The following is a 54,702-nucleotide window of genomic DNA, read 5'->3' on the forward strand; positions in this document are numbered from 1 at the left end:
CCAGCACCAGCCCGACCAGGTCGGGTCGCAGGATCGGGCCGCCCGCCGACAGCGCATAGGCGGTCGAGCCGGTCGGCGTGGACACGATCAGGCCGTCGGAGCGCTGGTTGTACATGAAGTGGCCGTCCACCGAGACCGCCAGCTCGACCATGCCGGAAATGCCGGAACGGTTGACCACGACGTCGTTGAAGGCCAGCGCGGAGAAGATCACGCCATCGTCGCGCACGACCTGGGACTCCAGCAGCATGCGGGTCTCCGACTCGTAGCGGCCCGCCAACATGTCGGGCAGCACCGATTGCACGTCCTGCAACGGGATGTCGGTCATGAAGCCGAGGCGCCCGTGGTTCACGCCGATCAGCGGCACCGGGTAGCCGGCCAGCTGGCGCGCCAGGCCGAGCAGGGTGCCGTCGCCGCCAAGCACCACCGCCACATCGGCGTGCTTGCCGATCTCATCGGGCGCCAGTGCCGGATAGTCGGTCAGCCCGGTGGCCAGCGCGGTGTCGCGCTCGAACACCACATCCTGGCCGTTCCTGAGGATACAGGCTGCCAGCTCTTCCAGCGGGCCCTCGATGCCGGCGGTGGCGTACCTGCCGATCAGGGCGACGGTGCGAAATGGGGCGCGCGCGGCGCCGGGCTTGGGGAGCGAAGACATGCCGGGATTAGACCATACCGCCGTGACCATTGTCAGCAGGAGGGCGCTCCCCGCCGGGCCGGATCGCCGATGAGCCGCCCGAATAGTGAAAACTTGCGTAAAATCAGGAACATCATGGACGAACGTGCGAAAACACTTCTCAAAACCCTCATCGAGCGCTACATCGCCGAAGGGCAGCCCGTGGGCTCGCGAACCTTGTCGAAGTACTCGGGACTCGACCTGTCTCCGGCCACCATCCGCAATGTGATGTCCGACCTGGAGGAAATGGGGTTCATCGCCAGCCCACATACCTCGGCCGGGCGCATCCCCACGCCGCGCGGCTACCGGCTGTTCGTCGACACCATGCTGACCGCCCAGCCGCTGGACGGCGCGATCAACCTGGCCGAGCTGACGGGCAAGATCCGGGGCCAGCTGCACGGCCAGCAGCTCGGGCCGCAGCGGATGATCACTTCGGCGGCACATACGTTGTCCAACCTGTCGCAATTTGCCGGCGTGGTGATGACGCCGCGGCGCGCCCAGGCGTTCCGCCAGGTCGAGTTCATGCGGCTGTCGGACAAGCGGATCCTGCTGATCATCGTCACCCCCGAGGGCGACGTGCAGAACCGCATCATCCAGACCGAGCTGCCGTACACCGCGTCCCAGCTGGTCGAAGCCGCCAATTTCATCAACTCGCACTTTGCCGGCATGAGTTTCGACAACGTGCGCGACCACCTGCGTGGCGAGCTGCAGGCGCTGCGCATGGATATGTCGCAGCTGATGCAGGCCGCGGTGGAAGCGGGCAGCAGCGCCATGGCCGAGGGGGAGGACGACCACGTCTTCATCTCGGGCGAGCGCAAGCTGCTGGAGGTGGAGGACCTATCCTCCAGCATGGAAAAGCTGCGCCGCCTGTTCGACGTGTTCGAGCACAAGACCGGCCTGCTCAAGCTGCTCGATGTCTCCAGCCACGCCCAGGGCGTGCAGATCTTCATCGGCGGCGAGAGCAAGCTGGTGCCGCTGGAGGACATGGCGGTCATTACCGCGCCTTATGAGGTCGACGGCCAGATCGTCGGCACGCTCGGGGTGATCGGGCCGACCCGCATGGCCTACGAACGGGTGATCCCGATCGTCGATATCACCGCGCGCCTGTTGTCCAGCGCGCTCAGCCAGAACTAGTGTTGGCCCGGGCCGGTCTCACCGACTGCCTGTTCCCCCCATCCTGTAAGCTCGGCGAGACCTGGCGGCCGCTTGCCCTGCGCTCGCGCCGCCCCGCCACACCGGAAACTACATGACGTTTACTCCCGAACCGGCCTACCAGCATGGCCAGGCGCCGCGCACGGCCATCCTGCTGATCAATCTCGGCACCCCGGATGCGCCAACGCCGAAGGCGGTCGGCAGCTACCTCAAGCAGTTCCTGTCCGATCCGCGTGTTGTGGAGATTCCGCGCGCCGCGTGGTTGCCGCTGTTGTACGGCATCATCGTGCCGCTGCGCTCGCGCGCCTCGGCGATGAAGTACGAGTCGATCTGGCTGCGCGCGGCCCATATGACAGGCTCCCCGCTGCTGGTGCACACCGAGCGCCAGGCTCACGCCTTGCAACTGCTGCTGAACCAGCAAGGCCATGAGGTGACCGTGGCGTGCGCGATGCGGTACGGCAATCCGTCGATCGAATCGGTGCTGGAAGCGCTGCGCCGCCAGGGGACCGAGCGCATCCTGCTGCTGCCGTTGTACCCGCAGTACTCCGGCACTACCACGGCGACGGGCTTTGACGAGGTGTTCCGAGTACTCAGGCAGTGGCGAAACCAGCCGGAGTTGCGACTGGTCAAGCATTTCCACGACCATCCGGCGTACATTGCGGCCTTGCATCAGCAGGTGGGGGCATACTGGGCGCAGCATGGCACGCCGGATTTCGCGCGGGGCGACAAGCTGATCCTGTCCTTTCACGGCGTGCCGCGCCGCACGCTGGAGCTCGGCGACCCCTATCATTGCGAGTGCCTCAAGACCGGGCGCCTGCTGGGCGAGGCGCTCGGCCTGCAGCCCGGGCAGTACCAGGTTACCTTTCAGTCGCGCTTCGGCAAGGCGGAGTGGCTGCAGCCCTATACCGCGCCGACCTTGCAGGAACTCGGCAAGGTCGGCACTGGACGAGTCGACGTGTTTTGCCCGGGCTTTCCGGCCGATTGCCTCGAGACACTGGAAGAAATCGCCATGGAAGGGCGCTCCGAGTTCCACGTGGCGGGCGGCAAGGTGTTCCACTACATTGCTTGCCTCAACGATGCGGAAAGCTGGATTGCCGGGCTCGCGGAGATCGGCTTGCAGCACTTGCAGGGCTGGCCGCTGCGGCCGCCGCATCCGCATGAGCTGGAGGCCCGCCGCGCGCAAGCGCAGGCACGCGGCGCCGCGGCTTGAATGTGGCGCTGTCCATGCCCAAGGTAAGGAGGTGACGACATGAGTGTATCTTTCGAGGCCGATGCCCGGCTGCGCATCGATAAATGGCTGTGGTGCGCGCGATTCTTCAAGACCCGCTCGCTGGCTGCCGAGGCGGTGGAGCGCGGCAAGGTGCAGGTCAACGGGCAGGCATGCAAGAACTCGCGCGAGGTGAAGCCGGGCGACACCGTCGTCCTTGAGGCGCACCAGCAGCGCTGGGAAGTGGTCGTGAAAGGCATTGCAGCGGTCCGCGGCCCGGCTACGGTAGCGCAGACGCTTTATGCGGAAACCGAGGCCAGCGAGACGCGCCGGCGGCAGGATGCCGAGAATCGGCGGCTTAACGTGGAGCCTGCATCGAAGCTGCAGGGGCGCCCGACCAAGCGTGATCGCCGCCAGATCGACGGCGTCAGGGGGTGAGGCGGACGGCGCGCAGGCCGTGTGGACTCACCCGGCTGGGTCAGCGGACGTAGGGAATGATGTAGTGTTTGAATACCGCCTTGCCACTGCCGTATTCGGTGTCTCGCGGCGTGAAGGCGCCGGAGAGGCAGATGAACACTGTCATCACCGATAATGCGGCGAGGAGGAAGACCGTCAGAACAGGCAGCTTATGCATGGCTAACCTTTCGAGAATGGGCCGACTTGAGTTGCATCCTTGCCCCCGTTATTTTTGTCATTTTTATACGGTTTCATCTTAGGGGGTGCGCTGCAGCAAAGCAATATGACCCCTATTTCCGTACACCACTCTTTGTAACCTTGTGTTTCAGTGCACTGTCGCGGTGCGCTCTTGAAAACTGGGGACCTGCCACCAACTGCAGGCTACATTTGCCGATTGACCACCCGGCGGCCTGCGCCAGGCAGGCCGCGTCTTTGTTTTATACGGATCGACATGGAAGAACAGAAGCAGACGCCATCCACCACGCCGCCGCTCACGCCAGCCAGCGAGGAGCTGAACACCGCCCCGGCCGGCCAGGCCGAGAGCGCCGCCGCTGCGGACGTGGCGGCCCAGTTGGCCGCGCTTGAGGCCAAGGCCAAGGAAAACTACGACATGTTCCTGCGGGCTACCGCGGAGGGGGAGAACATCCGCCGCCGTGCCCAGGAAGACGTCACCAAGGCCCATAAATTCGCCATCGAGAGCTTTGCCGACTACCTGCTGCCCGTCATGGACAGCCTGCAGGCAGCCCTGGCCGATGGCTCGGGCGATATCGCCAAGCTGCGCGAAGGCGTCGAACTGACCTCCCGCCAGCTGGTCAGCGCCTTCGAGAAGGGCAAGATCGTCGAGCTGAACCCGGTTGGCGAGAAATTCGACCCGCATCGCCACCAGGCGATTTCGATGGTGCCGGCGCCGCAGGAGCCAAATACCGTGGTCACGGTGCTGCAGCGCGGCTACATGATCGCGGATCGCGTGCTGCGCCCGGCGCTGGTCACGGTGTCCGCGCCCAAGTAAGCGTAAAGCCTTTGCGGTCCGCCCGGCGGGCCGGCACAAGCAACGCCCGGTGCCGCTGGCCCGGGCGTTTTTTATTGCTGGAGACGTTTATGTCCACAAAGCCAGGCAATGCCGCCACGCCTGATACTGGCGTCGACCCGGCGGCGCATCTTGATCATCGCGCGTTCGATGCCTTCGGCATGCGCGAGGTCGACGGCGCCGGCGTCGATGACGCCATCGCCGCTGCCGGCGACGCGCTGGTCTGTGTGTTTTTCTGGGGTGTGGACTGCTTCAACTGCGAGATGGCGAAAAAGGCCATGCTGGCCAATCCGGAGCCGGTGAGGGCATTGGAGTTGCACTGGTTGCACGCCAATGTCTACGTGCACCCTGAGTTGGGCAAGCGCTTTGGCCTGCACGGTATCCCGGTATTCATGTTCTTCCACAAGGGCAAGAAACTGGGCCGGGCTACCGGCTGGCATGGGCAGGGCCAATTTGCCGCGGCGGTGGCCAACGCGCGCTTGAAAGCTAGCGGCAAGCCGCTGGCCGGTTAGGCGGGTCAGCGCGACAGCGCGTATCCCAGCCGGAATTGCCAAGGCAGCTTGCGGTTGTAATCTAGCAAGCTCTCGCCATAGCCGACGAAATAGCCCGCCATCAGGTACCCCGCCGTGCCGGGGATGAGCCTGGCCAGCGGATACGTGACCGACGCATCGACGCTGCCGTAATACTTCTGCGTGCCCTTGCGCAGGGTGGTGGCGAACTCCCATGAATCCGGCTTGCCATAGGCCAGCTTGAGGTCCATATAGCCCCGGTAGCTGGCAATGTCGGCGTTGTCGTTCTTCTCGACGTAGTAATACAGCTTGGGCGAGATGCTCCAGTGCCAGTCGGTCATGTCCCCCAGGTAGAAGGTGGGTTTGACGAACACGGTATTGATGCTGCGCGACTGGTCGCCATCGCGGCCGTTCGACTCGTGTTCCAGGCCAGCGGCCAGCGAGAGCCGGCTGATCGCCCGGTTCTGCACACCGGTGTCCGACAGGTAATAGAACAGGCTCGGCCGGTAGTTGGTGTCGCGGAAGGGCCGTGAGTCGCTCGACAGATCCCATAGCGAAAACTGCGTATAGCCGAAGTACAGGTTTTCCAGCAAGCCGCGCGAAGCCGGGTTCTCGCCTTGGAAGATGCGGAACTTGAAGCTGAACTGGAATTTGGCGTTGGCCCCGTCATGCGCCCCGACCATGAAGTAGATCGGATCGTTGAAGGTCAGCCGCCCCTGGTCTAGCAGCTCTGGCAGGACGGGCGCCGGCTGGCTGGCCGCTGCGATTGGGATGGCGGGCACGACCGGAGTGCTTCCTTCGGCGCTTGTTGCCGGTGCCGGGGCGCCGCGACCAAGGCCGACGGCGGATCGTCGGCGCGCGGGGCGCGATTGAGTGTGACCAGCACGGGCGCGGCGTCGATGTCCACGGGATCCAGCCGCACCACGCCACGCAGGTTGGGCGGCAATGCCGCGCTGTACGCCACCGTGCGGTGCTCGCCCGCGCGCAACTTGATCGTGGAGGGGCCCGCGGTGACGCGCTGCATGCTGAGCCTGACAGGGGCCTGGAGTTCGGCCGAAGCTGTGACGTCGATGGTTCGGGGGACGAGGAAGCTGCGGTTCGCGCTGTCGGCGCTTAACAATAAGGTCAGGGTCAGGGGCTTGGTGCCATCGACCAGCTTTGGTGGCTGCAGCAGCGCCACGGCGGCGTGGCTCGACAGTGGCCAGGAGGCGACTAGGGCGAGCGCCATCAGCAGAGCGGGGGGCTTGGCCGCGGCGCGGCAAATCTCGGGCTTGAGCGTGCTGGGCAGCATGGGATTGGCGCAGCGCATCCCCCTGCTGAGGTGATGCGCACGTGGCACGATGTTGCGACGCGGTAGAGCCTATCACGTGCCTATCACGCCCTGCGCCAAAACTTTGTGATGATTTGTACTCAGCCCCGGCGCGCCCAGGGCATCACCTAGCGGGTGGCGCGGCGCTGTATCGCGGCGATGTATTGCTCGCCATCCGGGGGCATACCGGTGCGTTGTGCCTGCCAGAGCATTTCGCCAAGGCATTCCATGACCTGATGCTGCGCCTCGTGCGGCGAATCCAGGCGCTGCGCCAGGGACTCGTAGGCGCGGCGGATGCCGGGAGGCTGGTCGATGGAAACCTGCTCGGAAATCGACAAGTGCATGGCCAAGTGCAGGAAGGGATTGGTCTGGCCGCCTTCAGGCGTGTAGTCCTGGGCCAGCGCGCCTTCCGTGTCGGTGAGCAGGCTGTGATACTCGGGATGCTCGCCGATCCAGTCGACGGCAATGACTTCGAGGGGGGTGAGGACGCTGCCTGCGCCCTGCTTCTGCCAGGCTTCGCAGAAAAAACGGCGGACTTCTTCGCGGGAGGGATTGAACATGATGGCGTTATTGTAAACGAGCGCTTCCACTGTTGCAGCGCAGCGCAAGCCGGCCTCCCTCGAGCTGACCGAATCGGCCCGCCAGCCACTAGAATGCGGCGTTGCCCGGCGCCGCCGGGTCCGTCTCCTGCCGCGTGCCGCCATGTCCGCTTCCCGCTCCTCCGCCGCCAGTGTCCGGCCGTCCTTGCGCCATGCCCGCGAGCAGCTCGCGGGCGTGTTGCTGATCGCCCTGTCGGCTAGCGCCTTTGGCGCCATGGCGATCTTCGCGCGCTTTGCGTACGACGCGGGCACCGACGTCTACGGCCTGCTCGCGGTGCGTTTCGTGCTGGCCGCGGGCGCGCTGGCAATGGCTATGCGCGTGCGTGGCGTCAGGCTGCCGGGCTGGCGCAAGGTACTGGCACTGGCTGCCATGGGCGGCATCGGCTATGTCGGCCAGTCGTTCTGTTTTTTTACCGCGCTCAATCACGCCCAGGCCAGCCTGGTGGCCTTGCTGCTTTACCTGTATCCGCTCTTTGTCACCATTCTGGCCGCCGTTTTTCTCAAGGAACGGCTGGGCACGGCATCCGTGATCGCGCTCGTGCTGTGCTCGGTTGGGGCGGGGCTTACTGTGGGCGGTGGTCAGGGCTCCGCGCTGGGCATCGGGCTTGGCCTGGCCTCGGCCGCGATCTACTCGGTCTACATCATCGTGGGCGCGCGCGTGACGGCGGGCGTCAATCCGCTGGCCACGACCACGGTGGTGTGCAGTGCGGCGGCGGTGGTCTATGTCGTGGCGGGGGTGTTGCGCGCGGGCGCCGGCGTGCCGCCGCAGTTCCCGCAGAGCGCCGCGGGCTGGCTGGCGTTGCTGGCGATCGCGTTGCTATCCACGGTCCTGGCGATCCTGGCCTTCTTCGCCGGCTTGCAGCGGCTCGGCGCGGCGCGGGCTTCGATGTTGTCCACCCTGGAACCGGTAGTGACAGTGGTGTTGGCGGCACTTTTGCTTGGGGAGCACGTGGGGCTGACGCAAGCGCTGGGCGGTGGCTTGATCCTGGCCGGCGTGCTCTGGCTGACCCGCAAGGCTTCCGGCTCGCAGGATGTGCAACAGAATTGAATCCCTCGCTCAAATCGCTTGTCCGGCGGAGGCGGCGACTTAGATACAATCCGGCTCTCACTTCTTGTTCAGGAACCGACCGCATGAAACCGATCGACCAGGTTGCAATCGCCCAGCTGTTCACCGAAGCGCGTACCCACAACGTGTGGCAAGACCGCCAGGTGGGCGATGCCGTGCTGCACCAGATCTATGACGCGATGAAGTTTGGCCCGACGGCTGCCAACGGTTCGCCGGCCCGTATCGTCTTCGTCAAGAGCGCGGCGGAAAAGGCTCGCCTGGTCGAGTGCGTGTCGGCCGGCAATGTCGAAAAGACCCGCTCGGCACCGGTCACTGCCATCGTTGCATTCGACAATGCCTTCCACGACCAGTTGCCCAAGCTGTTCCCGCATGCCGACGCGCGTTCGTGGTACGCCGGCCAGCCGGAGAAGATCGCCCGCGATGCGCTGATGAACAGCTCGCTGCAAGGCGGTTATTTCATCCTGGCCGCGCGCGCCCTCGGCCTGGATTGCGGCCCGATGGCCGGCTTCGATGCCGCCAAGGTCAATGCCGCCTTCTTCGGCGACGGCAAGTGGTCGGTCAATTTCCTGGTGAACCTGGGCTATGGCGAGGCCGACAAGCTGTTCCCGCGCAGCCCGCGCCTGTCGTTCGACGAAGCCTGCCGCATCGTTTGAGCGCAAGCGCCGCCGGAATAAAAAAGACCCGCCTCGGCGGGTCTTTTTTTATCTGTCCGGTGCGCCCGCGCTCAGACGCGCGGCGCCTCGGTCTTCTCGCGGTATTCGCACAGCGGCTCGATCGCGCAGTGCCAGCACTCGGGCTTGCGTGCCTTGCAGACATAGCGCCCATGCAGGATCAGCCAGTGGTGCGCATCGTGCATGAACTCCGGCGGCACGGTCTTTAGCAGCTTCTGCTCGACGACTTGCACGTTCTTGCCGGGCGCCAGGCCGGTGCGGTTGGCCACGCGGAAAATATGCGTGTCGACGGCGATGGTAGCCTCGCCAAACGCGGTATTGAGCACTACATTGGCCGTTTTGCGACCCACACCCGGCAGTGCCTCCAGCGCGGCCCGGTCGCGCGGCACCTGGCCACCGTGCTGCTCGACCAGGATGCGGCAGGTCGCGATGACATGCTTGGCCTTGGTCTTGTACAGGCCGATGGTCTTGATGTACGCGATCAGCCCGTCTTCGCCCAGCGCCAACATCTGTTCAGGGCTGTGCGCCACGGGGTAGAGCTTGCGCGTGGCCTTGTTCACGCCGACGTCGGTGGCCTGCGCGGACAGCAGCACGGCAATCAGCAGCTCGAACGGCGAGCTGTATTCCAGCTCGGTGACAGGAGTCGGGTTGACGCTTGCAGCGCCTGCAGCTTGGCGGCCGCCTTGGCCGCCAGGCGCGCGTCGTTTTCCTCGCGCTCGCGCACCAGCCGCGAGCGGCGCGCGAGGTAGCGCGCGTGGGCTTCGTCCGCCTGCGGCTGCGACCAGGCGGCCCAGCCGGTGCGTCCGGTGGTGATGGGGACCATGGCGATGCAGTCGACGGGGCAGGGCGCGACACACAGGTCGCAGCCGGTGCACCAGTCCGCCAGCACGGTATGCATCTGCTTGGGCGCGCCGACAATGGCGTCGACCGGGCAAGCCTGGATGCACAGCGTGCAGCCGATGCACAGCGCTTCGTCGATCACCGCCACCGCGCGCGCCTGTTCCACGCCGCGCTCCGGGTCCAGCGGCCGTGGCGGCGTGCCGAGCAGCGCCGACAGGCGGCGGATGCCCTCGTCCCCGCCCGGCGGGCAGCGATTGCAGGCTGCTTCGCCCGTTGCCATGGCTTCGGCATAGGGACGGCAGCCGTCGAAGCCGCACTTGGTGCATTGGGTCTGCGGCAGCAGGGCTTCGAGGCGATCGGCGAGGGTCTGGGAAATAGCGGTCACGACAGCATTGGGGGTTTGCGGATACGGTGCGGATGCCGCTCTCTTCTTATTGGCTGGAACGGGCTCGCGGCAGGGATTATCCCCGATTTCGCCGCAGTGCAGAAACGCGCGATGATGCGCCCTTTGCCGGGGCCGCTGCGCGCAAGTTGCCCTGTGCCATAATCCGCGCAACGATTCACCAGCCGTCGCATGCGAAACGAAACCAAAACCAAGCGGGACCCCGAGGGAACACGCCGCCGCATCCTTGATGCGGCCACCGAAGAATTTGCCAAGGGTGGCCTGGCAGGAGCGCGCGTCGACCAGATAGCGCGCCGCGCCGAGACCAACGAACGCATGCTGTATTACTACTATGGCAGCAAGGAAGGCTTGTTCCTGGCTGTCCTTGAAAAGCAATATGCGGAGTTTCGCGCTGCAGAGGAGCAGTTGCATATCGTCGAGGAGGATCCCGTTGCGGCAGTCCGCACGCTGGCTCGCTTTGTCTGGGACTGGTACTACCGCAATCCCGAGTTCATCCGCCTGGTCAACAGCGAGAACCTGCACGAGGCGCGCCACCTGAAGAAGTCGACCCAGTTGCACCAGTTGATCAACCCGGTGGTCAACGTGCTCGCGGATATCGTCAAGCGGGGCCAGCGGCAGGGCGTGTTCCGCGACAACGTCGACGTCTCGCAGCTATACCTGACAATCTCCGCGCTCGGCTACTACGTGCTGTCCAACCGCTACACCATCAGCGCGGTGATCGGGCGCGATGTGGCGGCACAGGACGAGCATGAGCGCTTTGCCGAGCTGCACACCGATATGCTGCTGGCTTACCTGGAACGCCGCTGAGACAGCTTGCTGCCAATAAAAAAACGCCCGCGGCCAGCGGGCGTTTTTTTATTGGCGGGCAATGCAGCTCAACCGCCGTGGCTCAACGATGCTTGAGCACGAAATCGCGCAGCTCCGGATAAATCTCCTGACGCCAGCGGCGGCCGGAGAAGATCCCGTAGTGGCCGCACTTGGCTGCGGTGATGTGCTGCTTGCGCGCCTTGGGGATGCCCGCGCAGAGTTCGTGCGCGGCGGCGGTCTGGCCAGCGCCCGAGATGTCGTCGAGCTCGCCCTCGATCGTCAGCAGTGCGGTGCCCTTGATGTCCTGCGGTCGCACCGCCTGGCCATCGATCTCCCAGGTGCCGTTGGCAAGCCGGAATTCCTGGAACACTTCGCGGATGGTGTCGAGGTAGTACTCGGCGTCCATGTCGAGCACGGCGTTGTACTCGTCGTAGAAGCGCACATGGGCTTCCGCGTCGTCGGCATCGCCCTCGACCAGGTTCAGGTAATAGTCATAGTGCGAGGACAGGTGGCGGTCGGGGTTCATCGCCACGAAGCCGGCGTGCTGCAAGAAGCCCGGATACACCTTGCGGCCATGGCCAGGATAATTCGCCGGAACCGTATAGATCACATTGTTCTCGAACCACTCGAACGACTTGTTGGTCGCGAGCGAGTTCACGGCCGTCGGGCTGCGCCGCGCGTCGATCGGGCCGCCCATCATGGTCATGGTCTTGGGCGTCTTCTCGCCGGCGGACGCCAGCAGGGAGATGGCCGCGAGCACCGGGACCGTGGGCTGGCATACGGAGATCACATGCAGGTTTTCCGCGCCGATATGGCGGATGAAGTCCTGAATGTAGTGAATGTAGTCCGCCAGGCGGAAACGGCCGTCCTCGATCGGGACCATGCGGGCATCGATCCAGTCGGTCACATAGACCTTGTGGTCCTGCAGCAAGGTCTTCACGGTATCGCGCAGCAGCGTGGCATGGTGGCCCGACAGGGGGGCGCACACCAGCACCACCGGCTCATCCTTGAGCAGCTTGATGGTCTCCGGATCGTCCGCATAGCGCTTGAAACGCACCAGCTTGCAGAAGGGCTTTTCGATGATCGTCTGTTCCACGATCGGGATGTTCCGGCCGTTGGAGCGTACCGATTTGATATCGAATTCGGGCTTTTCGTATTCCTTGCCGAGTCTGTACAGCAACTCGTAGCCGGCAGCCAGCCGCGTGGCGCCGGGCACCAGGGACATCGGGCTCAGGGGATTGGTAAAGGTCTTGGCCGTAGCCTGCGCCCATGCGGTAAGCGGGTGCAGCATCGAGCGCTGGAATTCATGCAGCTGGTAAAGCATGACGGGTCCCTATCAGGCTGGGGGCGAAGCTGGAATTCAACGCCTGGACATTACAGATACAGCGAACACATTTCCTAATGTGTTACCGATTATGCTCGTTATCGAACGATCGTGCGATGCAGCATATACCCTAAGGTACGCTCGCATCGGAAAAAGACAATAGGACAAACGCCGTACTTCCCGATGACAAATGCAAAAGTACGTTAAAAATTGTCACGAGATACGAAAAAGGCGACCGAAGTCGCCTTTTTATGCACTTTTACCCGTTCAGCGTTACAGCACGGCGGCGATGGCGTTAACCACGGCGTCGATGTTGCGGCTGTTCAGCGCGGCCACGCAGATGCGGCCGGTGCCCACGGCGTAGATGCCGTGTTCGTTGCGCAGCACGTCCACTTGCGCCGAGTTCAGGCCCGAGTACGAGAACATGCCGCGCTGGGACTTGACGAAGGAGAAGTCGCCCGGCACACCCTTGGCGGCCAGCTTGTCCACCAGCGCATGGCGCATCAGCTTGATGCGGTCGCGCATCTCGCCCAGTTCCTGCTCCCACATGGCACGCAGCTCGGGGCTGTTCAGCACGGTGGCGACCACGGTGCCGCCATGGGTCGGCGGGTTGGAGTAGTTGGTGCGGATGACGCGCTTGACCTGCGACATGACGCGCTGGGCTTCTTCCTTGCCCGTGGTGACGATCGACAGCGCGCCCACGCGCTCACCGTACAGCGAGAAGCTCTTCGAGAACGAGCTCGACACGAAGAACGGCAGGCCGGATTCGGCGAACAGGCGCACTGCCGCGCCGTCCGGCTCGATGCCTTCGGCGAAGCCCTGGTAGGCCATGTCGAGGAACGGGATCAGGTTGCGTTCCTTGATCAGGCCAACCACTTGCTGCCATTGCTCGGCCGAGAGGTCGACGCCGGTCGGGTTGTGGCAGCAGGCGTGCAGCACCACGATGCTGCGCTTCGGGATCAGGCGCAGCGCGTCCAGCATGGCGTCGAACTTCAGGCCACCGGTGGCGTCGTCATAGTACGGATACGTGTTGACGGTAAAGCCCGTGCGCTCGAAGATCACGCGATGGTTTAGCATCGTAGTAGGCGTAGTTGATCACGGGGAAACCGGCAGCCTCGAACAGGGCGCGGTGGTTTTCCCAGCTCGGGTCGCTGATGGCGACCTTGGCGTCCGGGTACAGGCGCTTGAGGAAGTCGGCGCCGATCTTCAGCGCACCGGTGCCGCCAAGTGCCTGGGCAGTCACAACACGGCCTTCGGTGATCAGCGGCGATTCCTTGCCGAACAGCAGGGTCTGCACGGCCTGGTCATAGGCGGCGATGCCTTCGATCGGCAGGTATCCACGCGGGGTGGCGGTGGTCAGGCGTGCCTTTTCGGCCTCTTGCACGGCGCGCAGCAGAGGGATTTTCCCTTCGTCGGTGAAGTACACGCCAACACCCAGATTGACCTTGGTGGCACGGGTATCGGCATTGAAGGCTTCATTCAGGCCCAGGATCGGGTCGCGCGGGGCCATCTCGACGGCAGAAAACAAACTCATTTGGGATCTCGTGGTCAGCTATGTAACAAAACGGGAAGGCGTAGAATGCTCCGGACTGCGCTCGGGAGTGCGGGCGGCCCCCATCTTGATACCTGGCCGCCAACCCCAAGATTCTAGCGTATCTGCCCGTTTTCCTGAGGTTTCCCCCTACCAGCCTATGTCGAATCTCGTTGAAGTCGCGCCCGCGCTGGATGAAGAGAAGTTCGCGACCTTCCCCGGCTCGCCATTCCAGCTTTACCAGCCCTATCTGCCGGCGGGCGACCAGCCCGAGGCGATTCGCCAACTGGTCGAGGGGGTGGAGGACGGGCTGTCTTACCAGACCCTGCTGGGGGTGACCGGTTCGGGCAAGACCTTCACCATGGCCAACGTGATCGCCCGCATGGGGCGTCCGGCCATCGTGTTCGCGCCGAACAAGACGCTGGCCGCGCAGCTGTATTCCGAGTTCCGCGAGTTCTTCCCGCGCAATGCCGTGGAGTACTTCGTCAGCTACTACGATTACTACCAGCCCGAAGCCTACGTGCCGCAGCGTGACCTGTTCATCGAGAAGGATTCCTCGATAAACGAGCATATCGAGCAGATGCGGCTGTCGGCCACCAAGAGCCTGCTGGAGCGGCGCGACACCATCATCGTGGCCAGCGTCTCGGCCATCTACGGTATCGGCAACCCGTCCGAGTACCACAAGATGATCCTGACGCTGCGCGCGGGCGACAAGATCAGCCAGCGCGACGTGATCGCGCGCCTGATTGCCATGCAGTACACCCGCAACGAGACGGATTTCCAGCGCGGCACCTTCCGCGTGCGCGGCGATACGCTGGATATCTTCCCGGCCGAGCATGCCGAGCTGGCGGTGCGCGTCGACATGTTCGACGACGAGATCGATTCGCTGCAGTTCTTCGACCCGCTCACCGGGCGGGTGCGGCAGAAGATCCCGCGCTTCACGGTCTATCCGTCGAGCCACTACGTGACCCCGCGCGAGACCGTGCTGCGGGCGATCGAAGACATCAAGGTGGAGCTGCGCGAGCGCCTGGACTTCTTCTATAAGGAGAACAAGCTGGTGGAAGCCCAGCGCCTGGAGCAGCGCTCCCGCTTCGACCTCGAAATGCTCTCCGAGCTCGGGTTCTGCAAGGGCATCGAGAATTACTCGCGTCACCTGTCGGGAGCCCGGCCGGGCGATCCGCCGCCCACGCTGGTCGACTACCTGCCGCAGGACGCGTTGATGTTCCTGGACGAGTCGCACGTGCTGATGGGCCAGTTCAACGGCATGTACAACGGCGACAAGGCGCGCAAGACGACGCTGGTCGACTACGGCTTCCGGCTGCCATCCGCCCTGGACAACCGCCCCCTCAAGTTCTCGGAGTTCGAGGGCAAGATGCGGCAGGTCATGTTTGTGTCGGCCACGCCGTCCAACTACGAGAACGAGCACGCGGGCCAGGTGGTCGAGCAGGTGGTGCGGCCCACGGGCCTGGTCGATCCGATCATCCACGTGCGTCCCGCGACCACGCAGGTTGACGACCTGTTGTCAGAGATCCACCAGAAGGTGTCCGTTGGCGAGCGCGTGCTGGTGACCACCCTGACCAAGCGCATGTCCGAGCAACTGACGGAGTTCCTGACCGAGAATGGCGTCAAGGTGCGTTACCTGCACTCGGACATCGATACAGTGGAGCGAGTGGAAATCATCCGCGACCTCCGCCTGGGCACCTTCGACGTGCTGGTCGGCATCAACCTGCTGCGCGAGGGCCTGGACATTCCGGAGGTCTCGCTGGTGGCGATTCTCGACGCCGACAAGGAAGGCTTCCTGCGCGCCGAGCGTTCGCTGATCCAGACCATCGGCCGCGCGGCCCGTAACGTCAACGGTACCGCCATCCTGTACGCCGACCGGATGACTGACTCGATGAAACGGGCGATCGGCGAGACCGAGCGCCGCCGCGCCAAGCAGATCGCGTTCAACGAGGCCAATGGCATCGTGCCGCGCGGCGTGGTCAAGCGCATCAAGGACATCATCGACGGCGTCTATGACCCGGGTGAAGTCAAGGCGGAGCTGCTGGCTGCGGAAGAGCGCGCCAAGTACGAGGACATGAGCGAGAAGCAGGTCGCGAAGGAGATCAAGCGCCTGGAGAAGCAGATGTTCGAGCACGCGAAGAATCTCGAGTTCGAAAAGGCCGGGCAGGTGCGCGACCAGTTGGCCAAGCTCAAGCGCCAGATCTTTGGCGCCAGCGGCGATGGGGAGCACCTGCCGCCGGCCGCCGCCGCGTCCTGAGGGCCTGCCTACCGTCTATAGTTGGAATCCCGGACGGTGGTGAGGAGAGGGTCCATGGTCAAGTTCGCTCTGTGGGTTCCGCTGCATGCGAAGCCCGGCAAGGAAAGGGAAGTCGAGGAATTCCTGCTCGCTGGCTTACCACTGGTGCAGGCCGAAGCCGGCACCACGGCATGGTTTGCGCTGCGGCTCGGGCCGTCGATGTTCGGCATCTTCGATGCGTTTCCCGATGAGGCCGGGCGCGATGCCCATCTCTCCGGCAAGGTGGCCGAAGCCCTGATGGCCAAGGCGCCCGACCTGTTCGCCAAGCCGCCTTCGATCGAGAAACTGGACGTGCTGGCGTGCAAGCTGCCCTGAGCCTGCCCGCTAGCCCTTCGGGGGCAGCGCGCGCAGGCGCTTGTTGACTTCCAGCAGGGTGTCGCACTCGTCCGCGCTGGCGGCCTCGCGCTTGTCGATGAAGTCCACGATGGCACGCAGCGGCTCGCGTTGCGCCGCGCATGCGGTGGCCGGTGCCTGCGCAGGGGCAGGGGCAGGGGCAGGCCCGCAGGCGCGGCCAGGTGGGCAGGGCGGTAGAATCCGGTCTCGTTGCTTCAGGCGCCCCCTGGGCGCGCCGGCTGCAAGCCGGTCGCGCGTGCCGCGTTTTGTCGATCTGCTTTCGCGCTGGATAGCGCCAGACCCCTATGAAAAAATACGCCATCCTGATGTGCTGCATGGGAAATATTTGCCGCTCGCCGACCGCGGAGGGCGTGCTGCGTGCCAAGCTGGAGGCGGCAGGCCTGGCGGATCTGGTCGAGCTGGATTCCGCGGGCACGCATGGCTACCACATCGGGCGCGCGCCGGATGCGCGCTCTCAGCGCCATGCGCTGGCCCGTGGCTATGACCTCTGCGCGCAACGCGCGCGGCAGGTTGCAGTGCAGGATTTCACCCGTTTCGACCTGCTGCTGGCCATGGACCAGGACAACCTGGCGGCGCTGCGCGCCATCTGCCCGCCCGGCAGCCAGGACAAGCTGCGCCTCCTGATGCAATTCGCGAGCCGGCACGCGGTGGATGAAGTGCCGGACCCTTACTACGGCGAGGGTGACGGCTTCGAGCGCGTGCTCGACTATGTCGAGGACGCGTGCGATGGCGTGATCGCCATGCTGCGTGCAAGGGGGCTGGGCGGCGCGGCCTGAGCGCACCTGCCGGCCTAGCGGCCTTTCCATTATTTTCACGAGGATTCATGTTTCGTTCCCTGTTCCGCAAATGGCGCGAGTCGCGCAATGCCAGCCTGCAACTCGACGCAATCCTGGCTGCCGCGGACCCGGAGGCGCCGCTGGCGGACCGTAACAGCTGGCTGATCGAGCTGGGCTACTGGATCCGGCGCGACGGGCTGCCGGGAGCCGAAGGCGTGGCCGCCGACAAACAAAGCCGCCGGGAGCACGTGCGGCTGCGCTACCTGTTGCAGGTGCTCGGCCGCAATCCGGAAGTGGCAGGGCGCTTTGCCAGCATGGCGCGCTCCATCGTGCGCGACAACGATCCGGTCACCTTGCTGTGCGACACGGGCGTGGCCTCCCACCCGGGCTTCTGGAGCGAGGTGCTGGACCGCCTGCAAGCGCGGTTCCTGCCGCCGCCACCCAACCGCGGCGATATGGCGGGCCTGTTCGCGCTGCTGTTCATCGATAGCAACGATGCCGACTGGGTCGAGGCGCTCGATGGCGACCTGCTGGATCGACTCGCCGCCGTGCTGCGCTCCGACGACCCGCAAGCGCCGGCTGAAGCTGCCGCGCTGCCCGAATGGGATCGTTTCGACCGCACCCTGGCCACCAGCATCCAAGTGCTGGTCAGCCAGGTGCGTGCCACCGGGCTGAGCCAGGCAATTCGCTCGCGCCTCAAGGGCAAGGTGCAGGAAACGCCATTCTTCCGGCTGGACAGCGCTGTCCAGGCCTTGTGTGAAGAGGAGGAGCCGGCGCGTGGTGGCGAGGCCTTCACGCACCGGCTCAACTATTTCCGCGCCTTGCTCGATGGCTGCCACCAGGCGGCCCAGCGCGTGTATGACGATCTGGAGGAGAACGGCGTCTCCGTGGAAGTGGTGTTCCAGATCGAGCGCATGAAAGTGCGGCTCGCCCGCATCGAACTGTTGCTGGCGACCTGGGTCGAGCCGCAGCGGCGCAGCCGGCATGCCCACCTGATCGCGGCGCTGATCCGCTCCACCCAGGCGCGCCGCAGTATTGCGCACCTGGCGGGCACTTCGTTCTCGCAACTGGCGCGCAAGGTCGTGGAGCGTTCGGCCGAGACCGGCGAGCACTACATCACGCGTGATCGCCGCGAGTATCGCGAGCTGATGTGGGGCGCCGCCGGCGGCGGCCTGATCACCGTCGGCACGGTCTATCTCAAGTTCCTGATCTACGGGCTGCACCTGGACAAGTTCGTCGAGGGCCTGCTGGCTTCGCTCAACTATGCGGGAAGCTTCCTGGTGATCCACTTCGCGCATTTCACGCTGGCCACCAAGCAGCCGGCCATGACCGGCCCGGCGCTGGCACACCGGCTTGATGCGGTCGGCAGGCCGGAGGGCCGGGAAATCTTCGTCGACGACACCATCGCGATGATCCGCTCGAACGCCGCGGCGATCTTCGGCAACCTGGCCGTGGTGTTCCCGGTGGCGATGGGCATCCAGTGGCTCGCCAACCGGATCCTGGGCGCCAACCTGATCACCCCCGCCAAGGCGATTGCCACCATCGAGTCGTTTTCCATCCTTGGCGCGACACCGGTCTATGCGATTTTCACCGGCGTGCTGTTGTGGCTGTCGAGCCTGGTGGCGGGCTGGGCCGACAACTGGTTCGCGCTGCATAAGGTGCACGACGTGATGGCGTACAACCGCCGCCTGCGCTATGTGCTTGGCGCGCAGGGAGCCACGAGGATGGCGGACTTCTGCAAACGCAACATGTCAGGAATCGCGGCCAATGTGTCGCTGGGGCTGCTGCTCGGGCTGGGGCCGGAAATCATCAGCTTCTTCGGTCCCCATATGGAAGTGCGGCACGTCACCTTGTCGACCGGATCGGTGGGCGCTGCGATTGGTGTGCTCGGCCCGGTGGTGCTGAAGATGCCTTCGTTCTGGCTGGCGGTGGCGGGCATTGCCCTGATGGGCCTGCTGAACGTCGCGGTGAGCTTTGCGCTGGCCTTCAATATGGCGTTGCGCTCACGCAGCCTGCGCCGCGTGGATCGCCGCGCGCTGAGCGCGGCCGTGCGGCAGCGCATCCTGAAGCATCCCTGGTCGCTGATCGTGCCGCCACGCGCGCCCGTGAGCGCGGCGTCGGCGGAGCAAGGGCGGGTTTGATGCGATGCAGTAGGGGTACTTGACTGAATTAGTCGACTTCTTTTATACTTGACCAAAATGATCAAGTACTCCCCAGCATCATGAGACTGACGACCAAAGGCCGCTTCGCGGTAACCGCCATGATCGACCTGGCCATGCGCCAGGATCAGGGCCCCGTTACGCTAGCGGGCATCAGCCAGCGCCAGAAAATATCCCTCTCTTACCTCGAGCAACTGTTCGGTAAGCTGCGCCGCCACGAGATCGTGGAAAGCGTGCGCGGCCCGGGCGGCGGCTACAGCCTTGCCCGCAAGGCGGAAGACGTGACGGTGGCCGACATCATCATCGCCGTCGACGAGCCACTCGACGCAACCCAGTGCGGCGGAAAGGGCAATTGTAACGGAGATGAGGGAACCGGGCGCTGCATGACCCACGAGCTGTGGGCCACGCTGAACCAGAAAATGGTCGAGTATCTGGATTCCGTCTCCCTCAAGAACCTGGTCGACCAGCAGCGCGCGAAGTGTCCCGCGGTGTTGCACGACATGCGCGAAGAACCGGCGGCGCAAACCGTGGCGGTCACGCGCGGCAAGGCGGACAAACAGGAAAAACCCGCGCGTCCGCGGGTGGTGAATTCGGTGTTCAGCCTGGCTCAGTCGTAAGACGGGCAGCCGGCAAGAGAACAGAGAGCAACGTCAAGCATAGCGGTCCCTAAAAGGCAGTCATAACGATGAGCACCCCACATTTCCCCATCTACATGGATTACTCAGCCACCACGCCGGTAGACCCCCGCGTGGCGGACAAGATGATTCCGTATTTGCGTGAACAGTTCGGCAATCCGGCTTCGCGCAGCCACGCCTACGGCTGGGATGCCGAGCGCGCGGTGGAAGAAGCGCGCGAGCAGGTGGCGGCACTGGTGGGCGCCGATCCGCGTGAAATCGTGTGGACGTCGGGCGCAACCGAGTCCAACAACCTCGCCATCAAGGGCGCGGCCAATTTCTATTCGGGCAAGGGCAAGCACCTGATCACGGTGAAGACCGAGCACAAGGCCGTGCTCGACACCACCCGCGAGCTGGAGCGCCAGGGCTTCGAGGTGACCTATCTCGACGTGCAGGACAACGGCCTGGTCGACATCGAAGTGCTCAAGGCGGCGATCCGCCCTGACACGATCCTGGTGTCGGTGATGCTGGTCAACAACGAGATCGGCGTGATCCAGGACGTGGCGCAGATCGGCGAAATCTGCCGCGCCAAGGGCATCATCTTCCATTGCGATGCGGCCCAGGCCACCGGCAAGGTAGCGATCGACCTGAACACGCTGAAGTGCGACCTGATGTCGTTCTCGGCACACAAGACCTATGGCCCCAAGGGCGTGGGCGCGCTGTACGTACGCCGCAAGCCGCGCGTGCGCCTGGAAGCGCAGATGCACGGCGGCGGTCACGAGCGCGGCATGCGTTCGGGCACGCTGGCCACGCACCAGATCGTGGGCATGGGCGAAGCCTTCCGCATCGCCCGTGAAGAAATGGCAACGGAAAATGAGCGTATCCGCATGCTGCGCGACCGCCTGTGGCGCGGCCTGTCGGGCATGGAAGAGGTCTACCTGAATGGCGACCTGGAACAACGCGTGCCCCATAACCTCAATGTCAGCTTCAACTTCGTCGAAGGCGAATCGCTGATCATGGCGATCAAGGACGTGGCGGTGTCGTCGGGTTCGGCCTGCACTTCGGCGTATCGCCAAGCTGCGCGATTTGTCACCGCTCTGGGAAATGTTCAAGGACGGTGTGGACCTGAATTCCATCCAGTGGGCTGCGCACTAAGCGCCAAGGCCCACGCTAGACCCCATAAATACGGATACGCCAAGAGGTAGCCAAAATGTCATACAGCACGAAGGTTCTCGACCACTATGAAAACCCCCGCAACGTTGGCTCGTTCGACAAGAACGACGACGCAGTGGGTACCGGCATGGTCGGCGCGCCCGCTTGCGGCGACGTCATGAAGCTGCAGATCAAGGTCAACGAAGCTGGCGTGATCGAAGATGCCAAGTTCAAGACCTATGGCTGCGGCTCGGCCATCGCGTCCTCCTCGCTCGTGACCGAATGGGTCAAGGGCAAGACCGTGGATCAGGCACTGGAAATCAAGAACACGCACATCGCCGAAGAACTGGCACTGCCGCCGGTGAAGATCCACTGCTCCATCCTGGCCGAAGATGCCATCAAGGCAGCGGTCGAGGACTACAAGAAGAAGCACGAAGGCGCCGAGCAGAAGGCCGCCTGAGTTCCGAGGTCAATCAAGGGATGATGCAGCGATGATCACGCTTACCGAGAAAGCCGCCAAGCACGTGGCGCGCTACCTGGACCGCCGTGGCAAGGGCGTTGGCCTGCGCCTTGGCGTCAAGACGACCGGCTGCTCGGGCCTGGCCTACAAGCTGGAGTATGTCGACGAGCTGTTGCCGGAGGACAGCGTATTCGAGACGCACGGCATCAAGGTGATCGTCGATCCCAAGAGCTTGCCGTATATCGATGGCACCGAGCTTGATTTCGCGCGCGAAGGCCTGAACGAGGGGTTCCGCTTCAACAACCCCAACGTCAAGGATGAGTGCGGTTGCGGAGAGTCGTTCCGGGTTTGAGCGTGCTGGCATCGGCGCGGCGGATACGATGAAACGCAGCATTGTCGGCTTTCATCAGGACGAGCAAAGCTACTGGGTAGCCGAACTCGATTGCGGTCATGGCCAGCACATGCGCCATGACCCGCCGTGGCAGATGCGTCCGTGGACGCTAACGCCGCAGGGGCGCTCGGCCCGGATCGGCGAACTGGTGAACTGCCTGAAATGCGATCGGGCGGAGCCGCCGGCGGATTGGGCGGGCAGCGGCGCACGGCGCGTTGCCTGACCGCGCGGTCAGCGTGCCGCTTTCACGCTGAAGGAAGTTCAAGGGGGCGGCGCAGCCGCTCCTTTTTGTTGGGGAAGGTGTTGAAAGACGATTATTTCGCGCTGTTCGGCCTGCCGGTCGGATATGCAGTCGACGAGACGGCGCTGGACGCCGCCTACCTGACCGTGCAATCGCAGGCGCACCCGGACCGCTTTGCCAATGCCGGGGACGCCGAGCGGCGCGTGGCCATGCAATGGGCCGCGCATGCCAACGAGGCATACCGCACGCTGCGCCAGCCGCTCAAGCGGGCGATCTACCTGCTGACACTGCGCGGCGTGGACATCCAGGCCGAGAGCAATACCGCCATGGCGCCCGCCTTCCTGATGCAGCAGATGGAGTGGCGCGAGGCCTTGCAGGAAGCGGTTGAAGAGAAAGATGTTGCGCGCCTCGACGCGCTGTTGCGTGCGTTGCGAGGCGAGAAGCGCGAGCGCCACGCGGCGCTCGGCGCGCTGCTCGATGCCGGCGATAACGCGGGCGCCGGCAGCGCGGCCAGGCAATTGATGTTCATCGAGAAAATCGAACACGATACCAGCGAGGCGATCGACCGCCTGGAAGGCTAGGGTCCCCGAGGGACGCCAGCGCCTTCCGGGCACGTTCGCCACAGCCATGCCACAATGGCGCCCCGGCGCAAAGTCGGCCTGTGCAACGGGCCGGTTTTGCCACCGCACGAATAAAGAAGATTCATCATGGCACTGCTCCAGATCTCCGAACCCGGCATGTCGCCGGCACCTCACCAGAAGCGGCTCGCGGTCGGCATCGACCTCGGCACCACCAACTCGCTGGTGGCGGCGGTTCGCAACAGTATTCCCGAAGTCCTGACCGACGAAAGCGGCCGCGCGTTGCTGCCGTCGGTCGTGCGCTACCAGCCCAAGGGTACGCAGATCGGCTACCGCGCGCAGGACGAAGCGGTGCACGACCCCAAGAACACCATCGTCTCGGTCAAGCGCTTCATGGGCCGCGGCCTGCGCGACGTCGCGCATATCGAGCACAGCCCCTACGATTTCGTCGACGCGCCCGGCATGGTGCAGATCAAGACCGTGGCCGGCGTGAAGAGCCCGGTGGAAGTTTCGGCGGAAATTCTGGCCACGCTGCGCCAGCGAGCCGAAGACTCACTCGGCGACGAGCTCGTCGGCGCGGTGATCACCGTGCCCGCCTATTTCGACGACGCCCAGCGCCAGGCCACCAAGGACGCCGCCCAGCTCGCGGGCCTGGAAGTGCTGCGCTTGCTCAACGAGCCGACCGCGGCGGCCATCGCCTACGGCCTGGACAACGCCTCCGAAGGCAGGCATCTACGCCGTGTACGACCTCGGCGGTGGTACTTTCGACATCTCCATCCTCAAGCTTAGCCGCGGTGTGTTCGAAGTGCTGGCCACCGGCGGCGATTCCGCTCTCGGTGGCGACGATTTCGACCAGCGCCTGATGTGCTGGACCGTCGAGCAGGCCAGCCTGCAGCCCCTTTCGGCCGAGGACATGCGCCTGCTGATGGTGCGCTCCCGTGCGGCCAAGGAAGCGTTGTCGGCGGCCGATTCGACCGTGATCGACGCCGTGCTCAACAGCGGCGAGATCGTGCACCTGACGCTGCCGGCTACGACCTTTGTCGAGCTGACCGCGCCGCTGGTGCAAAAAACCCTGTCGCCGGTGCGCAAGGCGCTGCGCGATGCCGGCGTGGGTGCCGACGAGGTCAAGGGCGTGGTGCTGGTAGGCGGCGCGACCCGCATGCCTTCGATCCGCAAGGCGGTGGGCGATTTCTTCGGCCAGCCGCCGCTGACCAACCTCGACCCGGATAAGGTCGTGGCGCTGGGCGCCGCCATGCAGGCCAACCTGCTGGCCGGCAACGGCGTCCCAGGCGAGGACTGGCTGCTGCTGGACGTGATCCCGCTGTCGCTGGGCGTGGAAACCATGGGCGGCCTGGTCGAGAAGATCATCCCGCGCAACAGCACCATCCCGGTCGCGCGCGCCCAGGAATTCACCACGTTCAAGGACGGCCAGACGGCCATCGCCGTCCACGTGCTGCAAGGCGAGCGCGAGTTGGCGAGCGACTGCCGCTCGCTGGCGCGTTTCGAGCTGCGCGGCATCCCGCCGATGGTGGCCGGCGCCGCACGTATTCGCGTGACGTACCAGGTAGATGCGGACGGGCTGCTGTCGGTCTTCGCGCGCGAGACGCAATCCGGCGTGGAGGCGACCATCACCGTCAAGCCGTCCTACGGGCTCGCCGACGACGAGATCGCCCGCATGCTGCAGGACAGCTTCCGCGAAGCCGAGCACGACATGAAGAGCCGTGCGCTGGCGGAGGAACGCGTGGACGCCGCGCGCCTCATCGAAGCCACGCGCCGCGCGCTAGAACTCGATGGCGACCTGCTCTCGGCCGAGGAGCACGCCGACGTGGAGCGCCTGATCACGGCCGCGAGCGACATTGCCGCAGGCGAAGATCACCACGCCATCAAGACGGCGGTGCAAGCGCTGTCCCACGGCACCGACGAATTCGCTGCCCGCCGGATGGACCGCTCGATCAAGAGCGCGCTGGCTGGCCGCAAGGTGGAGGACCTGGGCTGATCCCCGAGGACTCTCGCACCGTATCTAAATCCAGGACATTTCATGCCACAGATCATCGTATTGCCCCACGTCGAACTCTGTCCCGAGGGCGCCGTGTTCGAAGCCAAGACCGGAACCAGCGTCTGCGATGCCTTGCTCAGCAATGGCATCGAGATCGAGCATGCCTGCGAGAAGTCGTGCGCCTGCACCACCTGCCACGTGGTGGTGCGCGAGGGCTTCAATTCGCTGGAAGAGGCCGAAGAGAAAGAGGAAGACCTGCTGGACAAGGCCTGGGGCCTGGAGCCCAACTCGCGGCTCTCCTGCCAGGCCCTGGTGGCCGACAGCGACCTCACCGTGCAGATTCCCAAGTACACGATCAACCATGCCAAGGAAGAGCATTGAGCGCGCGCGCTCACTGACTTGCTGACCAGAGCTGACCGGAGAGAATTCCCATGAAGTGGACCGACACCTACGACATCGCCGCCGCCTTGTACGACAAGTACCCGGACGTGGATCCCACCACCATCCGCTTCACCGACCTGCACCGCTGGGTCATGGAGCTGGACGGCTTTGCCGATGTGGCCGATCGCTCAGGCGAGAAGATCCTGGAAGCGATTCAATCTGCCTGGATTGAAGAGGCGGAGTAAGGAGCAGAAGAAAAAAAGCCGCGTTTCGCGGCTTTTTTTCATGCTGTTGAGCGATGCCCGCTCAGCCAGCGACCAGTTGGCCATCCTGCATGTGCACACGTTCCCCGATCTGCACGCCCGGGTCGGCTTGATACGTGAAGGTGCGGTGGCTGCCGTTGTCCATCTGCACGCGGACCTGGTAGCTGGTGTCCTTGCGCACGGTTTTCTCGATCTGGTTGCCGGCAAAGCCGCCGCCCACGGCACCGGCCACGGTGCCCAGGATGCGGCCATTGCCCTTGCCGATCTGGTTGCCGAGCAGGCCGCCGATAACCGCGCCGCCGACGGCGCCCAGGCCGCTGGCCGGCTTGGGCGCTTCGATCGGGGTGATGGCTACGACGCGGCCGGCGTTCGCGCTGCCTTGCGCTGGCTGGCGTTCGGCGTAGGCGCCGTTGTCATTGCGGCTGGCCCCAGGGCCATAGCCTGCATCGCGGCTGGCGCTGCTGCGCTCCTGGGCGCGGCGCGCAGCGGGTGCTGGCGCCGGTGCCGGTGCGGCCGGGGCGACGGGCGCCTGCGCCAGATTCGCGGCCTCGGGCGGCCGCGTGGTGCTGCCCGGCGCCACCGGCTGCGCGGTCTCGGCGCTGTTGGCGGCGGCCGGCGCGGTCAGGGACTGGGGCGTATCCTGCATGGCCTTGCTGGTGGGCAGCACGCCAGTCATGGCGGCAACCGCAGTCAGGCTGGCGATCACGATGGCTACCGCGGCGGCGCCGACCAGCGGATGCAGGCGGCGCTGGGCGGGCAGGGAAGCGGGCAAGGCGGGCTCGTTGGATTGGTGCAAGGTCGGATTCGACATATTATTTTCCTCGCAAAACGCTGCCGGTCAGCGGTACTGGTGGCTAGCGATTCGATGGCCTTAGTTTGGCCCAATCCAGGCCCATTTTCCGTTTGATTTTGTAAGTTTCTGTAGATTGAAATCTGCTTTTAAATCATGGGGTTGAGTGAAAAAATGCGTGGCCTCCGCGTGCCATGTTTGTAACAATGGCGCGGCCATAAGCAAAAAGCCCCACCAACGCTGGCGGGGCTTTTTGTCGTGCGGGCAGCCTGGCGAGGCTGCCGCGGTGTGTCAGTCCTCGCGGCGCAGATGCGGGAACAGGATCACGTCGCGGATATTGGGGCTGTCGGTCAGCAGCATCACCAGGCGGTCGATACCGATGCCGCAGCCGCCCGTCGGGGGCATGCCATATTCCAGCGCGCGGATGTAGTCGGCGTCGAAGTACATCGCTTCCTCGTCGCCCGCGTCCTTCTGGTCGACCTGCTTGCGGAAGCGCTCGGCCTGGTCTTCAGCGTCGTTCAGCTCGGAGAAGCCATTGGCGATCTCGCGGCCGGTGATGAACAGCTCGAAGCGCTCGGTGATGCCCGGCTGGGTATCCGAGGCGCGCGCCAGCGGCGAGACTTCCACCGGATAGTCGATGATGAAGGTCGGCTCCCACAGTTGGCTCTCGGCGGTTTCCTCGAACAACACCAGTTGCAGCGTGCCCAGGCCCGCGTTGAGGAATTGCGGGGCGCCGGTGTTGATGCCGAACTTCTTCAGCTCGGCGCGCAGGAATTCCGTGTCGGCCAGTTGCGCGTCGGTATATTGCGGTGCGAACTTCTGGATCGCTTGCGTGATGGTGAGGCGATGGAACGGCTTGGACAGGTCCAGCTCGCGGTCCTGGTACGTCAGCACGGCGCTGCCGCGCGCATCGATCGCGGCCTGGCGGATCAGGTCCTCGGTGAAGTCCATCAGCCAGCGGTAGTCCGTGTAGGCCGCGTAGAACTCCATCATGGTGAACTCGGGGTTGTGGCGCGGGCTCACCCCCTCGTTGCGGAAGTTGCGGTTGATCTCGAACACGCGCTCGAAACCGCCCACCACCAGGCGCTTCAGGTACAGCTCGGGCGCGATGCGCAGGAACATCTGCATGTCCAGCGCGTTGTGGTGGGTGATGAACGGCTTGGCCGTGGCGCCGCCCGGGATCGGGTGCAGCATCGGCGTTTCGACTTCCATGAAGTCGTTGTTGGCCATGTGGCGGCGCAGCGAGCTGATCGCATTGGTGCGGGCGCGGAAGGTGGCGCGCGTTTCCGGCGACACGATCAGGTCCACATAGCGCTGGCGGTATTTCTGCTCCTGGTCGGCCAAGCCGTAGTAGTCGCCGGGCAGCGGGCGCAGGCTCTTGGACAGCAGGCGCAGCTCGCTCACCGCCACCGACAGCTCGCCGGTCTTGGTCTTCATCAGCGTGCCGCGGGCGGCCACGATATCGCCCAGGTCCCACTTCTTGAAGGCGGCGTACACGTCCTCACCGATCGCGTCGCGGCTGATGTAGAACTGGATGCGGCCCGAGCCGTCCTGCACGGTGGCGAAGCTGGCCTTGCCCATCACGCGCTTGAGCATCATGCGCCCGGCAATGGCGACTTCCACCGGGGTGGCTTCGAGCACGGCCTGCTCGGTTTCGCTGTGCTGCGTATGCAGCGCGGCGGCCTGGTGGGTCGGGCGGAAGTCGTTGGGGAAGGCCGGGCCTTGCTGACGCAGGGCCTGGAGCTTCTCGCGCCGTTCCGCGATGATCTTGTTTTCGTCGGCTGCGGCCGGGACGTTGGTCTCGGCGGGCGCGCGGTTGGATTCGGTCATGATGTCTTGGTGAGTCGCCCGGGCCAGGCCCGCGCGAGGTTCAGGTATTGCGGATGTCGTCGAGCTCGGTGCTGCCGAAGTCAGGCCGCTGCAGGTACGCGGCAATGCGCTGCGCGGTGTCGTCGGCCGAGGCCAGCTGGTCGTTGTCCTTGAGGTCGCGGAAGCGCTGCACCTGCGCAAAGTCGGCGCTGCGGATGGTGGCCTGCATGCCGGTATCGACCACGCCCGGTGCCAGCGCCACGGCGTGCACGGCGCGTTCCGCCGGTGCCTGCGCGTATTCGGCGTTGATGGAGCGCACGAACATGTCCAGGCCCGCCTTGCCGGCGCAATACGCGCTCCAGCCTTCGACCGGGCGGCGCGCCGCGCCGGACGAGATCGCCAGGATCTTGCGCGGGCAGCCAAAGCGCTCGGTGTGCGTGAGGAACGCCGCAGTCATGGTCATCGGCGTGGCCAGGTTGGTCAGCAGATGCTGCACCAGCGCCGGTTCACGCAGGTTGGCGATGGGGCCGATCGGATCGATCATGCCCGCGTTCAGGATCAGCGTGACGCTGGCAAGCGCTTCCTCGACGACATCGAGTACGCTGCCGAGCCAGGTTGCCGACGGGCCGGCTTGGGAGAGGTCTTGCAAGTGCCAGGCTACCTTGACGCCGCTGGCGGACGCCGCCCGTTCCAGCTCGGGATTGCGGCTGCGGGACACGCACACCAGGCGGTTGCCCGGTTTGAGCAATGCCTGCGTCAGCGAGGCACCGAGCCCGCGCGAGGTGCCCGTGATGATGATCAGATGCGTTGCTGCGGTCGATGCTGCGGTCATGGTCAAGATTGTCCCGGCAGGTGATTTGTCGCACCTGCCGCCGCGCCGCGCTGTTCCCATTCGGGAGGGCGCGCCGCGGCGGCGTGGCGCCGCTGCGTGTTACAGCCCTTGCTTCAGGCTGGCTACGATGAAGGGATCCAGGTCGCCATCCAGCACCTTTTGCGTGTTGGACATTTCCACGTTGGTGCGCAGATCCTTGATGCGGCTCTGGTCCAGCACGTACGAGCGGATCTGGTGGCCCCAGCCCACATCGGTCTTGGACGACTCCAGCTTGTCGGCTTCGGCCTGGCGCTTGCGCATTTCGTGCTCGTACAGGCGCGACTTCAGCATCGACATGGCTTCGGCACGGTTCCGGTGCTGCGAGCGGTCGTTCTGGCACTGCACCACAATGCCGGTCGGGGCGTGCGTGATCCGCACGGCCGAATCGGTCTTGTTGATGTGCTGGCCGCCCGCGCCGGAGGCACGGTAGGTATCCACGCGCAGGTCCGCCGGATTGACGTCGACCTCGAACGATTCGTCGACCTCGGGGTAGACATAGACCGACGAGAATGACGTGTGGCGGCCGCCCGACGAATCGAACGGCGACTTGCGCACCAGGCGGTGCACGCCGGTTTCCGTGCGCAGGTAGCCGAATGCGTATTCGCCCTCGACCTTGATCGTGGCGCTCTTGATGCCCGCCACGTCGCCTTCCGACTCTTCCAGCACTTCGGCCTTGAAGCCCTTGCGCTCGCAATACTTCAGGTACTGGCGCAACAGCATCGACGCCCAGTCGCAGGCTTCGGTGCCACCAGCGCCGGCCTGGATGTCGATAAAGGCGTTGGCCTGGTCCATTTCGCCGGAGAACATGCGGCGGAATTCCATGTCCGCGACGATGGCCTCGAAGCCGGCAACGTCGGTCTCGATGGCTTCCAGCGTGTCGTCGTCGCCTTCTTCGCGCGCGAGCTCGAACAGCTCGTCGGCGCCGCTAAGGTCGTCCGTGAGCTTGCCGAGCACGCCGACCACGCCCTCCAGCATTTTCTTTTCCTTGCCGAGATCCTGGGCCCGCTTGGGGTTGTTCCAGACCTCGGGATCCTCGAGTTCGCCGTTGACTTCGTCGAGTCTTCCTACCTTGACATCGTAGTCAAAGATACCCCCGTAGATCTTCCGTTCGCGAACGGAGATCAGAGATGGCACCGGAGATGGCGTTGAGGCGTTCTGCTTCCATGATGTTCCTGCGCTTTCAAAACCCTGAATTATAGCGGATCGGGGGCTTTTGCCCCGGCTTGGATCGCGTCTGTTGCGTGATTTCGAACGGTTTGCCTTCCGGAGGGTCTACAGTTGCGGGTGCGCCATGGCACGCGCCACCGGCCCAGGGCCGGTCAAGGCCGGCCTCAAGATGCGGGCTTCAATACATGCACAGGGAGGGACGATAAGTACGTGATGACGCAAAGCAACCACGACAAGACGAACGCGCGGCGCCGCGCGCTTGGCCTGCTGGCCGTCGCTGCTGCCGCGTGCCTGGCCGCCGGCTGCGGCACCCTGGCCAGCGAGCCCGCGCCGGATGGCTACTACCGGGTGCAGAGCGGCGACACCTTGTACACCGTGGCCCGGCGGCACAAGCGCTCGGTGCGCGACCTGGTGCGCTGGAACCAGCTGCCCAGCGCGGACCGCATCGAAGTCGGGCAACTGCTGCGGGTCCGCCCGCCGGCCGGCGCCAGCGCCGGTACGGGTGCCGGCAGCGGGCCGGTGGCGGTCGGGGACACGCCGCGGGTGGACAACAGCGCGCCGTCGCGCGCGCCCGCCACCAGCATCCGCCTGCAATGGCCGGCCGACGGCCGCGTGACCGCCGGCTACGGGCCGCCTGCCAGCAAGGGCCTGCGCATCAACACGGCGCCCGGCAGCGTGGTGCGCGCGGCCGCCGCCGGCAAGGCCATCCACGTCGGCAACCTGCGCGGCTACGGCATGCTGGTGATCATCAAGCACGATGACAACTGGCTGACGGTGTATGGCAACCTGGACAAGCCCTCGGTCAGCGAGGGCGCGCAGGTAACCAACGGGCAGGAGGTCGGGCGCATGGGCACGGCCGACAGCGAGCTGCATTTCGAGGTGCGCAACAACGGCAAGCCTGTGGATCCGGCGGGGCTGCTGCCGTCGCGTGGCTAAGCCACCCGCCAGCCGGGCGCGCTACTGCGCGTGCTCGATCACCATCTGCACCCGGGTGATGCCATTGAAGGTGTTGTTGTCGAGCCGGTAGGCCACCAGCGCGCTGGCGCCCAGTGAATTCGCGTGGTTGAACCAGATCGCGTCGAAGCGCTGGCTGCCGCGCCCTAGCTGCAGCTTCAGGTGCTTGCCCTTGAGCACGCTCTGGCGCAGCACGTCGAACTCGCCGCAGAAGGTAGGCGCCGGGAAGCCCTGGCCCCACACCTGCTGCTCCAGCAGCGAGACGAATTCCGGGCTGAAGCAGGCATCCTCGATGTCGCCATCGGTCTCGATCACCCTTGCCAGCTGCTCGTCGCTCAGCCACTCGCGCCCCACCGCCTCGAACGCCTCCATGAACTGCCCGAAGCTGTCGGCGCCGAGGGTCAGGCCGGCCGCCATGGCGTGGCCGCCAAACTTCTTCAGCAGGCCGGGATGGCGCTTGGACACCAGATCCAGCGCATCGCGCAGGTGAAAGCCCGGGATGGAGCGGCCCGAGCCCTTGATCGTGTCCTCGTCACCCGGGGCGAAGGTGAACTCCAGGATCTGCAAGGCCTCTTGCTGCATGCCGGCTTCAATGTCGCGCCGCTCGCGGTTCATGCCGTCGAGCTCCTGGGCGATCTCCCAGGCGCGGTTGGCGTCGTCGGTCAGCAGGCACTCGATGCCGAGCGACATGTCGGCCAGGCGCCCGGCGGCGTTCAGGCGCGGGCCCACGCCAAAGCCCAGGTCAAAGGTATTGGCGCGCGTGGCTTCGCGCCCGGCCGCGCGGAACAGAGCCGCCACGCCGGCGTGCATGCGGCCGGCGCGCATGCGCTTCAAGCCTTGCGCCACCAGGATGCGGTTGTTGCTGTCGAGCTTGACCACGTCGGCCACGGTGCCTAGCGCAACCAGGTCGAGCAGGGTATCCAGGCGCGGCTGGGATTGCGCGTCGAACACGCCGCGGCGGCGCAACTCCGCGCGCAGCGCCAGCAGCACGTAGAACATCACGCCTACGCCCGCCAGGTTCTTGCTCGGGAATTCGCAGCCGGGCTGGTTGGGGTTGACGATCACCGCAGCCTCCGGCAACTGGTCGCCGGGCAAGTGGTGGTCGGTCACGACCACGTCGATGCCCAGCGCATTGGCCGCCGCCACGCCGTCGACGCTGGCGATGCCGTTGTCCACCGTCACGATCACGTCCGGCTGTTGCTTGGCGGCCAAGGCCACGATCTCCGGGGTCAGGCCGTAGCCATACTCGAAGCGGTTGGGCACGATGTAGTCGATGCGGGCCCCCAGCATGCGCAGGCCGCGCACGCCGACCGCGCAGGCGGTGGCGCCGTCGCAGTCATAGTCGGCCACGATCAGCAGGCGCCGGCCGGCGGCGATGGCGTCGGCCAGGTAGGTGGCCGCGTGGTCGATGCCTTTCATGGCCGCCGGCGGCAACAGGCCGGGCAGCTCGGTGGCGAGCTCGGCCGGCTCGCGCACGCCGCGTGCCGAGAGGATGCGTGCCAGCGTGGGATGCAGGCCGATCCCGGCCAGCTTGCCGGCATTTTCGGTGGAAAAGGAGCGAACGGCGATTTTTGTCATTGCGGGGTCTTGCGGAAAACCAGGTGATCAGGCGGCATAGGCGAGGTCGGACAGCAGCGCGCGCCAGTCGCCGCGCTGCCCCAGGCCGCGCCAGAACTTGCGCAGGTCGGCGCGGCGCACGGTGAACTCGGCGTAGTGGTTGTCGCCCGACAGCATCAGCGTGACCGCCTGCAGCTGCCCGGCTTCGAGGGCGGCCAGGGCGGGTGCGAACCATTCGGCGTCGAGCGTGTGCATGCGCTCGATCCACAGGCCCCAGTCCTGGGCGATATGGGACTCGATGGCGTCCTCCAGCAGCACCATGGCGCTGCCCGGCATCGCCTGGATTGCCTTGAAACGCGGCGGCTGGGGCTGGCATGCCGCGCCGCCGGCCAGCGCCATGCCGCGCAGGAAGGCGTCGCCGGTCAGTACCGTGTCCGCCAGGCGCGGCACCGGCTGCAGGGTGCCACCGCCGTGGAGCCAGACCGAGTTGACGGAGAATTCTCCCGCGGCTTCCCTGGCCTGGTTCACCGGATGGTCATACCAGGTCATCTGGATTTCGTTCTGGATCCGGCGCCAGTCGCGGGCGCGCTCGCCGGCCTGCATCCACACATCGATATTGCGGCCGGTGGCGCGCAGCGGGCTGGCGGCCACAAGTGGCCCGAATACGGATTGCGGGATGTACCAGCGCGCCGGGTGCGGCGTTTCAAGCACAATGCCGGATTCCTGCAGCAGTGCCGCCACGGCGGCGTGCAGGGCGGAGGACTCCTCGGCCCGGATATGCAGCTGGGCCGGATCCATCAGCACCAGGTGGTCGCGCGCGGCATGGATATGCACCGGCTGCAGGCAGGCCCAGGCTTGGCCATCGTCCGCCGTGGCAGCGGCGCCGGCGGCGGTCATGTCGGCCAGGCGCATGTACGGGCGCTGGGCACGCGGGCCGTGTCGAGCCCGGCACGCCCGGCCAGCCAGCGCTCATGCGGCAGCGCGCGCAGGAAGGGGTCGTCGTGCCGCTCGCGCGGGCCGGGGCTGGCGCGCGTGAGCAACTTTCCCAGCGCCGGCAACTCCAACTGCCGCAGCAAGGCTTCGAGCATGGCGTCGTTGCCACCGCCGTCGGCGTCGATCGCGGCGCCGGGCGGGACAGAAAAGGGCACAATCAGGGTCAGGTGCGTCATCATGGTGCCGAGATTGTAAACTTGCGGCTGGCCGGCGGCAGAAATATCGTCCCCTGCCCGGTTGCGGCAATGGCGCGCGCGGCGCCTCGCGTGTGCGGCCGGCAAGTCATCAGCGGCGTCGGCGGTGTGGCGCCGGCGTTTCTCCTTAACAACAGGAACCCTCTTGAACTTTCCTTACGAGTGGCAGATCGGTTGGCGATACACCCGCGCAAGCAAGCGTGCCAGCCGCAACACCTTTATTTCCTTTATCTCGATGATTTCCATGCTCGGCATTGCGCTGGGCGTGGCGGCGCTGATCGTGGTGCTGTCGGTGATGAATGGCTTCCAGAAAGAAGTGCGGGATCGCATGCTCTCGGTGCTGTCGCACATCGAGGTGGTTGGCCCCGGGGCGCTGCCCGACTGGCAGAAGACCGCCGCCGAGGCGATGCGCAACAAGGAAGTGATCGGTGCCGCGCCCTATGTGGCCGCGCAGGCCATGCTTACCCGCGAGGACGCCGTGCGTGGCGTACTGCTGCGCGGGGTCGAGCCTTCCGAGGAACCCAAGGTTTCCGATATCGGCAAGCAGTTCCGGGGCGGCAGCATGGAGCGCCTGCTTCCGGGCGAGTTCGGCATCGCCCTGGGCAATGAGCTGGCCAACGCGATGGGCGTGCAGGTGGGCGACAAGGTCACGCTGGTGGTGCCGCAGGGCACCATCACGCCGGCCGGCGTGCTGCCGAGGCTCAAGCAGTTCACGGTGGTGGGCGTGTTCTCGTCCGGCCATTTCGAGTTCGACAACGCGCTGGCGCTGATCAATATCCGCGACGCCGAAGCCATGTTCCGCCTCGCCGGGCCCACCGGCGTGCGTTTGAAGCTGACGGACATGCAGCGCGCACCCCAGGTGGCCGACCAGCTGGCCAACCTGGTGTCCACGCTGGTCATGACCGTGACGGACAAGCAGGCAGACATCGCCATCCTGCGCACCATGGGCGCCCAGCCGAGCTCGATCACCAAGATCTTTATCGTGCAAGGCGTTGCCATTGGCTTTATCGGCACGCTGGCGGGAGTTGCCGGCGGCGCCTTGATCGCCTTCAACATCGATGTGATCGTGCCCTTTATCGAACAGCTGCTGCACGTGCAGTTCTTGCCGCGCGACATCTATTTCATTAGCGAACTGCCCTCGGATCCCCGCGTGAACGACATTGCGACCATCGGTATCGTCTCCTTCGTGCTGTCCATCCTGGCCACGCTCTACCCAAGCTGGCGCGCTGCCCGCGTCAACCCGGCGGAGGCGCTGCGCTATGAGTGAAACCCTGATGCGCGCCGCCGCACCGGCCGGCAATGCTGCCGACGCCGCTGGCAAGGCCGGCCCGGATACGCCAGTGCTGCTGGCCGAAGGCCTGACCAAGCGCTTCCGCCAGGGTGGCCTGGACGTGACCGTGCTCAAGGGCGTGGATGTCCGGGTGGATGCGGGCGAGAAAGTCGCTATCGTGGGCGCGTCCGGTTCCGGCAAGAGCACGCTGTTGCACGTGCTGGGCGGGCTCGATAACCCCGACAGCGGCCGGGTCGCCTTGAAGGGCCGGCCGTTCACCGCGCTGCGCGAGAGCGAGCGCAATATCGTGCGTAACCGCGAGCTGGGCTTCATCTACCAGTTCCACCACCTGCTGCCCGAGTTCACCGCGCTGGATAACGTGGCCATGCCGATGCGCATCCGCGGGTTGCGCCAGCCCGAGGCGCGCGCGGCGGCGATGACGGTGCTGGAGCGCGTGGGCCTGGGCGAGCGGGCGCAGCACAGGCCTGGCGAGTTGTCCGGCGGCGAGCGGCAGCGGGTGGCGATCGCCCGTGCGCTGGTGGGCGGCCCGGCCTGCGTGTTGGCGGACGAGCCCACCGGCAACCTGGACGACCACACCGCGGGCGGCGTCTACGACCTGATGCTGGAGCTGTCCCGCACGCTGGGCACCAGCTTTGTCATCGTGACCCACGACCTCGACCTGGCCAGCCGCTGCGATCGCGTGCTGCGGCTGCGCGACGGGCATATCCACCGCGAGCGCTGAGCCAGCGGAACTCGCCATGTGGATCGATACCCATTGCCATCTCGACGCCGGCGAATTCGATGCCGACCGTGACGCCGTCGCCGCCGCCGCTGCCAAGGCGGGGGTGACGGGCATCGTGCTGCCGGCCGTGGCCGTGTCGAACTTTGCCGCGGTACGGGCGCTGGCGCACCGCCACGATAGCTGCGTCTACGCGTTGGGGATCCATCCGCTGTGCACGCCGGGCGCGGGGCAGGCCGATCTCGACGCCTTGCGCAGGGAAGTGCAGGCCTCGATGGCCGATCCGCGCTTCGTCGGTATTGGCGAGATCGGGCTCGACTTTTTCGTGCCCGGTCTCGATGCCACGCACCAGGCCTGGATCTATGCCGAGCAGCTCAAGATTGCCCGCGAGTTCGACCTGCCGGTACTGCTGCATGTGCGCAAGTCGCAGGACCAGGTGGCGGCCCAGCTGCGCCGCATCGGTGTGCGCCAGGGCATTGCCCATGCCTTCAATGGCAGCGTGCAGCAGGCCCGCGGTTTTGTCGACCAAGGCCTCAAGCTGGGCTTCGGCGGCAACCTGACTTTCAGCCGCGCCAACCAGATCCGGCGCCTGGCGATGGAGCTGCCGCTGGACACCATCGTGCTCGAGACCGATGCGCCCGACATCGCGCCGGCCTGGCTGTCCGACGACCAGTTCGGCGAGCAGCACAAGGCGCGCAATACGCCTGCCGAAGTGGCTGGCGTGGCGCGCGTGCTGGGCGAGTTGCGCGGGCTGGATGCCGCGCCGCTGGCGCAGGCAATGTGGCGCAACGCCGTGGCTGCATTGCCGCGGCTGTCGGCCTTTGCATCGACCATGTTCCCCTCGGCATTGCCTGCCTCAGTCCCGGCTGAAACAATCGGCAACCAACCCGTTTCACCCTGACAAGCCTTGTGGCCGCTAACGGCCATATAAGCAGACGTATCGGATATCCCATCTTGTCGTCGGGGGAGCTCGCATGCGTCTGTTTTTGCTCGCCTTCGTCGCGGGCTGCTGGTGGCTGCAGCAACAAGGCGCGCTGCCACGTGGCAGCGCGCTGTGGTGGATGGTCGCCGCCGGGCTCGTGGCGGCCGCGCTGGCGTTGCGCCTGCGCGCGCACCGGCCTGGCTGGGCACGGCTGGCCCTGCTTGCGTTGTCGCTGCTGGCCGGCTTCGGCTGGTCGGCGTGGCGCGCCGAAGCCCGTCTGGCAGAGCGCCTGGCGCCTGGGCTGGAAGGTGTGGACCTGGTGCTGAGGGGGGTGGTGGCCGGGCTGCCGGCACAGGCCGCGCGCGGACAGCGCTTCGCGTTCGCGCTCGACGATGTGGCCGGCTTGCCGTCGCGGGTCCTGCTGAGTTGGGAGGATGCGCCGCCCGGGTTGCTTCCGGGCGAGCGTTACGTCTTCACGGTACGTTTGCGCCAGCCCCATGGCCTGGCCAACCCGCATGGCTTCGACTACGAATTCTGGTTGATGGCGGCCGGGCTTGGCGCTACCGGGTACGTGCGCGATGTCATGGGCGGGGCCCAGGACGCCGTTGGCGAGCAACTGATGTGGCGCATCGAGCGATGGCGCGCGCGGGTGCACGATCACGTATTGCAAAGCCTGCCCGCGGATGCCCGCTTCGCGCCGGTGCTGGCGGCCCTGGTGGTGGGCGATCAGCGCGGCATCCAGCAGCGGGACTGGACCTTGTTCACGCGCACTGGCATCGGCCACCTGATCAGCATTTCCGGCTTGCATATCACCATGATTTCCGGCCTTTTCTCCAGCTTTGTGTATTGGCTGTGGCGATACTCGTTCGGGCTCGGGCGATGGCTGCCGCGGCCCTTGCCGCTGTGGTGGCCGGCGCGGCGTGCCGCACTGGTCGGTGCGGTGATTGCGGGCCTCATCTATGGCCTGCTGGCGGGTATGCAGGTGCCGGCGCTGCGCACCGTGTCAATGCTGGTGGTAGCTGCGTTGGCGCTCTGGAGCGGGCGTACGCCGCCGGCCTCGCAGCGGCGCAACCGGCCAATCATGCCGCGCCGACGCGTTGGCAGCGTGTTCGCGCCAGCCTGGCGCAGGCCACGCGCACGCAATGGTCCGTCACCATCGGGCTGGTGCCGCTGACCTTGCTGCTGTTCCAGCAGGTCTCGGTGATATCGCCGCTGGCCAATGCGGCCGCGATCCCGCTGGTGAGCTTGCTGGTGACGCCGATGGCCTTGCTGGCGGCGGCCTCGCCGGCGCCGCTGGCAGGCTGGCTGCTCGGCGCCGCGCACCTGCTGCTGCACTGGCTGGTGTTGGGTCTGGAGTGGTTGTCGGCGCCGCCGTGGGCGGTGTGGCAGGCCGCGCGCGCCGGTCCGCTCGCGCTCGCGCTGGCGGTGCTTGGCACGTTGCTGCTGCTGGCGCCCGTGCCCTGTGGCGCGCGTGCGCGCCTGCATGGCGCGGTACTGCTGTTGCCGCTGGTGCTGGCCGGGCGGCAGCCGGTGGCGCACGGCGAGTTCCGCGCCACCGCGATCGATATCGGGCAGGGCACGGCGGTGCTGGTGGAAACGCGCTCACGCGTGCTGCTCTACGATGCCGGGCCAGCCTATGGCTGGGGCGCGGGCCGTGGCGAGCTGGGCAACAGCGCCGGCGCGCGGGCCATCGTGCCATTCCTGCGCGGCGCGGGCGTGCGCCGGCTCGACACGCTGATGATCAGCCATGAAGACGCTGACCATGCGGGCGGCGCGCGTGACATCATGGCCGCGCTGACGGTGGACCGCCTGCTGTCGGGCGCGCCGCCGGGGCACCGGCTGCTGGTGCCGCCGGCGAATGCCGCGCACCTGGAGGCGCAGCCCTGCGCGGCGGGGCAAGAGTGGGAGTGGGACGGGGTTCGCTTTGTCGTGCTGCATCCCTTGCCGGGTGCCGCGCAGAATGCGGCAATCGACAGCAATGCGCGCAGCTGCGTGCTCAAGGTGGCGGGCAGCGCGCGCAGCCTGCTGCTGACCGGCGATATCGCCCGGCGCGACGAGGCGGCGCTGCTGGCGCGGCTGGCCACGCAAGATGCGCGGGCTCGGCCTGGGCGATGCGACGCTCGCGCAGGTGCGCCTTGGCGCGTTGCAGGCCGGCACAGACGGTGTCGGCGCGTTCCAGGGCAACGCCTGCTGCCAGCACGTCGCCCAGCACCAGGTGGCAGATGCGGGAGGTCATCGGCGTGTAGACCTCGCTGTCTTCCTCCACGTCCGAGAACACGCAGACGTCCGCCAGCGCGGCCAGCGGCGAGCCGCTATGGGTCAGCGCCAGCACGCTGGCGCCGCTGGCGCGGGCCAGCGTGGCTGCGGCCAGCATGTCCCAGGTGCGCCCGCTGTTGGAGACCAGCACCGCCACATCGCCGGGGCCGAGCAGCGCCGCGGACATGCTGAAGACGTGCGAGTCCGAGTAGGCAACGGTAGGCATGCCGAGGCGGAAGAACTTGTGCTGGATATCCAGGGCGACGATGCCCGAGTTGCCGCAGCCATAGAACTCGATGCGCCTGGCCGCGGCGAGCAGCTGGATGCCGTGCTCGATCTGGTCCGCGGATAGCGCATTGCGCACCGTCATCAGGGTGGCGATGGTGCGGTCGAAGACCTTGCCGGCGATATCGGCGGGGCGGTCCTCGGCCTTGACGTCCTGGTGGACGAAGGGCGTGCCGCCGCCCACGTTCTGGGCAAACTGGAGCTTGAACTCGCGAAAGCCATCGTAGCCCAGCGCCGCGCAAAAGCGTGCAATGGTGGGCTGGGACACGCCCGCGCGCTCGGCCAGTTCGGGCATCGACAGGCGGATCACGCTGGCGCCGTGGCGAGCCACGTAGTCGGCAAGGCGGCGTTCGGAAGGGCGAAGCGTGTCGTAGACGGCAAGAATTCGGTCGCGCATGGTAGGGGAGGGATGGGCTGTCTGTGCCGGGGAAATGTTCTGGCTTTGGCCCCGGAGTCCGTGGCTCGACGAATCGAGCGGCATGTAGATATTCTACATAATCAGAGGTGGGGCCATCGCGGCTTCAGCGTGGCGGCCGGGTAGGGATTTCACCTATGTGCGCTAAATATGCCATGAATAAAGCGCTTTGTGATGTATGCGTATGGTGTTTTCAATTTGGCTTTCGATATAATGTAGAAAATCTACAAGCAATAGTGCCAACCGGCGCCCGCCGGCGCCCGCAAGTCCCCCAAGTCCTCCCGGATACGATCAGGCATCACGACCAGGAATTCCCCCAATGTCAAAAGCCCTCCACGCCGAAGTCCACGCCGTCACCGAACGCGTGATCGCGCGCAGCCAGCGCAGCCGCGCCGCCTATCTCGCGCGCTGCGAACGCGCCCAGCAGGAGCTGGGCCCCTTGCGCGGGCTGTCCTGCGCCAACCTCGCGCACGGCCTGGCCGCGTTGCCGGCGCATGACAAGCTCAAGCTGCGGGTTGAGCATGCCGCTAACCTCGGCATCGTTACTGCGTACAACGACATGTTGTCGGCCCACCAGCCGTACGAGCGCTATCCCGGCGTGATCCGCGAAGCCGCGCGTGCCGTTGGCGCGGTGGCGCAGGTGGCGGGCGGGGTGCCGGCGATGTGCGACGGCATCACGCAGGGCAATGCCGGCATGGAACTGTCGCTGTTCTCGCGCGATGCCATTGCGATGGCCACGGCGGTCTCCTTGTCGCACAACACCTTCGATGCCGCGGTCATGCTTGGCGTGTGCGACAAGATCGTGCCGGGCCTGCTGATGGGCGCGCTGCAGTTCGGCCACCTGCCCGTGGTGTTCGTGCCGGCCGGGCCGATGTCGACGGGCCTGTCCAACAAGGAAAAGGCGCGCGTGCGCCAGCTTTACGCAACCGGTCAGGTGGGCCGAGACGCCCTGCTGGAGGCCGAGTGCGAGGCCTATCACGGCGCCGGCACCTGCACCTTCTACGGCACCGCCAACAGCAACCAGTTCCTGATGGAAATCATGGGCCTGCATATGCCGGGCGCGGCCTTCGTGCATCCGGACAGCGGCTTGCGCGATGCGCTCACCGCCGCCGCCGCGCAGCGCGCGCTGGCCTTGACGGCGCGGGGCGGGGACTACCTGCCGCTGGCGCGCATCGTGGACGAGCGCGCGGTGATCAACGCCGTGGTCGGCCTGCTGGCCACGGGGGGCTCGACCAACCACACCATCCACCTGGTGGCGATGGCGCGCGCCGCGGGCATCCTCATCGACTGGGACGATTTCGACCGCCTCTCGCGCATCACGCCGCTGCTCGCGCGTGTCTATCCCAACGGCTCGGCCGATGTGAATCACTTCCACGCCGCAGGCGGCGTGGCCTACGTGATTCGCCAGTTGCTCACCGCTGGCTTGCTGCACGAGGACGTGGAGACCGTGGTCGGGCGTGGCCTGGCCCGCTACACGCAAGAACCCGTGATGATCGATGGCGTGCTGCAGTGGCGCGACGGCGCCGCTGTCAGCGGCGATGCCACGGTTCTGGCGACCGCAGCCGAGCCGTTCTCCGCCGAGGGCGGATTGCGCTTGCTCCAGGGCAATCTTGGCCGCGGCATGATCAAGGTTTCCGCGGTGGCGCACGAACATCGGGTGGTGGAAGCACCGGCACGCGTATTCGACTCCCAGGAAGGTTTGCAGGCTGCATTTGAAGCCGGCGAATTCACGGGCGACATGATCGCGGTCGTGCGTTTCCAGGGGCCGAACGCCAACGGCATGCCCGAACTGCACCGTCTCACCCCGGTGCTGGGCTCGCTGCAGGACGCCGGCCACAAGGTCGCGCTGGTGACCGATGGCCGCATGTCCGGCGCCTCCGGCAAGGTGCCTGCGGTTATCCATGTGGGGCCTGAGGCACTTGCGGGCGGCCCGCTGGCGCGCGTGCGCGACGGCGACCGGATTCGCGTGGACGCGGTGGCGGGCACGCTGGAATGGCTCGGCGGCGCCAATGGCGACGGTGACCTGGCGACGCGTCCTTCGGCTGTGCTGCCGGAGGACACGTTTACGAGTTTCAGCGTCGGCCGGGGCCTGTTCGGGCTGTTCCGCCGCAACGCGCGGGTCGCGGAGGAGGGCGGCAGCGCGCTGGACCTGTCCGAGGCCGACGCGCCCGGCGCTGTCCAAACGGGCGCGGCCGTCGCACAATAGGCGGCGCCCCTTAATTTTGTGTCATTTGTGTCCCCGGCAGCCGACGGCTGGCGGGGGCGACCCCGAGCCGGCCCATGCGGGTCCTATCATGGCTTCATGGCTGAACGCTTCCGGAGCCGACCGGCGGCCGGTGCGGGGACTACCGACAAGGATGGGAAAACCATCCGCACATGATCGTTGGAGCAGACATGATCTACATCCTGATGGGCGTTTCCGGCAGCGGAAAGACCACGGTCGGCCAACTGCTGGCCAAGACCTTGCAATGCGGCTTCCACGACGCCGATGAGTTCCACAGCGCCGCCAACAAGGCGAAGATGCACAACGGCATCCCGCTGACCGACGAAGATCGCTGGCCCTGGCTGGCCGCGATGCGCGCGGCGATCGACGCGGCCCGCGCCGAAGGGCGCACCCACGTGTTTACCTGTTCCGCGCTGCGCCAGACCTACCGCGACCGCCTGACGCCGCCCGATGGCGGCGTGACCTTCGTCTACATGAAGGGCGACGCCGCCGTCATCGGCGGCCGGCTAGCCGAGCGCAGCGATCACTTCTTCAATCCTGACCTGTTGCAGAGCCAGTTCGAAACGCTGGAGGAGCCGTGCGATGCCCTGGTGCTCGATATCCGCCAGACGCCGGAAGCGCTTGTGCAGCGCGTCCTGGCCGAAGTGCCGTCGCAAAAGGGCGCGGCGATTGCCCGCTAGGGCAATGCCGATGCCAGTCCGGAGCCAGGGCTGGCAAACATCTTGCTTAATCCATGTTTGATGGCGCGAATGCTTGCCGCTTGCGGCTTTCGCAGTCATAGGTATCCTATAGGGACAGCACTTCGAAGCATGACGAGACGGTCCGCGGCCAACCCGCCGGGCCTCGGGTGGTGATCTCAAGGTGCTGTGCCGGGAACAACAAGCCAATCAAAACGGGACAGCCGGCAGTTTGGGCGGCACCCAAATCATGGGGGAACGGCCATCATGGCGGCGCGGTTTTTCGACGAGATGCTCGATTGGCAAGATGGCGTGGCGGCAGCAATCCACGCGGGAGAGTCCCTGCCGGCAGGTGCCGTGCGGGGGCATTACAAGCAGTTCGCGGATTGGTTGGCGCGCCAGTCCGAAGGCACTATGGACAACAAGCGCGCCGAAGCGGATCTCATCTTCCGGCGCGTGGGCATCACGTTCGCCGTGTACGGTGAAAAACCCCCCGACCAGATCTATAACAACGCGCAGTACCGCCCCGAGATGCTCGGCATCGACGTGCCCCGCGATATCTACGCCCACGTGGCCGGCATCGACGTGGTGCGCGCAGGCGAGGGTGAGTTCTACGTGCTGGAAGACAACCTGCGCGTGCCCTCCGGCGTGTCCTACATGCTGGAGAACCGCAAGATGATGATGCGGTTGTTCCCGGACCTGTTCGCGCGCAACCGCGTGGCGCCGGTCGCCCACTATCCCGACCTGCTGCTCGACATGCTGCGCGGCGTCTCGCCGCAGAACATCGCCGATCCCACGGTGGTGGTGCTCACGCCCGGCATGTACAACTCCGCCTACTTCGAGCATGCCTTCCTGGCCCAGCAGATGGGCGTGGAACTGGTCGAGGGCAGCGACCTGTTCGTGCAGGACGATCACCTCTACATGCGCACCACCCAGGGCCCGCAGCGCATCGACGTGATCTACCGCCGGGTCGACGACGACTTCCTCGACCCGCTGGTGTTCCGCTCGGATTCCACACTGGGCGCGGCGGGCCTGCTCTCGGTCTATCGTGCCGGCAATGTCACCATCTGCAACGCCATTGGCACGGGCGTGGCCGACGACAAGTCGATCTATCCCTACGTGCCCGACATGATCCGCTTCTACCTCGGCGAGGAAGCGATCCTCAACAATGTGCCGACGTACATGTGCCGCCGCCCGGACGACCTGCAGTACGTGCTGGACCACATGGGCGAACTGGTGGTCAAGGAAACCCACGGTGCTGGCGGCTACGGCATGCTGGTGGGGCCCGCCGCCACGCGCGCGGAGATCGACACGTTCCGCGAGGTCGTGCGCGCGCGTCCCGAGCAGTACATCGCGCAGCCCACGCTGGCGCTGTCCACCTGCCCGACGTATGTCGAGTCGGGGATCGCGCCGCGCCACATCGACCTGCGTCCGTTCGTGCTGTCCGGCAGGGACGTGCGCATGGTGCCGGGCGGGCTGACCCGCGTGGCGCTGCGCGAAGGCTCGCTGGTGGTCAACTCCTCGCAGGGCGGGGGCACCAAGGACACCTGGGTGCTGGAGCGCTGACGCGCGGGGCACGCAAGGGTTTGTTTGTGATTCCCGCGCTGGCCGCCGCGTTGCCGGCGGCGCGCGGGCGAACAGCGCCGTACGAGGGGACTGACCATGCTTAGCCGCACCGCCGACCATCTGTTCTGGATGGCGCGCTATACCGAACGCGCGGAGAATACCGCGCGCATGCTGGACGTGAACTACCAGACTTCGCTGCTGCCGCAATCCGCGGAAGTGGCGGAGCAAGGCTGGTGGGCCATGCTCGATATCTCCGAGTTGACCACGGTGTTCGACGAGAAGTATGGCCTGCTCACGCGCGACGACGTGATCGATTTCATGGTGCGCGACATGACCAATGTCTCGTCCATCATGAGTTGCCTGCGCGCGGCCCGCGAGAACGCCCGCGCGGTGCGCGGCTCGCTGACCACCGAAGTGTGGGAGACCATCAACACCACCTGGCTCGACGTGCAGCGCATGATCGCCGACGGCGTGCTGGCCGACGATCCTTCGCAGTTCTTCGAGTGGGTCAAGTTCCGCTCCCACCTGGCCCGCGGCGTGCAGTTCGGCACCATGCTCAAGGACGATGCCTTCCACTTCATGCGGCTGGGCACCTTCCTGGAGCGCGCCGACAATACCGCGCGGATCCTGGACGTGAAGTTCCAGGCCAGCACCGTCGACGACAGCGATCCCAATCGCGATGCCAACGATTTCTATCACTGGGCGGCGGTCTTGCGCTCGGTGTCGGGCTTCGAGGTCTACCGCAAGGTCTATCGCACCGTGATCACTCCCGAGCGCGTGGCCGAACTGCTGGTGCTGCGCCCCGACATGCCGCGTTCGCTGGTGTCGAGCATGGACGAGGTGGTGTCGATCCTGGCGCTGGTGGGCAACCAGCATTCTTCGGAGACCGAGCGCCAGGCTGGTAAACTCCACGCCGATTTGAAATATGCGCGCATCGACGACATCTTCGCCGTCGGGCTGCATGCTTTCCTGACCAGTTTCCTGGAGCGCATCGGCGACCTTGGCAACGGCATCAGCCGGGATTTCCTCGTGCCGTTGCTGGCTGCCTGACCTATATGAAGTGGGGGGTCGTGCCGGCCTCGCCACATCATGAAATACAAGATTCACCACAAAACCGTCTACCGTTACGCCGAGCCGGTCCGGCGCAGCGTGCACGAACTGCGGCTCGCGCCGCGTTCGGGCCCGCTGCAGGCCGTGCAGGAATGGCAGTTGTCCGTGCCCGGCAACCTGTCCGAGGCGCGTGACGGCTTCGGCAATATCGTGCACAGCTTTACCGTGGCCGGGCCAGCACATACGCTGGTGATCGAGGCCAGCGGCGTGGTCGACGTGACGCCGCCGACGCAGGCGCAGGGGCCGTTATTCTGCGACGCGCCGCCTGCCGGCGAGGCGCGCGTGTCGCCGCTGTACTACCTTGGCGGTACACCGCTGACCGCCGCCAAGCCGGACATGGTGCGTTTTGCCGCACCGTACCTGGCGGCGGGGGCGTCGGTGCCCGCGCTGCTGGCGCTGGCCAGCGCCATTGCCGGGCGGGTGCGCTACCAGGCAGATAGCACGGACGTGGGCACGACGGCCAGCGATGCATTCGCGCTGGGCAGCGGGGTTTGCCAGGACCAGGCGCAGGTGATGGTGGCATGCTGCCGCGCCCTGGGCGTGCCGGCGCGCTACGTCAGTGGCTATTTCTATGATCCGGCGGCATTGGAGCTTGCCAGCCACGCCTGGGCCGATGTCTGCGTGGATGCCGGCAACGCGTTGTGGTGCAGCATCGACGTGACCCACGGCTGCCTGAGCGACGCGCGCCATATCCGGCTGGCGGTCGGGCGCGACTATCGCATGGCCGCGCCGGTGCGCGGGGTTCGCGAAGGCGGCAGCGGCGAGCAACTGGCGGTCGAGATTGCCATTGCACCGCTGCAGTGAGTGAAGTGGTGCGTCGCGCACCAAGATCGGGCGCACCCCAAGGGTTCCGGGCGTACTGGCGCGGCGCTAGAATGCGGCCTTGACCCGGGCGGCAAGCTAGGCGATGCGCCGGGCATGAATGTGCACCATAACAAGACAAGCCCATCATCGATCGCGTGGTGGAGCCCACGCTGCCGCTGGGCGAGGCCGCCAAGTGCGCGCTGATCTCCATGGACTCCACGCTGAAGTCGAATATCTCGGTGGGCCTGCCGCTGGACCTGCTGGTCTACGAGGGCGACTCGCTGCGCGTGACCCGCTTCGTCAATATTGACGAGAAGAACGCCTACTTCCGCATGATCCGCGATACCTGGGGGCAACGCTTGCGCCAGGTCTTCGGCGAGATCAATGATCCGGAATGGGACGCCGCCGCGCCGGCCGAGTTTCCGCTGGCGCGCCAGGGCGATGGCGACCGTTGGGGCCAGCCCGTGCGCGCCACGCGCGAACGTGCCGGCACGCAGGATTAAAGGGCGCACGGCGAATACCCCTATGCGCGATATCCTGCATTTTTCGCATGCCAACGGCTTTCCCGTCAGCACCTACCGCAAGCTGTTCGGAACGCTGGAAGACGATTTCGAGATTCGCGCCGTCGACCGCTATGGTCACGACCCGAAATTCCCGGTCACGCGCGAGTGGCCGCACCTGGTCGATGAGCTGCTGGCTTCGGTCGAGCAGAAGTACCGCGAGCCGGTGTGGCTGGTGGGGCATTCGCTTGGGGGCTTCCTGTCGCTGATGGCGGCGCTGCGCCGCCCGCAGTGGGTGCGCGGTGTGGTGATGCTGGATTCGCCCGTGATTGCCGGGTGGCGCGCCACCTTGCTCAGGGCCGGCCAGCGCTTTGGCCTGGATGAGCGGCCCAGCCCGGCTGCGGCGACGCGGCGGCGCCGCACGCACTGGCCGGATACCGAGGCGGTCTGGGAACATTTCCGCACCAAGCCGGTGTTTGCGTCGTGGGACGAGGAAGTGCTGCGCGACTATGCGATGCATGGCACGGAGCCGACCGGCAACGACGCCGAGCGCCGCCTGCGCTTCGAGCGCGAGATCGAGTACCAGATCTATCGCACGCTGCCCACCAGCCTGGGCGCGCGCGTGGCGCGCGGTGCGCCGGTGCCGGTCAGCTTTGTCGCCGGCACGCGTTCGCGCGAAGTACGGCAATGCGGGCTCGGCGCCACGCGTAAGCTGGTGGGCGAACGCCTGCGCTTTATCGAAGGCGGGCATTTGTACCCGATGGAGCGGCCCGGCCAGACGGCCGGGCTGATTTGCGATCTCGTCGGACAAATGCGAGGTGATTCGCCTGCTGGCGCGCGTGCGTAGCCAGGCTAGGATAGGGTAGCGCTGGGGACGTCGGCATGAAGCGGCGAATGCGTCTCAGCGGCTATCGGGCAAGGCGACTTGTCGCAAATGCGGCGCTGCAGCAGGCGGCCTCTCATGTATAATCCCGATTTCCCCGGCAAGCTCGGTTTATGACCAAATTCGTCTTCGTCACCGGTGGTGTCGTCTCTTCTCTCGGCAAGGGCATCGCTGCTGCTTCGCTCGCTGCCATCCTCGAGTCGCGCGGCCTCAAAGTCACCCTCCTCAAGCTAGATCCCTACATCAACGTCGATCCCGGCACGATGAGCCCCTTCCAGCATGGCGAAGTGTTCGTCACGGAAGATGGTGCGGAAACCGACCTCGATCTCGGCCACTACGAGCGCTTCGTCTCGGCCAAGATGCGCAAGTCGAACAACTTCACCACGGGCCAGATCTACGAATCGGTGATCCGCAAGGAACGCCGCGGCGAGTACCTCGGCAAGACGGTGCAGGTGATCCCGCATATCACCAACGAAATCCAGGCATTCATCGAGCGTGGCGCGGCTGCGTCGCACGGTGGCAAGGCGGACGTGGCGCTGGTGGAGATCGGTGGCACGGTGGGCGACATCGAATCGCTGCCGTTCCTGGAGGCCGCGCGCCAGATGAGCCTGCGCATGGGCCGCAACCACGCTGCCTTCGTGCACCTGACGCTGGTGCCGTTCATTGCCAGCGCCGGCGAGCTCAAGACCAAGCCGACCCAGCACTCGGTGCAGAAGCTGCGTGAAATCGGCATCTCGCCGACCGCGCTGCTGTGCCGCGCCGACCGCCCGATTCCGGACGAAGAGCGCGCCAAGATTTCGCTGTTCTCCAATATCCCGCAAGAAGCCGTGATCTCGGTGTGGGACGTGGACAGCATCTACAAGATCCCGCAGATGCTCAACGAGCAAGGCCTCGACCGCCTGATCTGCGAAGAACTGCGTATCGATCCCAAGCCGGCCGATCTCTCCATGTGGCAGCGCCTGGTCAACGCCCAGGAAAATCCGCAGCACGAGGTCACCATCGGCATGGTCGGCAAGTATGTCGACCTGACCGAGTCGTACAAGTCGCTGATCGAAGCGCTGCGCCACGCCGGCATGCACACCGCCACCCGCGTGAACATCGAGTACATCGATTCGGAAGAACTCGAATCGGGACATCTCGAGGTGCTCAAGCCGCTGGACGCCATCCTGGTCCCGGGCGGCTTCGGCAAGCGCGGCACGGAAGGCAAGATCCGCGCTATTCAATACGCACGCGAGAACAAGGTCCCGTACCTGGGCATCTGCCTGGGCATGCAGCTGGCCGTGATCGAGTTCGCGCGCCATGTGGCGGCGATGACCGATGCCAACTCGACCGAGTTCAACCTGGAAACCGAACATCCGGTGGTCGCGCTGATCACCGAATGGGTCGATCGCGAAGGCAAGGTCGAGCAGCGCTCCGCCGAGTCCGACCTGGGCGGCACCATGCGCCTTGGCGCGCAGCGCGTGCCGGTCAAGGCCGGGACCAAGGCAGGCCAGATCTACGGCGCCGAAGTCAATGAGCGCCATCGCCATCGCTACGAGGTCAACAATCACTACGTGCCGACGCTGGAAAAGGCGGGCATGGTGATCTCGGCGCGTACGCCGACCGAAGACCTGCCCGAGATGATGGAATTGCCGGAAAGCCTGCACCCGTGGTTTGTGGGCGTGCAGTTCCACCCGGAATTCACCTCCACCCCGCGCGATGGCCATCCGCTGTTCAAGGCCTACGTGGAAGCGGCGCTGGCCAGCCAGCAGGGCAAGGCGGGCTAAGCCCCGGCACCGCAAGCAGGAGACTAGTGATGAAACTCTGTGGATTTGACGTCGGCCTGGACCGGCCCTTCTTCCTGATCGCCGGCCCGTGCGTGATCGAGTCCGAGCAGATGGCGCTGGATACCGCCGGTGAGCTCAAGGCGATCACCAGCGAGCTCGGCATCCCCTTTATCTACAAGTCCTCGTTCGACAAGGCCAACCGCTCGTCGGGCCGGACCTTCCGCGGCCTGGGCATGGAAAAGGGGCTCGAGATCCTTGCAACCGTCAAGCGCGAGATCGGCGTGCCGGTACTGACCGACATCCACGAGATCGACGAGGTCAAGCCGGTGGCGGCCGTGGTCGACGTGCTGCAGACGCCGGCCTTCCTGTGCCGTCAGACCGATTTCATCCGTGCCTGTGCACAGAGCGGGCGCCCCGTCAACATCAAGAAGGGGCAGTTCCTGGCGCCGCATGACATGAAGAACGTCATCGACAAGGCGCGCGACGCCGCGCGCGAGGCCGGGCTGCCGGAAGACAGCTTCATGGCCTGCGAACGCGGTGTTTCCTTCGGCTACAACAACCTGGTCTCGGACATGCGCTCGCTCGCGATCATGCGCGAGACCGGCGCGCCGGTGGTGTTCGATGCTACCCACTCGGTGCAGTTGCCGGGCGGCCAGGGCACCAGCTCGGGCGGCCAGCGCGAGTTCGTGCCGGTGCTGTCACGCGCCGCCGTGGCAACCGGCGTGGCGGGCCTGTTCATGGAAACCCATCCGGACCCGAGCAAGGCCATGTCGGACGGCCCCAACGCCGTGCCGCTGTCGCGCATGAAGGAACTGCTGTCGGTGCTCAAGGACCTGGACACCCTGGTCAAGCGCGGCGGCTTCCTGGAAGACAACTTCAGCTGGCCGGCGGCTTGCGCCTGAGCTTGCTGCGCCACCGCGCTCATGGCCGTCATCAGGCGGCCATGATCAGCCAAGTAGAATCAACATCATAAGAACACACGGAGATACGCCATGGCCAGCGGCTATATCATTGCCCACGTCGATGTCACCGATCCCCAGCAGTACGAAGAGTACAAAGTGCTCTCCAGCCATGCCATGAAGGTGCATGGCGCCGAGGTGCTGGTGCGCGGCGGCAAGACCGAGAAGCTCGAGGGCGACTGGGCCCCGACGCGCGTGGTCGTGCTGAAGTTTCCCAGCTATGACGCGGCAAAGTCGTTTCACGACAGCGAGGAATACCGCGCCGCGCGCAAGTCGCGCGAGCATGCCGCGCGTATGAACATGATCGTGGTGGAAGGCGCTTAAGCGTCAGCCAGCTCGGTCAGCTGTAGCCAGCGGTAGTCCAGGGCATGGCGCCCGTGTAGTAAGAAGTCATCAAGCATCAACAGTCCAAGAGGAATCCATGAGTGCAATCGTAGATATCATCGGTCGCGAAGTTCTCGACTCGCGCGGTAACCCGACGGTCGAGTGCGACGTCCTGCTCGAATCCGGCGTGATGGGCCGCGCGGCAGTGCCGTCGGGCGCTTCCACCGGCTCGCGCGAAGCCATCGAGCTGCGTGACGGCGACAAGTCGCGCTACCTCGGCAAGGGCGTGCTGAAGGCGGTCGAGCATATCAATACCGAAATCTCCGAAGCCATCATGGGCCTGGACGCTTCCGAGCAAGCCTTCCTGGACCGCACCCTGATCGACCTCGACGGCACCGACAACAAGGCCCGCCTTGGCGCCAACGCCACGCTGGCCGTGTCCATGGCCGTGGCCCGCGCCGCTGCCGAGGAAGCCGGCCTGCCCCTGTACCGCTACTTCGGCGGTTCGGGCGCGATGCAGATGCCGGTGCCGATGATGAACATCGTCAACGGTGGCGCGCACGCCAACAACAGCCTGGACATCCAGGAATTCATGATCATGCCGGTGTCGCAGACGAGCTTCCGTGAAGCCCTGCGTTGCGGCGCCGAGGTGTTCCACGCACTGAAGAAGATCCTGTCCGACAAGGGCATGTCCACGGCGGTTGGCGATGAGGGTGGCTTTGCCCCCAACTTCGCTTCCAACGAAGAGTGCCTGAACACCATCCTGCAAGCCATCGAGAAGGCCGGCTACCGTGCTGGCGAAGACGTGCTGCTGGCGCTGGACTGCGCGGCGACCGAGTTCTATCACGAAGCCGAAGGCCAGTACCACCTGGATGGCGAAGGCCTGAAGCTGACGTCGACCCAGTTTGCCGACTACCTGGCCAACCTGTGCGACAAGTTCCCGATCGTGTCGATCGAGGACGGCATGGGCGAAGGCGACTGGGAAGGCTGGAAGGTGCTGACCGACAAGCTGGGCAAGCGCGTGCAGCTGGTGGGCGACGACCTGTTCGTCACCAACACCAAGATCCTGAAGGAAGGCATCGAGAAGGGTATCGGCAACTCGATCCTGATCAAGATCAACCAGATCGGCACCCTGACCGAGACCTTCGCCGCTATCGAAATGGCCAAGCGCGCCGGTTACACGGCCGTGATCTCGCACCGTTCGGGCGAGACCGAGGACAGCACCATTGCCGATATCGCGGTGGGCACCAACGCCGGCCAGATCAAGACCGGCTCGCTGTCCCGTTCGGACCGTATCTCGAAGTACAACCAGCTGCTGCGCATCGAGGAAGACCTCGGTGATATCGCCAGCTACCCGGGCAAGAGCGCGTTCTACAATCTGCGCTAAGCTCGTGCCATGCGCCGGCCGCGCACAATGCCGCGGCCGGCGCATGACGCAATTCCCCATTTCGCTTAAGCGCCAGAACCCATGCGCCTGATCTCGTTGCTGTTGTTTGTGCTGTTGCTCTCTATCCAGTATCCACTATGGCTGGGCAAGGGCGGCTGGCTGCGTGTGTGGGAGATGGACAAGCAGGTGCAGGAACAGAGCGCGCACAACCAGGCGCTCAAGCTGCGCAATGCCAAGCTGGAAGGGGAAGTGAAGGACCTGCAGGATGGCACCGGGGCCATTGAAGAGCGTGCCCGCTATGAGCTGGGCATGGTCAAGGATGGCGAGGTGTTCGTGCAGTTCGTGGCCCCGCCCCCAAAGGTCAGCGCCACGCCGCCGCTGCCGCCTCCGGCAAATTCCCCGGCATTCAATCGCCACTGACTGGCGTTTTTTCCGTTTTCCTTCTCGTAGCACCCGCCACCGTTGTCCGGCAACGGCATCGATGAGGCACGCTCATGTCTTTTCGGTCTGTTGCCGCTCCGGGTTCGTCAGCGGCTCACCACCAGTACGGATAGCCACCGTAGCCCCAGCCTCGGTATCCCGGGCTGGCAAAGCCCACGCCGCCACCCCAGTGCCCGCCGCCCCAGCCCCCGTAATACAGGTTCCAGCTAGGCGTGGGATAGGCATAGGATGCGGCCCGCGCCATGGCCTCCGCCTGTTGCTGGCGGGCGATCGCGGCATCTTGCTCGCGCAGCACCTGGCGGTTCAGCGCATCGATCTTCTGGATGTCTTCCGCGCGAGCAGCAGGGTGCCGATGGTGGCGGGTGGATGAGACGACAAAGCGGACATGATGACTCCCTGACTCTGGTGGGTCGCTGACGCTTGGACCCCGGCGCAGGGCAGAAAGGTTCCTGCCGCTCAGTGCTGCTGGCCGGCGCCGTCGCCGGCGCCGGTAGCCACGGGGACCGGCGTGAACAGCTGCGCGCAGTCGACCGGGTCGAAGTAGTATTGCTGGCCGCAGAAATCGCATTGGATTTCCACTTCGCCACGTTCCACCAGGATGTCTTCAATCTCCACGCGGCCCAGGTTCTGCAGCATGCCCGCCACCTTGGCGCGCGAGCACGAGCACTGGAAGTGCGGGGTCATTGGCTCGAACACACGCAGGCCGGTAGCTTCCAGGTCTTCCCAGAACAGGCGGCGCAGCAAGGTGTCCGGTGTCTCGGCCAGCAGTTCCGCGTCCTTCAGCGTGGCGCCGAGCTGGCAGGCACGGTCCCAGGTGTCGAGATCCTGCGCGCGGGCGGTGTCCGCCAGTGGTGCGCCGGTTTCGCCGACTTGCGCGGGCGCGCGCTCGGCGTGGCCTTCCAGCGTGCCGCCGTAGGAGGGCAGCTTTTGCAGCAGCATCCCCGCGGCGACCTTGTCGTCGGCGGCCAGCCACAGGCGCGTATCGAGCTGCTCGGACGTCTGCATATAGTGCTCGAGCACGGCGGTCATGGATGCCATCGGGCCATGCGCGTCGGCCAGCGGCACGATGCTCTGGTACGGCTGCTGCCCGGGCAGCTTGTCCTGCGGGTCCAGCGTGATGGCGAAGCGGCCGTGGCCGCTGACGTTGACGAGATCCGCCAGCGTGGCGTTGTCGGCCAGCGTAACGCCTTCGGCGAGCTTGGCCGTTGCGCGCATCGACAGGTCGGACAGGCACTCCACCACCAGCATGCGCACCGGGCCGTCGCCGTGCACTTGCATCACCAGCGCGCCGTTGAATTTCAGGTTGGCCGAAAGCAGGGCGGCGGCGGACATCATTTCGCCCAGCAGCCGGCGCACCGGCGCCGGGTAATGATTGCGGCGCAGCACTTCTTGCCAGGTGGCCTGCATGCGCACCAGCTCGCCGCGCACGGGGGCGGCGTCGAACAGGAATTTCTGCAGGGTGTCGGGGGTGGTGGTGTCAGTCACGATGATCCGTCGGTAAATCGGTGCCGCTGGCGCGGCACCTTGGTCGCTTAGTCGATGCGTTTGAGTTGCGTCTTGTACATGGCCTGGCGCGTGGCGTAGGTCTCGGCATTGCGATACAGGTTGGCCACGTCCTGCTCGGTGAGCTCGCGCACCACCTTGGCCGGCGCGCCGAGGATCAGCGAGCGGTCCGGGAACACCTTGCCTTCGGTGACCACGGCGCCGGCGCCGACCAGGCACTCCTTGCCGATCACAGCACGGTTGAGGATCACCGCCTGGATGCCGATCAGCGAGCCCTCGCCCACCGTGCAGCCGTGCAGCATGGCCTGGTGGCCGATCGAGACCTTGTCGCCGATGGTCAGCGGGCAGCCAGGGTCGGTATGGAGCACGGTGCCTTCCTGCACATTGCTGGACTCGCCCACCACGATCGGTTCGTTGTCACCACGGATCACCACGCCTGGCCATACGCTGGCACGTGCCTTGAGCGTCACGTTACCGATGATGGTGGCCTCCGGCGCCACGTAGGCATCCGGATCGATGGTGGGGGCAACGTCGCCGAGCTGGTAAAGCGCCATGAGGTCTCCTGCACAAGTTCGTATGGGTATATGGGGTTTGCCGCCAGGCTTTAAAGGGTGCGGGGCGGGGGTGCGACTGCGCGGCCCACGGCCCACGGCACCCTACAATGGCGGCAACCCGGATTTTACGCTTATGCCAGCAAACCTTCCTGATCCCGATGCCGGCGGCATGCCGCTTGCTGCACCTGAGCTGCCGCCTGGCCTTGCTTCCCTATCCTTGCGCCGCCAGGCGCTCGCCATCCTGTGCCTGAACGACGCCAGCCAGAAGGCCACCGCCACGCGCTGGATGCGGCAGGCGCTCGCCGCCGCGACGCCGCAGGCGCTCGGCATCGATGAGTCGATCCTGGCCGAGCTGCCGGTGCCGGGCCGGCCGCCCTGCCTGAACTGGTGCCGCCGCAACGGGTCGAGCGGCGGCGCTCCATCCATACGCCGGCCGGCCGCGTGGCGCTGGTCCATGCGCTTGCCCATATCGAGTTCAATGCCATCAACCTGGCGCTGGATGCGATCTGGCGCTTTGGCGGGATGCCGCCGGCCTTCTACCTGGACT

Annotated in this window: 47 protein-coding genes and 11 pseudogenes; 40 read left to right on the forward strand and 18 right to left on the reverse strand. The window is 65.7% G+C overall.

The features are described from left to right. Nucleotides 1–652: NAD(+)/NADH kinase (locus OR16_RS22020; RefSeq protein WP_006160158.1), on the reverse strand; the 652-nt coding region annotated here is incomplete at its 3' end. Nucleotides 653–766: 114 nt separating this feature from the next. Between OR16_RS22020 and hrcA the strand changes: the two genes are divergently transcribed. From hrcA to OR16_RS22035, 3 genes are all read left to right on the forward strand, one after another. Further along, entirely contained in the window at nucleotides 767–1,804 is a 1,038-nt protein-coding gene (hrcA, locus tag OR16_RS22025; RefSeq protein WP_006160159.1) for a heat-inducible transcriptional repressor HrcA, read from the forward strand. A 112-nt stretch (nucleotides 1,805–1,916) separates the two neighbouring features. Further along, entirely contained in the window at nucleotides 1,917–3,032 is a 1,116-nt protein-coding gene (gene hemH / locus OR16_RS22030; RefSeq protein ID WP_006160160.1) for a ferrochelatase, read from the forward strand. Between the two features lie 39 nt (nucleotides 3,033–3,071). Further along, nucleotides 3,072–3,467, forward strand: a complete 396-nt coding sequence (locus OR16_RS22035) for an RNA-binding S4 domain-containing protein (protein WP_006160161.1) — start codon at nucleotides 3,072–3,074, stop codon at nucleotides 3,465–3,467. A gap of 40 nt (nucleotides 3,468–3,507) precedes the next feature. Here the strand turns inward: OR16_RS22035 and OR16_RS44630 are convergent, their stop codons facing one another. Beyond that, complete coding sequence (locus OR16_RS44630) at nucleotides 3,508–3,663, reverse strand: hypothetical protein (RefSeq protein ID WP_006160162.1); 156 nt, start codon at nucleotides 3,661–3,663, stop codon at nucleotides 3,508–3,510. 273 nt (nucleotides 3,664–3,936) lie between these two features. Between OR16_RS44630 and grpE the strand changes: the two genes are divergently transcribed. Both grpE and OR16_RS22050 read left to right on the forward strand, forming a co-directional pair. After that, on the forward strand, nucleotides 3,937–4,494 hold the full coding sequence (grpE, locus tag OR16_RS22045; RefSeq protein ID WP_006160163.1) for a nucleotide exchange factor GrpE: 558 nt from the start codon (nucleotides 3,937–3,939) through the stop codon (nucleotides 4,492–4,494). Between the two features lie 89 nt (nucleotides 4,495–4,583). Beyond that, nucleotides 4,584–5,024 (forward strand): thioredoxin family protein, encoded by a 441-nt coding sequence (locus OR16_RS22050; RefSeq protein WP_006160164.1) that lies wholly within the window; start codon nucleotides 4,584–4,586, stop codon nucleotides 5,022–5,024. Nucleotides 5,025–5,029: 5 nt separating this feature from the next. On the opposite strand, the pseudogene OR16_RS22055 reads toward OR16_RS22050, so the two are convergent. Both OR16_RS22055 and OR16_RS22060 read right to left on the reverse strand, forming a co-directional pair. Beyond that, nucleotides 5,030–6,330 (reverse strand): annotated as a pseudogene (locus OR16_RS22055) (phospholipase A). A gap of 128 nt (nucleotides 6,331–6,458) precedes the next feature. After that, nucleotides 6,459–6,890: a DUF1841 family protein gene (locus OR16_RS22060; RefSeq protein WP_006160165.1), complete on the reverse strand. Its 432-nt coding sequence runs from the start codon at nucleotides 6,888–6,890 to the stop codon at nucleotides 6,459–6,461. Between the two features lie 142 nt (nucleotides 6,891–7,032). Between OR16_RS22060 and OR16_RS22065 the strand changes: the two genes are divergently transcribed. Both OR16_RS22065 and OR16_RS22070 read left to right on the forward strand, forming a co-directional pair. Beyond that, entirely contained in the window at nucleotides 7,033–7,977 is a 945-nt protein-coding gene (locus OR16_RS22065) for a DMT family transporter (protein ID WP_043420638.1), read from the forward strand. Between the two features lie 83 nt (nucleotides 7,978–8,060). Continuing rightward, complete coding sequence (locus OR16_RS22070; RefSeq protein WP_006160167.1) at nucleotides 8,061–8,648, forward strand: malonic semialdehyde reductase; 588 nt, start codon at nucleotides 8,061–8,063, stop codon at nucleotides 8,646–8,648. A 71-nt stretch (nucleotides 8,649–8,719) separates the two neighbouring features. On the opposite strand, the pseudogene nth reads toward OR16_RS22070, so the two are convergent. Together nth and rsxB are read right to left on the reverse strand one after the other, a co-directional pair. Beyond that, a pseudogene (gene nth, locus OR16_RS22075) lies at nucleotides 8,720–9,316 on the reverse strand (endonuclease III); the annotation flags it as partial. Nucleotides 9,317–9,318: 2 nt separating this feature from the next. Continuing rightward, nucleotides 9,319–9,891 (reverse strand): annotated as a pseudogene (gene rsxB, locus OR16_RS22080) (electron transport complex subunit RsxB); the annotation flags it as partial. Between the two features lie 189 nt (nucleotides 9,892–10,080). On the opposite strand from rsxB, the gene OR16_RS22085 reads away from it, so the two are divergent. After that, a complete protein-coding gene (locus OR16_RS22085; RefSeq protein WP_006160170.1) occupies nucleotides 10,081–10,716 on the forward strand; it encodes a TetR/AcrR family transcriptional regulator in 636 nt (211 codons plus the stop codon). A gap of 82 nt (nucleotides 10,717–10,798) precedes the next feature. Here the strand turns inward: OR16_RS22085 and OR16_RS22090 are convergent, their stop codons facing one another. Together OR16_RS22090 and OR16_RS22095 are read right to left on the reverse strand one after the other, a co-directional pair. After that, the gene (locus tag OR16_RS22090) at nucleotides 10,799–12,040 is read right to left on the reverse strand and encodes a polyhydroxyalkanoate depolymerase (RefSeq protein WP_006160171.1); all 1,242 of its coding nucleotides are present in this window, start codon (nucleotides 12,038–12,040) and stop codon (nucleotides 10,799–10,801) included. A 273-nt stretch (nucleotides 12,041–12,313) separates the two neighbouring features. Then, a pseudogene (locus tag OR16_RS22095) lies at nucleotides 12,314–13,574 on the reverse strand (amino acid aminotransferase). A 157-nt stretch (nucleotides 13,575–13,731) separates the two neighbouring features. On the opposite strand from OR16_RS22095, the gene uvrB reads away from it, so the two are divergent. The 13 genes and pseudogenes from uvrB (at nucleotide 13,732) to iscX (ending at nucleotide 25,217) form a co-directional block, all read left to right on the forward strand. Continuing rightward, nucleotides 13,732–15,831: an excinuclease ABC subunit UvrB gene (gene uvrB, locus OR16_RS22100; RefSeq protein WP_006160172.1), complete on the forward strand. Its 2,100-nt coding sequence runs from the start codon at nucleotides 13,732–13,734 to the stop codon at nucleotides 15,829–15,831. Between the two features lie 54 nt (nucleotides 15,832–15,885). Beyond that, nucleotides 15,886–16,185 (forward strand): putative quinol monooxygenase, encoded by a 300-nt coding sequence (locus OR16_RS22105; protein ID WP_006160173.1) that lies wholly within the window; start codon nucleotides 15,886–15,888, stop codon nucleotides 16,183–16,185. Nucleotides 16,186–16,508: 323 nt separating this feature from the next. Continuing rightward, entirely contained in the window at nucleotides 16,509–17,000 is a 492-nt protein-coding gene (locus tag OR16_RS22110) for a low molecular weight protein-tyrosine-phosphatase (protein ID WP_006160174.1), read from the forward strand. A 47-nt stretch (nucleotides 17,001–17,047) separates the two neighbouring features. Beyond that, nucleotides 17,048–19,141 (forward strand): site-specific recombinase, encoded by a 2,094-nt coding sequence (locus tag OR16_RS22115; RefSeq protein ID WP_006160175.1) that lies wholly within the window; start codon nucleotides 17,048–17,050, stop codon nucleotides 19,139–19,141. Nucleotides 19,142–19,221: 80 nt separating this feature from the next. Beyond that, nucleotides 19,222–19,776, forward strand: a complete 555-nt coding sequence (gene iscR, locus OR16_RS22120; protein ID WP_006160176.1) for a Fe-S cluster assembly transcriptional regulator IscR — start codon at nucleotides 19,222–19,224, stop codon at nucleotides 19,774–19,776. Nucleotides 19,777–19,838: 62 nt separating this feature from the next. Further along, a pseudogene (locus OR16_RS22125) lies at nucleotides 19,839–20,928 on the forward strand (IscS subfamily cysteine desulfurase). A gap of 55 nt (nucleotides 20,929–20,983) precedes the next feature. Further along, on the forward strand, nucleotides 20,984–21,385 hold the full coding sequence (gene iscU / locus OR16_RS22130; protein WP_006160178.1) for a Fe-S cluster assembly scaffold IscU: 402 nt from the start codon (nucleotides 20,984–20,986) through the stop codon (nucleotides 21,383–21,385). Between the two features lie 31 nt (nucleotides 21,386–21,416). Further along, nucleotides 21,417–21,737, forward strand: coding sequence for an iron-sulfur cluster assembly protein IscA (iscA, locus tag OR16_RS22135; RefSeq protein WP_006160179.1), 321 nt, complete (start codon nucleotides 21,417–21,419; stop codon nucleotides 21,735–21,737). 28 nt (nucleotides 21,738–21,765) lie between these two features. After that, the gene (locus tag OR16_RS22140) at nucleotides 21,766–21,999 is read left to right on the forward strand and encodes a DUF3565 domain-containing protein (RefSeq protein WP_006160180.1); all 234 of its coding nucleotides are present in this window, start codon (nucleotides 21,766–21,768) and stop codon (nucleotides 21,997–21,999) included. Nucleotides 22,000–22,079: 80 nt separating this feature from the next. Next, nucleotides 22,080–22,598, forward strand: a complete 519-nt coding sequence (gene hscB / locus OR16_RS22145) for a Fe-S protein assembly co-chaperone HscB (RefSeq protein ID WP_006160181.1) — start codon at nucleotides 22,080–22,082, stop codon at nucleotides 22,596–22,598. Nucleotides 22,599–22,724: 126 nt separating this feature from the next. Beyond that, nucleotides 22,725–24,591, forward strand: a pseudogene (gene hscA, locus OR16_RS22150) (Fe-S protein assembly chaperone HscA). A 42-nt stretch (nucleotides 24,592–24,633) separates the two neighbouring features. Further along, on the forward strand, nucleotides 24,634–24,972 hold the full coding sequence (gene fdx / locus OR16_RS22155; protein WP_006160182.1) for an ISC system 2Fe-2S type ferredoxin: 339 nt from the start codon (nucleotides 24,634–24,636) through the stop codon (nucleotides 24,970–24,972). A 50-nt stretch (nucleotides 24,973–25,022) separates the two neighbouring features. Continuing rightward, nucleotides 25,023–25,217 carry a Fe-S cluster assembly protein IscX gene (gene iscX, locus OR16_RS22160; protein ID WP_006160183.1) on the forward strand — a complete coding sequence of 65 codons (195 nt, stop codon included), beginning with the start codon at nucleotides 25,023–25,025 and terminating at the stop codon, nucleotides 25,215–25,217. Nucleotides 25,218–25,278: 61 nt separating this feature from the next. Here the strand turns inward: iscX and OR16_RS22165 are convergent, their stop codons facing one another. The 4 genes from OR16_RS22165 to prfB all read right to left on the reverse strand — a co-directional run bounded on the left by OR16_RS22165 (nucleotide 25,279) and on the right by prfB (nucleotide 29,870). Further along, a complete protein-coding gene (locus OR16_RS22165; RefSeq protein WP_006160184.1) occupies nucleotides 25,279–26,046 on the reverse strand; it encodes a glycine zipper 2TM domain-containing protein in 768 nt (255 codons plus the stop codon). A gap of 270 nt (nucleotides 26,047–26,316) precedes the next feature. After that, the gene (gene lysS, locus OR16_RS22170; protein ID WP_006160185.1) at nucleotides 26,317–27,855 is read right to left on the reverse strand and encodes a lysine--tRNA ligase; all 1,539 of its coding nucleotides are present in this window, start codon (nucleotides 27,853–27,855) and stop codon (nucleotides 26,317–26,319) included. Between the two features lie 40 nt (nucleotides 27,856–27,895). Beyond that, nucleotides 27,896–28,666 (reverse strand): SDR family oxidoreductase, encoded by a 771-nt coding sequence (locus OR16_RS22175; protein ID WP_006160186.1) that lies wholly within the window; start codon nucleotides 28,664–28,666, stop codon nucleotides 27,896–27,898. A 99-nt stretch (nucleotides 28,667–28,765) separates the two neighbouring features. Next, nucleotides 28,766–29,870, reverse strand: a protein-coding gene (gene prfB / locus OR16_RS22180) for a peptide chain release factor 2 (RefSeq protein WP_141639900.1) whose coding sequence is annotated in 2 segments (ribosomal slippage) — nucleotides 28,766–29,788 and nucleotides 29,790–29,870 — 1,104 coding nt in all. Because the reading frame shifts where the segments join, the coding sequence is not laid out codon by codon here. Between the two features lie 215 nt (nucleotides 29,871–30,085). On the opposite strand from prfB, the gene OR16_RS22185 reads away from it, so the two are divergent. Continuing rightward, nucleotides 30,086–30,808: a M23 family metallopeptidase gene (locus OR16_RS22185; RefSeq protein WP_006160188.1), complete on the forward strand. Its 723-nt coding sequence runs from the start codon at nucleotides 30,086–30,088 to the stop codon at nucleotides 30,806–30,808. Between the two features lie 21 nt (nucleotides 30,809–30,829). Here the strand turns inward: OR16_RS22185 and OR16_RS22190 are convergent, their stop codons facing one another. Beyond that, complete coding sequence (locus tag OR16_RS22190; protein WP_006160189.1) at nucleotides 30,830–32,404, reverse strand: single-stranded-DNA-specific exonuclease RecJ; 1,575 nt, start codon at nucleotides 32,402–32,404, stop codon at nucleotides 30,830–30,832. A gap of 27 nt (nucleotides 32,405–32,431) precedes the next feature. Further along, a pseudogene (locus tag OR16_RS22195) lies at nucleotides 32,432–33,555 on the reverse strand (hypothetical protein). A 160-nt stretch (nucleotides 33,556–33,715) separates the two neighbouring features. On the opposite strand from OR16_RS22195, the gene OR16_RS22200 reads away from it, so the two are divergent. The 5 genes and pseudogenes from OR16_RS22200 to OR16_RS47380 all read left to right on the forward strand — a co-directional run. Beyond that, nucleotides 33,716–34,837 carry an ABC transporter permease gene (locus OR16_RS22200; protein WP_006160190.1) on the forward strand — a complete coding sequence of 374 codons (1,122 nt, stop codon included), beginning with the start codon at nucleotides 33,716–33,718 and terminating at the stop codon, nucleotides 34,835–34,837. Continuing rightward, nucleotides 34,830–35,582 (forward strand): lipoprotein-releasing ABC transporter ATP-binding protein LolD, encoded by a 753-nt coding sequence (gene lolD / locus OR16_RS22205; RefSeq protein WP_006160191.1) that lies wholly within the window; start codon nucleotides 34,830–34,832, stop codon nucleotides 35,580–35,582. Before OR16_RS22200 ends, lolD begins: the two co-directional genes overlap by 8 nt. 16 nt (nucleotides 35,583–35,598) lie before the next feature. After that, nucleotides 35,599–36,480 carry a TatD family hydrolase gene (locus OR16_RS22210; RefSeq protein WP_006160192.1) on the forward strand — a complete coding sequence of 294 codons (882 nt, stop codon included), beginning with the start codon at nucleotides 35,599–35,601 and terminating at the stop codon, nucleotides 36,478–36,480. A 160-nt stretch (nucleotides 36,481–36,640) separates the two neighbouring features. Next, nucleotides 36,641–37,675: a ComEC/Rec2 family competence protein gene (locus tag OR16_RS47375; RefSeq protein WP_337459861.1), complete on the forward strand. Its 1,035-nt coding sequence runs from the start codon at nucleotides 36,641–36,643 to the stop codon at nucleotides 37,673–37,675. After that, nucleotides 37,621–38,241: pseudogene (locus tag OR16_RS47380) on the forward strand (ComEC/Rec2 family competence protein); the annotation flags it as partial. The gene OR16_RS47375 and the pseudogene OR16_RS47380, both read left to right, overlap by 55 nt. A 256-nt stretch (nucleotides 38,242–38,497) precedes the next feature. Here OR16_RS47380 and OR16_RS22220 read toward each other — a convergent pair. Then, entirely contained in the window at nucleotides 38,498–39,439 is a 942-nt protein-coding gene (locus OR16_RS22220) for a MurR/RpiR family transcriptional regulator (RefSeq protein ID WP_006160193.1), read from the reverse strand. Between the two features lie 337 nt (nucleotides 39,440–39,776). On the opposite strand from OR16_RS22220, the gene edd reads away from it, so the two are divergent. The 12 genes and pseudogenes from edd (at nucleotide 39,777) to ftsB (ending at nucleotide 52,077) form a co-directional block, all read left to right on the forward strand. Continuing rightward, on the forward strand, nucleotides 39,777–41,663 hold the full coding sequence (gene edd / locus OR16_RS22225) for a phosphogluconate dehydratase (RefSeq protein ID WP_006160194.1): 1,887 nt from the start codon (nucleotides 39,777–39,779) through the stop codon (nucleotides 41,661–41,663). Between the two features lie 188 nt (nucleotides 41,664–41,851). Next, nucleotides 41,852–42,361, forward strand: coding sequence for a gluconokinase (locus tag OR16_RS22230; protein ID WP_043420640.1), 510 nt, complete (start codon nucleotides 41,852–41,854; stop codon nucleotides 42,359–42,361). Between the two features lie 264 nt (nucleotides 42,362–42,625). After that, nucleotides 42,626–43,924, forward strand: a complete 1,299-nt coding sequence (locus OR16_RS22235) for a circularly permuted type 2 ATP-grasp protein (protein ID WP_006160196.1) — start codon at nucleotides 42,626–42,628, stop codon at nucleotides 43,922–43,924. Nucleotides 43,925–44,020: 96 nt separating this feature from the next. Next, nucleotides 44,021–44,974: an alpha-E domain-containing protein gene (locus OR16_RS22240; RefSeq protein WP_006160197.1), complete on the forward strand. Its 954-nt coding sequence runs from the start codon at nucleotides 44,021–44,023 to the stop codon at nucleotides 44,972–44,974. A 39-nt stretch (nucleotides 44,975–45,013) separates the two neighbouring features. Then, the gene (locus tag OR16_RS22245; RefSeq protein WP_006160198.1) at nucleotides 45,014–45,838 is read left to right on the forward strand and encodes a transglutaminase family protein; all 825 of its coding nucleotides are present in this window, start codon (nucleotides 45,014–45,016) and stop codon (nucleotides 45,836–45,838) included. A gap of 137 nt (nucleotides 45,839–45,975) precedes the next feature. Continuing rightward, nucleotides 45,976–46,341 (forward strand): annotated as a pseudogene (locus tag OR16_RS22250) (peptidase); the annotation flags it as partial. A 22-nt stretch (nucleotides 46,342–46,363) separates the two neighbouring features. Beyond that, on the forward strand, nucleotides 46,364–47,185 hold the full coding sequence (locus tag OR16_RS22255) for an alpha/beta fold hydrolase (protein WP_006160200.1): 822 nt from the start codon (nucleotides 46,364–46,366) through the stop codon (nucleotides 47,183–47,185). Between the two features lie 149 nt (nucleotides 47,186–47,334). After that, nucleotides 47,335–48,987: a CTP synthase gene (locus OR16_RS22260; RefSeq protein ID WP_006160201.1), complete on the forward strand. Its 1,653-nt coding sequence runs from the start codon at nucleotides 47,335–47,337 to the stop codon at nucleotides 48,985–48,987. Between the two features lie 29 nt (nucleotides 48,988–49,016). Further along, a complete protein-coding gene (kdsA, locus tag OR16_RS22265) occupies nucleotides 49,017–49,889 on the forward strand; it encodes a 3-deoxy-8-phosphooctulonate synthase (protein WP_006160202.1) in 873 nt (290 codons plus the stop codon). Between the two features lie 90 nt (nucleotides 49,890–49,979). Then, nucleotides 49,980–50,270, forward strand: coding sequence for a DUF1330 domain-containing protein (locus OR16_RS22270; protein WP_006160203.1), 291 nt, complete (start codon nucleotides 49,980–49,982; stop codon nucleotides 50,268–50,270). Between the two features lie 97 nt (nucleotides 50,271–50,367). After that, nucleotides 50,368–51,657, forward strand: coding sequence for a phosphopyruvate hydratase (eno, locus tag OR16_RS22275; RefSeq protein WP_006160204.1), 1,290 nt, complete (start codon nucleotides 50,368–50,370; stop codon nucleotides 51,655–51,657). An 81-nt stretch (nucleotides 51,658–51,738) separates the two neighbouring features. Continuing rightward, nucleotides 51,739–52,077 (forward strand): cell division protein FtsB, encoded by a 339-nt coding sequence (gene ftsB, locus OR16_RS22280; protein ID WP_006160205.1) that lies wholly within the window; start codon nucleotides 51,739–51,741, stop codon nucleotides 52,075–52,077. Between the two features lie 115 nt (nucleotides 52,078–52,192). Here ftsB and OR16_RS22285 read toward each other — a convergent pair. From OR16_RS22285 to OR16_RS22295, 3 genes and pseudogenes are all read right to left on the reverse strand, one after another. Further along, nucleotides 52,193–52,432, reverse strand: a pseudogene (locus OR16_RS22285) (hypothetical protein); the annotation flags it as partial. A gap of 122 nt (nucleotides 52,433–52,554) precedes the next feature. After that, a complete protein-coding gene (locus OR16_RS22290; protein ID WP_006160207.1) occupies nucleotides 52,555–53,583 on the reverse strand; it encodes an Hsp33 family molecular chaperone HslO in 1,029 nt (342 codons plus the stop codon). 47 nt (nucleotides 53,584–53,630) lie between these two features. Then, nucleotides 53,631–54,155 carry a gamma carbonic anhydrase family protein gene (locus tag OR16_RS22295; RefSeq protein ID WP_006160208.1) on the reverse strand — a complete coding sequence of 175 codons (525 nt, stop codon included), beginning with the start codon at nucleotides 54,153–54,155 and terminating at the stop codon, nucleotides 53,631–53,633. Between the two features lie 169 nt (nucleotides 54,156–54,324). On the opposite strand from OR16_RS22295, the pseudogene OR16_RS48365 reads away from it, so the two are divergent. After that, nucleotides 54,325–54,702 (forward strand): annotated as a pseudogene (locus OR16_RS48365) (DUF455 family protein); the annotation flags it as partial.

The organism is Cupriavidus basilensis OR16 (assembly GCF_000243095.1).
GTDB classification, from domain to species: Bacteria; Pseudomonadota; Gammaproteobacteria; order Burkholderiales; family Burkholderiaceae; genus Cupriavidus; species Cupriavidus basilensis_D.

What these genes read in the sequence shown, in the direction of transcription:
- OR16_RS22245 (WP_006160198.1), top strand. Translation starts at nt 45,014, where the DNA reads ATGAAATACAAGATTCACCACAAAACCGTCTACCGTTACGCCGAGCCG.
- OR16_RS22190 (WP_006160189.1), bottom strand. Translation starts at nt 32,404, where the DNA reads ATGACAAAAATCGCCGTTCGCTCCTTTTCCACCGAAAATGCCGGCAAG.
- OR16_RS22210 (WP_006160192.1), top strand. Translation starts at nt 35,599, where the DNA reads ATGTGGATCGATACCCATTGCCATCTCGACGCCGGCGAATTCGATGCC.
- OR16_RS22115 (WP_006160175.1), top strand. Translation starts at nt 17,048, where the DNA reads ATGTTTCGTTCCCTGTTCCGCAAATGGCGCGAGTCGCGCAATGCCAGC.
- iscR (WP_006160176.1), top strand. Translation starts at nt 19,222, where the DNA reads ATGAGACTGACGACCAAAGGCCGCTTCGCGGTAACCGCCATGATCGAC.
- fdx (WP_006160182.1), top strand. Translation starts at nt 24,634, where the DNA reads ATGCCACAGATCATCGTATTGCCCCACGTCGAACTCTGTCCCGAGGGC.
- OR16_RS22260 (WP_006160201.1), top strand. Translation starts at nt 47,335, where the DNA reads ATGACCAAATTCGTCTTCGTCACCGGTGGTGTCGTCTCTTCTCTCGGC.
- lolD (WP_006160191.1), top strand. Translation starts at nt 34,830, where the DNA reads ATGAGTGAAACCCTGATGCGCGCCGCCGCACCGGCCGGCAATGCTGCC.
- OR16_RS22175 (WP_006160186.1), bottom strand. Translation starts at nt 28,666, where the DNA reads ATGACCGCAGCATCGACCGCAGCAACGCATCTGATCATCATCACGGGC.
- OR16_RS22110 (WP_006160174.1), top strand. Translation starts at nt 16,509, where the DNA reads ATGAAAAAATACGCCATCCTGATGTGCTGCATGGGAAATATTTGCCGC.
- OR16_RS22065 (WP_043420638.1), top strand. Translation starts at nt 7,033, where the DNA reads ATGTCCGCTTCCCGCTCCTCCGCCGCCAGTGTCCGGCCGTCCTTGCGC.
- eno (WP_006160204.1), top strand. Translation starts at nt 50,368, where the DNA reads ATGAGTGCAATCGTAGATATCATCGGTCGCGAAGTTCTCGACTCGCGC.
- edd (WP_006160194.1), top strand. Translation starts at nt 39,777, where the DNA reads ATGTCAAAAGCCCTCCACGCCGAAGTCCACGCCGTCACCGAACGCGTG.
- iscU (WP_006160178.1), top strand. Translation starts at nt 20,984, where the DNA reads ATGTCATACAGCACGAAGGTTCTCGACCACTATGAAAACCCCCGCAAC.
- OR16_RS22050 (WP_006160164.1), top strand. Translation starts at nt 4,584, where the DNA reads ATGTCCACAAAGCCAGGCAATGCCGCCACGCCTGATACTGGCGTCGAC.
- uvrB (WP_006160172.1), top strand. Translation starts at nt 13,732, where the DNA reads ATGTCGAATCTCGTTGAAGTCGCGCCCGCGCTGGATGAAGAGAAGTTC.
- OR16_RS22140 (WP_006160180.1), top strand. Translation starts at nt 21,766, where the DNA reads ATGAAACGCAGCATTGTCGGCTTTCATCAGGACGAGCAAAGCTACTGG.
- OR16_RS22060 (WP_006160165.1), bottom strand. Translation starts at nt 6,890, where the DNA reads ATGTTCAATCCCTCCCGCGAAGAAGTCCGCCGTTTTTTCTGCGAAGCC.
- OR16_RS22235 (WP_006160196.1), top strand. Translation starts at nt 42,626, where the DNA reads ATGGCGGCGCGGTTTTTCGACGAGATGCTCGATTGGCAAGATGGCGTG.
- lysS (WP_006160185.1), bottom strand. Translation starts at nt 27,855, where the DNA reads ATGACCGAATCCAACCGCGCGCCCGCCGAGACCAACGTCCCGGCCGCA.
- OR16_RS47375 (WP_337459861.1), top strand. Translation starts at nt 36,641, where the DNA reads ATGGTCGCCGCCGGGCTCGTGGCGGCCGCGCTGGCGTTGCGCCTGCGC.
- OR16_RS22085 (WP_006160170.1), top strand. Translation starts at nt 10,081, where the DNA reads ATGCGAAACGAAACCAAAACCAAGCGGGACCCCGAGGGAACACGCCGC.
- OR16_RS22090 (WP_006160171.1), bottom strand. Translation starts at nt 12,040, where the DNA reads ATGCTTTACCAGCTGCATGAATTCCAGCGCTCGATGCTGCACCCGCTT.
- OR16_RS22070 (WP_006160167.1), top strand. Translation starts at nt 8,061, where the DNA reads ATGAAACCGATCGACCAGGTTGCAATCGCCCAGCTGTTCACCGAAGCG.
- grpE (WP_006160163.1), top strand. Translation starts at nt 3,937, where the DNA reads ATGGAAGAACAGAAGCAGACGCCATCCACCACGCCGCCGCTCACGCCA.
- OR16_RS22220 (WP_006160193.1), bottom strand. Translation starts at nt 39,439, where the DNA reads ATGCGCGACCGAATTCTTGCCGTCTACGACACGCTTCGCCCTTCCGAA.
- hrcA (WP_006160159.1), top strand. Translation starts at nt 767, where the DNA reads ATGGACGAACGTGCGAAAACACTTCTCAAAACCCTCATCGAGCGCTAC.
- iscA (WP_006160179.1), top strand. Translation starts at nt 21,417, where the DNA reads ATGATCACGCTTACCGAGAAAGCCGCCAAGCACGTGGCGCGCTACCTG.
- OR16_RS44630 (WP_006160162.1), bottom strand. Translation starts at nt 3,663, where the DNA reads ATGCATAAGCTGCCTGTTCTGACGGTCTTCCTCCTCGCCGCATTATCG.
- OR16_RS22230 (WP_043420640.1), top strand. Translation starts at nt 41,852, where the DNA reads ATGATCTACATCCTGATGGGCGTTTCCGGCAGCGGAAAGACCACGGTC.
- OR16_RS22255 (WP_006160200.1), top strand. Translation starts at nt 46,364, where the DNA reads ATGCGCGATATCCTGCATTTTTCGCATGCCAACGGCTTTCCCGTCAGC.
- kdsA (WP_006160202.1), top strand. Translation starts at nt 49,017, where the DNA reads ATGAAACTCTGTGGATTTGACGTCGGCCTGGACCGGCCCTTCTTCCTG.
- hemH (WP_006160160.1), top strand. Translation starts at nt 1,917, where the DNA reads ATGACGTTTACTCCCGAACCGGCCTACCAGCATGGCCAGGCGCCGCGC.
- OR16_RS22105 (WP_006160173.1), top strand. Translation starts at nt 15,886, where the DNA reads ATGGTCAAGTTCGCTCTGTGGGTTCCGCTGCATGCGAAGCCCGGCAAG.
- OR16_RS22240 (WP_006160197.1), top strand. Translation starts at nt 44,021, where the DNA reads ATGCTTAGCCGCACCGCCGACCATCTGTTCTGGATGGCGCGCTATACC.
- iscX (WP_006160183.1), top strand. Translation starts at nt 25,023, where the DNA reads ATGAAGTGGACCGACACCTACGACATCGCCGCCGCCTTGTACGACAAG.
- ftsB (WP_006160205.1), top strand. Translation starts at nt 51,739, where the DNA reads ATGCGCCTGATCTCGTTGCTGTTGTTTGTGCTGTTGCTCTCTATCCAG.
- OR16_RS22295 (WP_006160208.1), bottom strand. Translation starts at nt 54,155, where the DNA reads ATGGCGCTTTACCAGCTCGGCGACGTTGCCCCCACCATCGATCCGGAT.
- OR16_RS22185 (WP_006160188.1), top strand. Translation starts at nt 30,086, where the DNA reads ATGACGCAAAGCAACCACGACAAGACGAACGCGCGGCGCCGCGCGCTT.
- OR16_RS22270 (WP_006160203.1), top strand. Translation starts at nt 49,980, where the DNA reads ATGGCCAGCGGCTATATCATTGCCCACGTCGATGTCACCGATCCCCAG.
- OR16_RS22035 (WP_006160161.1), top strand. Translation starts at nt 3,072, where the DNA reads ATGAGTGTATCTTTCGAGGCCGATGCCCGGCTGCGCATCGATAAATGG.
- OR16_RS22165 (WP_006160184.1), bottom strand. Translation starts at nt 26,046, where the DNA reads ATGTCGAATCCGACCTTGCACCAATCCAACGAGCCCGCCTTGCCCGCT.